The organism is bacterium, assembly GCA_035307765.1.
Lineage (GTDB): Bacteria > Sysuimicrobiota > Sysuimicrobiia > Sysuimicrobiales > Segetimicrobiaceae > Segetimicrobium.
Genome location: DATGHU010000016.1, coordinates 1 through 56,863 on the forward strand (window position 1 = coordinate 1; position 56,863 = coordinate 56,863).

56 protein-coding genes and 1 riboswitch (1 of these 57 cut by a window edge) are annotated in these 56,863 nt (G+C 69.3%); of the genes, 13 read left to right on the forward strand and 43 right to left on the reverse strand.

Features of this window, described 5'->3' with window-relative positions; genetic code table 11:
- Positions 1-313: 313 nt before the first annotated feature.
- Positions 314-1,441 carry an alanine racemase gene (locus VKV57_05415; GenBank protein HLW59348.1) on the reverse strand — a complete coding sequence of 376 codons (1,128 nt, stop codon included), beginning with the start codon at positions 1,439-1,441 and terminating at the stop codon, positions 314-316.
- Positions 1,442-1,675: 234 nt separating this feature from the next.
- On the opposite strand from VKV57_05415, the gene VKV57_05420 reads away from it, so the two are divergent.
- Entirely contained in the window at positions 1,676-2,377 is a 702-nt protein-coding gene (locus VKV57_05420) for an SDR family oxidoreductase (protein ID HLW59349.1), read from the forward strand.
- 53 nt (positions 2,378-2,430) lie between these two features.
- On the opposite strand, the gene VKV57_05425 is transcribed toward VKV57_05420, so the two are convergent.
- The 5 genes from VKV57_05425 to VKV57_05445 form a co-directional block, all read right to left on the reverse strand.
- Positions 2,431-3,621 carry a CoA transferase gene (locus tag VKV57_05425; protein HLW59350.1) on the reverse strand — a complete coding sequence of 397 codons (1,191 nt, stop codon included), beginning with the start codon at positions 3,619-3,621 and terminating at the stop codon, positions 2,431-2,433.
- 4 nt (positions 3,622-3,625) lie between these two features.
- Positions 3,626-4,132: a MaoC family dehydratase gene (locus tag VKV57_05430; protein ID HLW59351.1), complete on the reverse strand. Its 507-nt coding sequence runs from the start codon at positions 4,130-4,132 to the stop codon at positions 3,626-3,628.
- Positions 4,133-4,153: 21 nt separating this feature from the next.
- The gene (locus tag VKV57_05435; GenBank protein ID HLW59352.1) at positions 4,154-5,320 is read right to left on the reverse strand and encodes an acyl-CoA dehydrogenase family protein; all 1,167 of its coding nucleotides are present in this window, start codon (positions 5,318-5,320) and stop codon (positions 4,154-4,156) included.
- Between the two features lie 236 nt (positions 5,321-5,556).
- Positions 5,557-7,857 carry a xanthine dehydrogenase family protein molybdopterin-binding subunit gene (locus VKV57_05440; protein HLW59353.1) on the reverse strand — a complete coding sequence of 767 codons (2,301 nt, stop codon included), beginning with the start codon at positions 7,855-7,857 and terminating at the stop codon, positions 5,557-5,559.
- Positions 7,858-7,993: 136 nt separating this feature from the next.
- A complete protein-coding gene (locus VKV57_05445) occupies positions 7,994-9,157 on the reverse strand; it encodes an ATP-binding protein (GenBank protein HLW59354.1) in 1,164 nt (387 codons plus the stop codon).
- Between the two features lie 435 nt (positions 9,158-9,592).
- Here VKV57_05445 and VKV57_05450 point away from each other — a divergent pair, with 435 nt between their 5' ends.
- Positions 9,593-10,972 (forward strand): GGDEF domain-containing protein, encoded by a 1,380-nt coding sequence (locus tag VKV57_05450; GenBank protein ID HLW59355.1) that lies wholly within the window; start codon positions 9,593-9,595, stop codon positions 10,970-10,972.
- A gap of 59 nt (positions 10,973-11,031) precedes the next feature.
- Here VKV57_05450 and VKV57_05455 read toward each other — a convergent pair whose 3' ends face one another.
- The 3 genes from VKV57_05455 to VKV57_05465 form a co-directional block, all read right to left on the reverse strand.
- Positions 11,032-11,934, reverse strand: a complete 903-nt coding sequence (locus VKV57_05455; GenBank protein HLW59356.1) for an ABC transporter permease — start codon at positions 11,932-11,934, stop codon at positions 11,032-11,034.
- Positions 11,935-11,975: 41 nt separating this feature from the next.
- Positions 11,976-12,923, reverse strand: a complete 948-nt coding sequence (locus tag VKV57_05460; protein HLW59357.1) for an ABC transporter permease — start codon at positions 12,921-12,923, stop codon at positions 11,976-11,978.
- Positions 12,924-13,071: 148 nt separating this feature from the next.
- Positions 13,072-14,694, reverse strand: coding sequence for an ABC transporter substrate-binding protein (locus VKV57_05465; protein ID HLW59358.1), 1,623 nt, complete (start codon positions 14,692-14,694; stop codon positions 13,072-13,074).
- Between the two features lie 194 nt (positions 14,695-14,888).
- Here VKV57_05465 and VKV57_05470 point away from each other — a divergent pair, with 194 nt between their 5' ends.
- The 6 genes from VKV57_05470 to VKV57_05495 all read left to right on the forward strand — a co-directional run bounded on the left by VKV57_05470 (position 14,889) and on the right by VKV57_05495 (position 21,807).
- Positions 14,889-16,403 (forward strand): ABC transporter ATP-binding protein, encoded by a 1,515-nt coding sequence (locus VKV57_05470; GenBank protein HLW59359.1) that lies wholly within the window; start codon positions 14,889-14,891, stop codon positions 16,401-16,403.
- Positions 16,400-17,488, forward strand: coding sequence for an ABC transporter permease (locus VKV57_05475; GenBank protein ID HLW59360.1), 1,089 nt, complete (start codon positions 16,400-16,402; stop codon positions 17,486-17,488). The genes VKV57_05470 and VKV57_05475 overlap by 4 nt, the downstream gene beginning before the upstream one ends.
- On the forward strand, positions 17,488-18,411 hold the full coding sequence (locus VKV57_05480) for an ABC transporter permease (GenBank protein HLW59361.1): 924 nt from the start codon (positions 17,488-17,490) through the stop codon (positions 18,409-18,411). Before VKV57_05475 ends, VKV57_05480 begins: the two co-directional genes overlap by 1 nt.
- A 136-nt stretch (positions 18,412-18,547) precedes the next feature.
- Entirely contained in the window at positions 18,548-19,606 is a 1,059-nt protein-coding gene (locus VKV57_05485) for a BMP family ABC transporter substrate-binding protein (protein HLW59362.1), read from the forward strand.
- Positions 19,607-19,689: 83 nt separating this feature from the next.
- Entirely contained in the window at positions 19,690-21,072 is a 1,383-nt protein-coding gene (locus VKV57_05490; protein HLW59363.1) for an amidohydrolase, read from the forward strand.
- 72 nt (positions 21,073-21,144) lie between these two features.
- On the forward strand, positions 21,145-21,807 hold the full coding sequence (locus tag VKV57_05495) for a DUF3105 domain-containing protein (protein ID HLW59364.1): 663 nt from the start codon (positions 21,145-21,147) through the stop codon (positions 21,805-21,807).
- A 39-nt stretch (positions 21,808-21,846) separates the two neighbouring features.
- On the opposite strand, the gene VKV57_05500 is transcribed toward VKV57_05495, so the two are convergent.
- A complete protein-coding gene (locus VKV57_05500) occupies positions 21,847-22,638 on the reverse strand; it encodes an SDR family oxidoreductase (protein HLW59365.1) in 792 nt (263 codons plus the stop codon).
- 310 nt (positions 22,639-22,948) lie between these two features.
- Between VKV57_05500 and VKV57_05505 the strand changes: the two genes are divergently transcribed.
- From VKV57_05505 to VKV57_05515, 3 genes are all read left to right on the forward strand, one after another.
- Positions 22,949-24,205: a hypothetical protein gene (locus VKV57_05505; protein HLW59366.1), complete on the forward strand. Its 1,257-nt coding sequence runs from the start codon at positions 22,949-22,951 to the stop codon at positions 24,203-24,205.
- 123 nt (positions 24,206-24,328) lie between these two features.
- On the forward strand, positions 24,329-25,486 hold the full coding sequence (gene proB / locus VKV57_05510; protein ID HLW59367.1) for a glutamate 5-kinase: 1,158 nt from the start codon (positions 24,329-24,331) through the stop codon (positions 25,484-25,486).
- A 10-nt stretch (positions 25,487-25,496) separates the two neighbouring features.
- A complete protein-coding gene (locus tag VKV57_05515; GenBank protein HLW59368.1) occupies positions 25,497-26,750 on the forward strand; it encodes a glutamate-5-semialdehyde dehydrogenase in 1,254 nt (417 codons plus the stop codon).
- Between the two features lie 117 nt (positions 26,751-26,867).
- Here VKV57_05515 and VKV57_05520 read toward each other — a convergent pair whose 3' ends face one another.
- The 4 genes from VKV57_05520 to VKV57_05535 are packed head-to-tail and all read right to left on the reverse strand — an operon-like array spanning position 26,868 to position 31,176.
- A complete protein-coding gene (locus VKV57_05520) occupies positions 26,868-28,382 on the reverse strand; it encodes a hypothetical protein (GenBank protein HLW59369.1) in 1,515 nt (504 codons plus the stop codon).
- Positions 28,379-29,062, reverse strand: a complete 684-nt coding sequence (locus VKV57_05525; protein HLW59370.1) for an ABC transporter ATP-binding protein — start codon at positions 29,060-29,062, stop codon at positions 28,379-28,381. The genes VKV57_05520 and VKV57_05525 overlap by 4 nt, the downstream gene beginning before the upstream one ends.
- Positions 29,059-30,288, reverse strand: coding sequence for an FtsX-like permease family protein (locus VKV57_05530; protein HLW59371.1), 1,230 nt, complete (start codon positions 30,286-30,288; stop codon positions 29,059-29,061). The genes VKV57_05525 and VKV57_05530 overlap by 4 nt, the downstream gene beginning before the upstream one ends.
- 9 nt (positions 30,289-30,297) lie before the next feature.
- Positions 30,298-31,176, reverse strand: a complete 879-nt coding sequence (locus VKV57_05535) for an ABC transporter permease (protein ID HLW59372.1) — start codon at positions 31,174-31,176, stop codon at positions 30,298-30,300.
- A 110-nt stretch (positions 31,177-31,286) separates the two neighbouring features.
- Here VKV57_05535 and VKV57_05540 point away from each other — a divergent pair, with 110 nt between their 5' ends.
- Positions 31,287-32,045: a 3-keto-5-aminohexanoate cleavage protein gene (locus tag VKV57_05540; protein ID HLW59373.1), complete on the forward strand. Its 759-nt coding sequence runs from the start codon at positions 31,287-31,289 to the stop codon at positions 32,043-32,045.
- 29 nt (positions 32,046-32,074) lie between these two features.
- Here the strand turns inward: VKV57_05540 and VKV57_05545 are convergent, their stop codons facing one another.
- The 15 genes from VKV57_05545 to recG all read right to left on the reverse strand — a co-directional run bounded on the left by VKV57_05545 (position 32,075) and on the right by recG (position 44,779).
- On the reverse strand, positions 32,075-33,271 hold the full coding sequence (locus tag VKV57_05545) for an MFS transporter (protein ID HLW59374.1): 1,197 nt from the start codon (positions 33,269-33,271) through the stop codon (positions 32,075-32,077).
- Between the two features lie 209 nt (positions 33,272-33,480).
- On the reverse strand, positions 33,481-33,987 hold the full coding sequence (locus VKV57_05550; GenBank protein ID HLW59375.1) for an HIT domain-containing protein: 507 nt from the start codon (positions 33,985-33,987) through the stop codon (positions 33,481-33,483).
- Positions 33,984-34,778: a ribonuclease III gene (rnc, locus tag VKV57_05555; protein ID HLW59376.1), complete on the reverse strand. Its 795-nt coding sequence runs from the start codon at positions 34,776-34,778 to the stop codon at positions 33,984-33,986. The genes VKV57_05550 and rnc overlap by 4 nt, the downstream gene beginning before the upstream one ends.
- A gap of 2 nt (positions 34,779-34,780) precedes the next feature.
- Positions 34,781-36,019: a beta-ketoacyl-ACP synthase II gene (fabF, locus tag VKV57_05560; protein HLW59377.1), complete on the reverse strand. Its 1,239-nt coding sequence runs from the start codon at positions 36,017-36,019 to the stop codon at positions 34,781-34,783.
- Between the two features lie 34 nt (positions 36,020-36,053).
- On the reverse strand, positions 36,054-36,302 hold the full coding sequence (gene acpP, locus VKV57_05565) for an acyl carrier protein (protein HLW59378.1): 249 nt from the start codon (positions 36,300-36,302) through the stop codon (positions 36,054-36,056).
- A 24-nt stretch (positions 36,303-36,326) separates the two neighbouring features.
- Complete coding sequence (gene fabG / locus VKV57_05570) at positions 36,327-37,073, reverse strand: 3-oxoacyl-[acyl-carrier-protein] reductase (protein HLW59379.1); 747 nt, start codon at positions 37,071-37,073, stop codon at positions 36,327-36,329.
- Positions 37,070-38,047: an ACP S-malonyltransferase gene (fabD, locus tag VKV57_05575; GenBank protein HLW59380.1), complete on the reverse strand. Its 978-nt coding sequence runs from the start codon at positions 38,045-38,047 to the stop codon at positions 37,070-37,072. Before fabD ends, fabG begins: the two co-directional genes overlap by 4 nt.
- Positions 38,017-39,012: a beta-ketoacyl-ACP synthase III gene (locus tag VKV57_05580; GenBank protein HLW59381.1), complete on the reverse strand. Its 996-nt coding sequence runs from the start codon at positions 39,010-39,012 to the stop codon at positions 38,017-38,019. Before VKV57_05580 ends, fabD begins: the two co-directional genes overlap by 31 nt.
- Positions 39,013-39,071: 59 nt before the next feature.
- Positions 39,072-40,172, reverse strand: a complete 1,101-nt coding sequence (plsX, locus tag VKV57_05585) for a phosphate acyltransferase PlsX (protein ID HLW59382.1) — start codon at positions 40,170-40,172, stop codon at positions 39,072-39,074.
- A 19-nt stretch (positions 40,173-40,191) separates the two neighbouring features.
- Complete coding sequence (gene rpmF / locus VKV57_05590) at positions 40,192-40,392, reverse strand: 50S ribosomal protein L32 (GenBank protein ID HLW59383.1); 201 nt, start codon at positions 40,390-40,392, stop codon at positions 40,192-40,194.
- 3 nt (positions 40,393-40,395) lie between these two features.
- Positions 40,396-40,944, reverse strand: coding sequence for a DUF177 domain-containing protein (locus VKV57_05595; GenBank protein HLW59384.1), 549 nt, complete (start codon positions 40,942-40,944; stop codon positions 40,396-40,398).
- A gap of 97 nt (positions 40,945-41,041) precedes the next feature.
- Positions 41,042-41,584: a hypothetical protein gene (locus tag VKV57_05600; protein ID HLW59385.1), complete on the reverse strand. Its 543-nt coding sequence runs from the start codon at positions 41,582-41,584 to the stop codon at positions 41,042-41,044.
- 4 nt (positions 41,585-41,588) lie between these two features.
- On the reverse strand, positions 41,589-42,092 hold the full coding sequence (coaD, locus tag VKV57_05605; protein ID HLW59386.1) for a pantetheine-phosphate adenylyltransferase: 504 nt from the start codon (positions 42,090-42,092) through the stop codon (positions 41,589-41,591).
- Entirely contained in the window at positions 42,089-42,649 is a 561-nt protein-coding gene (gene rsmD / locus VKV57_05610; GenBank protein ID HLW59387.1) for a 16S rRNA (guanine(966)-N(2))-methyltransferase RsmD, read from the reverse strand. The genes coaD and rsmD overlap by 4 nt, the downstream gene beginning before the upstream one ends.
- Before the next feature lie 3 nt (positions 42,650-42,652).
- Positions 42,653-44,779: an ATP-dependent DNA helicase RecG gene (recG, locus tag VKV57_05615; GenBank protein HLW59388.1), complete on the reverse strand. Its 2,127-nt coding sequence runs from the start codon at positions 44,777-44,779 to the stop codon at positions 42,653-42,655.
- Positions 44,780-44,988: 209 nt separating this feature from the next.
- Between recG and rpmB the strand changes: the two genes are divergently transcribed.
- On the forward strand, positions 44,989-45,180 hold the full coding sequence (gene rpmB, locus VKV57_05620; GenBank protein ID HLW59389.1) for a 50S ribosomal protein L28: 192 nt from the start codon (positions 44,989-44,991) through the stop codon (positions 45,178-45,180).
- Between the two features lie 4 nt (positions 45,181-45,184).
- Here rpmB and hslO read toward each other — a convergent pair whose 3' ends face one another.
- The 14 genes from hslO to VKV57_05690 form a co-directional block, all read right to left on the reverse strand.
- Positions 45,185-46,090, reverse strand: a complete 906-nt coding sequence (hslO, locus tag VKV57_05625; protein ID HLW59390.1) for an Hsp33 family molecular chaperone HslO — start codon at positions 46,088-46,090, stop codon at positions 45,185-45,187.
- Between the two features lie 143 nt (positions 46,091-46,233).
- Positions 46,234-47,046: a bifunctional hydroxymethylpyrimidine kinase/phosphomethylpyrimidine kinase gene (gene thiD, locus VKV57_05630; protein ID HLW59391.1), complete on the reverse strand. Its 813-nt coding sequence runs from the start codon at positions 47,044-47,046 to the stop codon at positions 46,234-46,236.
- Positions 47,043-48,062 (reverse strand): thiamine-phosphate kinase, encoded by a 1,020-nt coding sequence (gene thiL / locus VKV57_05635; GenBank protein ID HLW59392.1) that lies wholly within the window; start codon positions 48,060-48,062, stop codon positions 47,043-47,045. Before thiL ends, thiD begins: the two co-directional genes overlap by 4 nt.
- Positions 48,043-48,678 (reverse strand): thiamine phosphate synthase, encoded by a 636-nt coding sequence (gene thiE / locus VKV57_05640; GenBank protein ID HLW59393.1) that lies wholly within the window; start codon positions 48,676-48,678, stop codon positions 48,043-48,045. Before thiE ends, thiL begins: the two co-directional genes overlap by 20 nt.
- Positions 48,675-49,481 carry a hydroxyethylthiazole kinase gene (gene thiM, locus VKV57_05645; protein ID HLW59394.1) on the reverse strand — a complete coding sequence of 269 codons (807 nt, stop codon included), beginning with the start codon at positions 49,479-49,481 and terminating at the stop codon, positions 48,675-48,677. Before thiM ends, thiE begins: the two co-directional genes overlap by 4 nt.
- Complete coding sequence (locus VKV57_05650; protein HLW59395.1) at positions 49,478-49,669, reverse strand: heavy metal-associated domain-containing protein; 192 nt, start codon at positions 49,667-49,669, stop codon at positions 49,478-49,480. Before VKV57_05650 ends, thiM begins: the two co-directional genes overlap by 4 nt.
- A 77-nt stretch (positions 49,670-49,746) precedes the next feature.
- Positions 49,747-50,280, reverse strand: a complete 534-nt coding sequence (thiW, locus tag VKV57_05655; GenBank protein HLW59396.1) for an energy coupling factor transporter S component ThiW — start codon at positions 50,278-50,280, stop codon at positions 49,747-49,749.
- Complete coding sequence (tenA, locus tag VKV57_05660; GenBank protein HLW59397.1) at positions 50,268-50,936, reverse strand: thiaminase II; 669 nt, start codon at positions 50,934-50,936, stop codon at positions 50,268-50,270. The genes thiW and tenA overlap by 13 nt, the downstream gene beginning before the upstream one ends.
- A 31-nt stretch (positions 50,937-50,967) precedes the next feature.
- Entirely contained in the window at positions 50,968-51,945 is a 978-nt protein-coding gene (locus VKV57_05665; protein HLW59398.1) for an ABC transporter substrate-binding protein, read from the reverse strand.
- Between the two features lie 10 nt (positions 51,946-51,955).
- The gene (locus tag VKV57_05670; GenBank protein ID HLW59399.1) at positions 51,956-52,807 is read right to left on the reverse strand and encodes an ABC transporter permease; all 852 of its coding nucleotides are present in this window, start codon (positions 52,805-52,807) and stop codon (positions 51,956-51,958) included.
- Entirely contained in the window at positions 52,804-53,589 is a 786-nt protein-coding gene (locus tag VKV57_05675; GenBank protein HLW59400.1) for an ABC transporter ATP-binding protein, read from the reverse strand. Before VKV57_05675 ends, VKV57_05670 begins: the two co-directional genes overlap by 4 nt.
- Positions 53,590-53,633: 44 nt before the next feature.
- A riboswitch (TPP riboswitch) is annotated at positions 53,634-53,744 on the reverse strand.
- 48 nt (positions 53,745-53,792) lie between these two features.
- Positions 53,793-54,821: an AIR synthase-related protein gene (locus tag VKV57_05680; protein HLW59401.1), complete on the reverse strand. Its 1,029-nt coding sequence runs from the start codon at positions 54,819-54,821 to the stop codon at positions 53,793-53,795.
- Positions 54,822-54,870: 49 nt separating this feature from the next.
- Positions 54,871-55,800: a Gfo/Idh/MocA family oxidoreductase gene (locus tag VKV57_05685; protein ID HLW59402.1), complete on the reverse strand. Its 930-nt coding sequence runs from the start codon at positions 55,798-55,800 to the stop codon at positions 54,871-54,873.
- Between the two features lie 10 nt (positions 55,801-55,810).
- Positions 55,811-56,863: the 3' portion of a DegT/DnrJ/EryC1/StrS family aminotransferase gene (locus VKV57_05690; GenBank protein HLW59403.1), read on the reverse strand. Its footprint extends 66 nt past the window's final position; the window shows 1,053 of its 1,119 coding nt (coding positions 67-1,119); the start codon falls outside the window, past its right edge; its stop codon occupies positions 55,811-55,813.

The following is a 56,863-nucleotide window of genomic DNA, read 5'->3' on the forward strand; positions in this document are numbered from 1 at the left end:
TGCGTCGGACAGGTGTGACTTGGCGGTTGCATCAGTTCGATTCGCCGTCTGGGGTGGGAATCCCTAGCATTTCGCACGTATCTCACCCAAGAAATCCTTATTTTACTTGGGTTTGCAGCAACGTATTTCATGGCGAACTAACTAACCTCTCGCGCCGGTAGGTCGGAGCGGCGGGCGTCCCGAGAGAAGGGTGTCCCGCCGCTCTGATTTCTTCGATTCGAACATGGAACAGGGAACGTAGAGACCGAGAGGGCAACTCGGCTCCGCGGCCGACCGAATGGGACGCCGGCCGGGCCGATCCCGACCCCCTCGCCTACTGCACTTTCGCGCGGGCCGCCACCGACCAGGTCTCTACGACCCGACCCTGCCTCGTGCAGACGAGACGCTCGGCCAGATTGACGGTGGGGCAGACGTGGGCCGGGATGACGTGGACGAGGTCCCCGACGCGAAGCCGGCGGGCTTCTTCGGTGAGTTGGACTCGGCCGTGTTCCTCCCACAGCCGGTCGATCTGGCAATCCGGGTAGTCGCGGAGGGCCCCGTAGCTGTCGCCGCGGCTGCTGAAGGGTCCCCGTTCCGCCGTGAGGGCCTTGCTCCCCGCATCCAGCACGGCGACCCCGATCGACGGACGGCTGATCACCCGGGTCAACACGGTGAGGGCGCAGTCCTCGGGCGCGGCGGATCCCCAGCGGATCTGGGTCGCATCGTTGAAGACGTAGGTCCCCGGCCGGATCTCGGTGACCCCCTTCACCCGTCCGGCGCTTCTTCCGGTGGGGGTTGAGCCGACGCTGATCTCCTCGATCTCCACCCCCGCCTGCCGGAGGTGGTCCGCTTCCCTCACCATGATCTCGCCCTCCTCACGACCGGCCGCCTCGAGATCGGGCCGGTACCCGCGATAGGTGAAGATCCCGGCGATGCGGAGCCCGCGCATGCGGGACACCCGGCCGGCCAGCGTCCGCAGGTCGTCCCCCGGCAGGACACCGCACCTTTCCAGCCCGGTGTTCACCTCGAGGAGGACGTCCAGCGTCGTCCCGGCCTCGGCCGCCGCCCGCGCCAGCGGTTCGGCCCCTTCGACCGAGTCCACCCCGATCCGCACCCGGATCTCGCGGGCTAAATTGATGAGGCGAGGGAGTTTGGCGGCCCCGACCACCTCGTAGGCGAGGAAGATGTCGTGAACGCCCGCACGTGCCATGATCTCCGCCTCGCCGATCTTGGCGAGGGTCAGGCCAACCGCGCCCGCCGCGATCTGCCGCTTGGCGATCTCCACGCACTTGTGGGTCTTCCCGTGGGGACGGAGCTTGACCCCAGCCTCCCGTGCAAATGCCGCCCAGCGGGAAATGTTCCGTTCCAAGCGGTCGAGGTCCACGATCAGTGCCGGGGTGTCCAAGGCGTCCAGCGCCTCGGCCCTCTGCAGCGCCTGTTCCGGTTCGAGTTTCCGCGCCATCTGCATCCTCCCCGCTGTGCGGCGGCCTTCTTGACGCGCCCCCGTCCAAGGAAAGATTCTGTCGGGGGCGGGTCAATCCCTACGATCTGGGAAGTGATGGACGGTCCGGGACGCTCCGCCGCCCCACCCCCTGGGCCCCGCGCCGTCGAGAGGTCTCCACCGCACCGCAGCGTACTAGGTGGTTGGATGCAGAGTGGGTCCTGCGCTAATGAGGGTCGGGCGGGAGGGATGGAGATGGCAACGCACAAGGTGGCGGTGATCACCGGTGCCGGCCGGGGGATGGGGGCCGCCGCCGCCGCCGAACTCGCCGGGCGCGGGTATCGGCTGGCCGTCATGTCCCCTTCCGGCGCCCCGGAGGTGGCGAAAGCGCATCAGGCCTTGGGTGTGGCGGGTTCGGTGTCGATCCCCGCGGACCTGGACCGGCTGGTCGACGCCACCTTGGTGCGCTACGGTCGAATCGACGCGGTCGTCAACTCCACCGGCCATCCGCCCCGCGGCAAGCTGCTGGAGCTCTCCGATGCCGATTGGCTCGCCGGGGTGGACCTGCTGCTGCTGAACGTCGTGCGGATGGCGCGCCTCGTCACCCCGGTATTCCTGCGCCAGGGGAGCGGGAGCATCGTCAACGTGTCAACGTTTTCGGCGTTTGAGCCGAGCCTCGCATTTCCGGTGTCCTCCGCGCTGCGGGCCGCGCTGGCCGGATTCACCAAGCTGTACGCGGACGAATACGCGTCCCGCAACATCCGGATGAACAACATCCTGCCGGGGTTCGTCGAAAGCTATCCTGTGGATGCCGACACCGTGCGGCAGATCCCGATGGGCCGCGCCGGGAAGCTGGGGGAAATCGCCACCACCATCGCCTTCTTGTTGTCGGACGAAGCCGGCTACATCACCGGCCAGAACCTCCGGGTCGATGGGGGCCTCACCAGATCGGTGTAAGCCGAGGACGGCCGCCGGCACGCGGTGGGGAGCGTGGGCGACGATGGCGGGGCTCACCCGATCACGCCTCTGCGCCGCAGATCGTCGATTCGACCTTCATCGTAACCCAGGCCGGTGAGGACCTCACGAGAGTGCTGTCCCAGATCGGGCGGGGCGCCGCAATTGGCCGCCCGTTCCCCGTCAATCGCGACCGGGAGATCGATGAGCTTCAGGCCGTCGATGTCGGGATGCACCACCGGCATCAGCAGCCGCAGCGCCTCGATCTGTGGATCGACGGCGACGTCATCCAACGTCCTGATCCGGCTGCACGGGATCCGCTGCGCCAGCAGGATTTCCTCCCACCGCGCGGCCGTGTTCGTGTGCAGGCGGGCTTCCAGAGCCTCGTGCAGCACCTCGCGGTTGGCGATGCGCGCCGCGTTGGTGCGAAACCGTTGATCGTCCTCGAGGCCCGTCAGCTCGAGTGCGCGGCACAGCCGAGCAAAGATCTGGTCGTTGGGGGCCGCCAGCTGCAGAAAGCCGTCCTGTGTGGCGAAGGCCTCGTACGGGGCGATCATCGGCGATCGGGAACCCATCCGGCGGGGGATCTTGCCCGTGGCCAGGTACCCCGGCAGATGATATCCGATCCAGGCCACCCCGACTTCGAGCAGGCTCGTGTCCACCCGGCTTCCGCGCCCGGTGCGCTGCCGCTGATAGAGGGCGCCGAGGATCCCGAGCGCCCCCCATATGCCTGCCCCCATGTCGACGACGGAGGGGCCGACGCGGACCGGGGGACCGGTGGCTTCCCCGGTCATGCTCATGATGCCGGAGTACGCTTGGATGATGGGGTCGTAGGCGGGTCGGTCTCGGTGCGGCCCCCGGGTGCCGAAACCGGTAATCGAACAGTAGATCACGCGGGGGTTGTCGGCCGAGACCTGCTCGTACCCCAACCCCCGTTTCGAGAGGCTCCCAACCCTGAAGCTCTCGACGAGCACGTCGGCCCGCGCGGCCAGGCGGCGGACGATGGCCGTGCCGTCCGCATCATCCAGGTTCACGGCGACGCTCTTTTTGTTCCGGTTGAGGCCGAGATAGGTGGTGCTGTGTCCGTTCCACGCCGGCGGCCGCCACTCCCGGGTATCGTCCCCACCCCCCGGGCGTTCGATCTTGATCACCTCGGCTCCGAGATCGCCGAGGATCATCGTGCAGTACGGTCCGGCGACGTTCCTGGTCAGGTCGAGGATGCTGAGCCCGTCGAGGATGCCGGCCACGAGCCTACCCCGCGGCGTTGGGGTGCGGCCGGCTGCGGAGGGGAGAGGTGCCGCGCTTGTATGCCATCACCGTCCGCTCGTATTCGATCACCACCGTCCCATCCTGTGTGTACCCGCGTGTCCGAAACCGGACGATCCCCACGTTGGGGCGGGACTGGGATTCGCGCTTCTCTAAGACTTCGCTCTCCGCGTAGAGCGTGTCCCCCACGAAGACCGGGTGGGGGAGCCGAACGCGATCCCAACCCAAATTGGCGAAGGCGTTCTCGCTGATGTCGATGACCGACATGCCGGTCACCAACGCCAGGGTGAACGTGCTGTTCACCAGGGGTTTGCCGAACTCGGTCTGCGCGGCGTAGGCGTAGTCGAAATGCACGCGGTTGGTGTTGAGCGTGAGGTGGGTGAACCAGATGTTGTCGGCGTCGGTGATCGTCCGTCCGTAGGGGTGCTCGTAGACGTCGCCGACGTGGAAGTCCTCGTAGTACCGCCCCTCGCGCATCGACCGATCGGGCATCGCCCCTCCCCCTGGGCCTCCTCAGTAGGAACGCGGCAGGCCCAGCACGTGCTGCGCCAGATAGGCGAGCACCAAATTGTTGCTCACCGGCGCGATCGTGTACAGCCTGGTTTCCCGGAACTTCCGCTCCACGTCGTAGTCGGCGGCAAAGCCGTACCCGCCGTGGGCATCCAGGCAGGCGTTGGCCGCCTCCCAAGCGGCGTCCGCGGCGAGCAGCTTGGCCATGTTGGCCTGCGGGCCGCACGGCGCGCCGCGTTCGAACAGCCACGCCGCCTGGAACCGTACCAGGTTAGCGGCCTCCAGGTGCGCGTGGGCCAGGGCCAGAGGGAACTGGACGCCCTGGTTGGCGCCGATCGGCCGTCCGAAGACGACTCGCTCGCGCGCGTACTTGCTCGCCCGCTCGATAAACCACCGCCCGTCGCCGATGGATTCTGCGGCGATCAGGATGCGTTCCGCGTTCCACCCGTCGATGATGTAGCGAAATCCCATCCCCTCCTCGCCGATCAGGTTGGCAGCGGGGACCTCTAGGTCGCTGATGAACAGCTCGGTGGAGTGATGGTTCATCATCGTCCGGATTGGTTTGATCTGGATCGTCCCCCTTCCCACCGCCTCGCGGAGGTCCACCAGAAAGACGGACAATCCCCTGGTTTTGTCCTTGAGCTCGTCGTACGGGGTCGTGCGGGCCAGCAACAGCATAAGATCCGACTGCTGTGCCCGCGAGATGAAGACCTTCTGCCCGTTCACCACGTACCGGTCGCCCCGCCGTACGGCGGTGGTTTGGGTCCGCGTGGTCTCGGAGCCGGCCCCCGGCTCGGTCACGCCGAACGCCTGGAGCCGGAGCTCCCCGGAGGCGATCTTGGGCAGCCAGCGGCGTTTCTGTTCGCCGTCCCCGTGCCGGAGCAGCGTCCCCATGATGTACATCTGTGCATGGCACGCCGCGGCGTTGCCGCCGGAGTGGTTGATCTCCTCGAGGATCAGCGAAGCTTCCAGCATCCCCAGGCCGGTTCCGCCATACTCCTCGGGGATGAGCGCTGCCAACCAGCCTCCCTGCACCAGCGCCTGCACAAACGCGTCCGGATACCCCGCCGTGCGGTCCAGCTCGCGCCAGTAGCCGTCGGGGAACCGCTGGCAGAGATCGCCGATCGCCTGACGGATCAACTTCTGTTCTTCGGTCAGGTCGAAATCCATCCCGCCGTCATCCCCCTCCTTGGTCAGCGCGGTTAACGGTGGATCGGCGACCCGCCCCGCCGCGCCGCAGGGTCCTCCCCCATGCGGTCGCGGCCGGACGGACCGCGGTCGCCCACGTCCGGTCGGTCCCGGTGGTGGGGTCCGGGTCGGCTGGGGAACGACGTATGCGCTCGATCGATGTCGCTGGTTCGGCCAGATCCGGGTGTGTTTCTCGATCGACCCGCCCGCCGCCTCCGCTAGCGCGGTCCTCGAAGTGCGGCGGCGATCCGTTCGGGAGTGAGCGGCATGTCGAGGTGGCGGACCCCGAGATGGCTGAGCGCGTCCACGACCGCGTTCACCACCGCGGGGGTGGAGCCGATCGTGGCGGCTTCGCCGATGCCCTTCGCCCCCAGCGGGTTCCTCGGCGTGGGGGTCACCGACACCCCCCGTTCCATCCGCGGAACCAGATGGGCCTGCGGGATTCCGTACTCCGAGAGCGTTCGGGTGAGCAGGGTTCCGTGTTCGTCGTAGCTCACCGCCTCCAGCAACGCCTGGCTGGCCCCCTGGACGATCCCGCCGTGGACCTGACCGTCCACGAGGAGCGGGTTGATCACCCGGCCGCAGTCGTCAACCGCCACGTACCGGACGATCCGGACCTGCCCGGTCTCGCGGTCGATCTCGACGACGCAGAGGTGGCTGCCGAACGGGAACGTCGTGCCCTGGGATTTGAACCGGCTCGTCGCCTCAAGCCCCGGTGCCTGCCCCTCCGGGAGATGACTGGCGTCGTAGGCAGCCACCGCCACCTCCGCGATCGAGATCGCGCGCCCCGGCGTTCCGCGCACCGTGACCCGAGCGTCGGCCAGGGACAGGTCCGCAGGCGAGGCCTCGAGGAGGTTCGCGGCGACCCCCAGGATCTGGGTGCGGACGTCCTGTGCCGCCAGGTAGACGGCGGATCCCCCCAGCGACATGCTGCGGCTCCCGCTCGTCCCGCCCCCGTACTGGACCAGGAGTGTGTCCCCGAACACGACGGAGATGTCCTCGATGGGGATCGTCAGGGTGTCGGCGACGATCTGCGCGAACCCGGTGGCGTCTCCCTGCCCGTGCGGGGACGTTCCGGTGACCACCGTCGCGGTGGCATCCTTGTTGACCCGCACCGTGCCGAGCTCCCACGGACCGAAGCCGCAGATCTCCACGTAGCTGGAGAGGCCGATGCCGACGATCTTTCCGCCGCGTCGTGCGGTTTCTTGGTGGGCGCGCAGCGCGGGGTAGTCCGCCAGCCGCACGACCTCATCGAGGGGCTTCGCATAGTCGCCCGAGTCGTACTCCGCCCCGCTGGCCGCTTTGAATGGGAACCGGGACGGCCGGATGAAATTCCGCCGGCGCACCTCCACCGGGTCGACGCCCGCTTCGTCGGCCACCAGGTCCATCACCCGCTCCAGATAGTAGGTGGCCTCCGGCCGGCCGGCGCCCCGGTAGGCGCCGGTGGGGCAGGTGTTGGTGTAGAGGGCGATGAGTTCACAGCGCAGCGCCGGGATGTCGTACGGACCCTGGATCATCAGAGGGGTGAGGGTCGGGACGATCGCCGTCGTGTAAACCAAATAGGCGCCGAGATCGGCGATGACGCGCGACCGCATCCCGCGGATGCGTCCGTCCTTTTCCGCGGCCACCTCGACCTCGATGACCTGGCCGCGGCCGTGGGTGGTGGTCAGGAGGTTTTCCTGGCGGGTCTCCACCCATTTCACCGGGCGGTGCAGCCGCTGAGCGAGGTGCGAGACCACGACGTCTTCCGGATAGGTATTGAGCTTGGCGCCGAAGCCGCCCCCAACGTCCGGGGTGATCACCCGGATCCGCCGGGCCTCCAGACCGAGGACCTGGCTCAGCCCATCGCGGATCGAGTGCGCTTCCTGCGTCGAGGTCCAGACCGTGAGGAGGCCCTGCCCTTGGCTGCCGTCGTACATCGCCAGGGTGCCTCGGGGCTCCAGCGACACGGGAGCCACCCGCTGGTTGACCATGCGCTGGCGCACGGTCACGGGCGCGTTACGGAACGCGGCGTCGAGGTCGCCCTGCTCGACCGTGTTCGTGTAGGCGACGTTGGTGTCCCACCCGGCGTGGGCAAACGGTCCCCCGGCGGCCGCCCGTTCAAGATCCACGGCGGCGGGAAGGGGATCGTAGTCGATCTTCACCAGGTCCGCGGCGTCCCGTGCGATGTCGGCGGCCTCGGCGACGATCACGGCCACCGGCTCGCCGGCGTACCGGACTTCACCGACGGCGAGCGGGAGGTGATCGGCGCTGCGCATTCCTCGGACCGGGATCACCGGGAGCGGTTTCTGGATCTCCGGGACGTCCGCAGCGGCGAGCGCGGCGACCACCCCGGGGTACGCCCGGGCCGCGTGGAGATCGAGCGCGCGAATCCGGGCATGCCCGTAAGGGCTCCGCACGAAGACGGCGTGCAGCAGGCCGGCGATCTGGAGATCGTCGAGGAAGGCGCCCTCACCGCGGATGAGCTTGGGGTCCTCGATGCGCTTCACCCGGGCGCCGACGTAGCGGGATACGGCCATAGGTTACACCGTCCTGGCGATGATGTGGTGGGACGGACAGGTCTTCGACCGGCTTGGAGGCCGCCCCTGCCGTGGAGCGGCGCAAAGGCTCACCGCGAACGCGGGGAGCGCGGCGGGACGGGGACGACCCGGTCGGTTACTGGGGGGTGCCGGAGGGCTCTAGGCTGAGCGGAAGCCAGGCCTCGACGATCGTGCCGCCCTCTTGTCCAGGGCGCGCATCGAAGCGGCCGCCGAGTTCACGGATGCGGGCGCGGAGAAGGCGCAGGCCCATCCGCGTCCCATTTGGATCGGGGTCGGGGGCCGAGGGAGGCCGGTGCCCCCCGTCGTCGCTGAGGGTCAGCAGCATGCCGCCATCGTGCGGGTGGCAGCTGATGGAGACCTGGGTCGCGTCCCCGTGCTTCCAAGCGTTGACGATCCCCTCGCCGACGACATGCGCCGCGGCATCAAGTGCCTCCTCAGAAAACTGCGCCGGATCCTCCGCCTCGTCCGACAGCGCAATGTGAACACGCACCCCCGTCATCTTGCTCCAGCGTTCCCCCGCTTGGCGCATCCGGCTGCCCAGCGAATCGGGTCCCGGCCGCACCCGGTCCGCCAGCACCTCGCGCATCGCCCGGATCACCTGGCCGGTGAGGGCGATCGCTTCGTCGAGTGCTTCCGCCGCGCGGGGATCGCCGACGAACTGCCGGCTCGCCCGGAGTCGGATCTTGGCGGCCGTGGCCGCCTGCAGGGGTCCGTCGTGGAGGATCTCGATGAGACGGCGCCGCTCGACGGCGTGAGCTTCGTCGCGCAACCAGCGGAAACACAGTCGAGCGGCGACCCGCGGCATGAGTGCGGTGAGGCCGGGGATGACCCGGTCCATGACCCGACGATCGTTCGTCGTCACGATAATCTGCGCGGCGGACATCTTTCCCAGACGAAGGTTGCCCCGGGCCTCGCCCTTCGTCCCGTCGCGCCCGGCGGAAACCGCAGCGGCCGTCGAGGGATCCGCTTTGAAAAACTCATCCCGCTCGCCGGCCGGGAGGTTGAGCCAGTGGCCGACGACCCGCCGCCAGTTCGGCGCCAATTTGATCACGCAGCGATCGGCCCCGGTTGCGTGAAGGAACGCGGTCCGCAGATCGTGCAGATCATCGTCCGGGCCGGCGGCGGCATCCACCTGCACGGGCGCGGCCGGCCGCGGCTGCTCCCGGAGGCCGGCGATCCCCATCCCGGCGTCCCACGGCTCGCTCGGACGCACCGCTTCTCCGCTCGACGGGGTCATCCGTCGGCGCTTGGGGGTCCGCCCCACGCGACCCCGCGGCACCCCGCCCGCACCGCTACTTTCCGCGAGTCCCATCGGCCGTCGGGAGAGGTATGTCGTTTAGGGTCATCCGAACCGGGATGTCATATCGGGTGCGGGTGTGGAGGCTCAAATGCGTCTGGGTGATCCGTCGTTCTGTCAAGGCGCTTCTTCCCTCGAATGCTGCGGCTCGACCCGCCGCCGACCGGACGCGATGGCTCATCAGGGACCCCGGAAGCTTCCCCGTTCTCCTTTAAATGGTGCCCCGAATCGACCGGCCGCAGACCGGGGGACCGAGCCGCCCGGCGGCCGGTCATGTGTTCGACACGGAGAATCCATCCGTTCGGGGGGTGGCAAGGGATCGGCCAAAACCGGATGATATCCTTGGCGTATGGTACGTGTGCAGCTCCAAGGAATTCCGGCTCCACGACCCCGGACACGCGGCGGGAGCGGACCGGCATGAGCGATACGCCGACGACCGTTCGGGACCTCATGGCGCCGGCGCCCGATCCGATCCGCGTTTCGACGACGGTGGGAGCGGCGATCGACCTGATCCGAGCGGGCAGCCTGGCCGGCCTCCCGGTGGTGGAAGGCGATCGCGTCGTTGGGTTTGTTACCCCTGTCCAGTTGCTCCGCCAGCCGCTCTACCGGATGGTGGCGGAGATCATGATCACCGACCTGACGCCCGCCACCCCAGAACTGCCCCTGTCGTACGCGTACAACCTGCTCACCCGCCAGCAGGTAGAGGTCCTCCCCGTGGTCGAGGAGGGGCGGCTGGTCGGGCTGCTCTCGCTGATGGCCATTCTCGAGGCCAGAAACCAGGAGCGGGATCCGCTCACCGGCCTGCCTTGGGCCGCTGGGCTGCGGAGTTGGACCATGGCCGCGCTCGGCCGCGGCGAAGAGGTGGTGATCCTGTTCGTCGATATGGACAACTTCCGGATCGTCAACAAGGCCCTCGGGCACGTCGTCGGAGACGACATCGTCCGATCGGTGGCCTACCTGCTCGGCACCTGCGTGGACCGATCAACCGACTTTCTGTGTCGGTACGCCGGCGACGAATTCGCCATCGCCACGATCCGGAGGAGCGAGGACGCGCGGGCCCTGGCGCAGCGGCTGCGGGAGACCATCAGCCTCCCGGTGGAGATCGAGGGACGTGAGGAGCGGGTCACCGCGAGCGTGGGGCTGGCGGGGGGTCGCCGTGTAGAGCCGCGGACCGCCGCACACATCGCCTCGACGGTGGAGGACCTAATCACGCTGGCCAGCCGGGGATCCACGCTGGCGAAGGAATCCGGCAAGGGCATCATCCACCACAGTCGAAGCGGGGAGGAACGCGCCCTGCGCGCGGCCGGCCGGCGGGCCCCCGTCGTCGACGCGCGGTTTCGGATGGAGACCGCGGCCGTCACCACGGAGGCGCACCAGAGCACCGCTGTGGTGGGGCTAGGTCTGGGGAGCCGCACGGTCCGCGGAACGGCATCGGCTCGAGTTGTCGGACGCGGAGTGCCCTTTCTCGTGGCGGAGGCCACGCTGGGGGGGGTCGCGCAGGTGATCGGGGCCGAGTTCGGATTTCTGCTGGAGGATCTCTCCCTGTTGCCGTCCGAGGGCGAGACGGTCGCCGTGGCGATCCTGGCCGCGGGCGCCGCCTCGGCGGAGCGGTTGGTGGGGAGCGCCCGGGCCGCCGATCCGCATGTAGCCGTGGCGCGGGCGGTGCTGAACGCGCTCAACCGCCGCATCGGCCGCATGCTGGCCGACGCGCTCCGCGCCGGGCCGCCGCCCGACGGCAGCGTCCCCCAAGCGGTGGACCCCGCGGTCTTGTCAGGCGAGCGCGTTCCCCAGTCCTAACGCCGTCCGCCCGCGCCGGGAACCTCCCAGCGGCCCCGCGGGGACGGAGGCGAGGCCCGCTAGACCGTGCGGATCCGCGGGTCGAGAAGATCGCGCAGGCCGTCCCCCAGGAGGTTGAATCCGAGAACGGTCAGGGCGATCGCCACTCCAGGAAAGATCGCGATCCAAGGGTCGATCAACATGTACTGCCGCGCCGCGCTCAGCATCAGCCCCCACGACGCCGTGGGGGGTTGGGTGCCCAGGCCGAGGAAGCTCAGCGCCGCCTCCGTGAGGATCGCGGTCGACAGCGAGACCGTGGTTTGGACGATCAAGGGAGCGGAGATGTTCGGCAGAACGTGCCGGAGCATGATCTTCCAGTTGGGGACCCCCACCGCGCGCGCGGCCTCGATGTACGCGAGGTTCACCACGGCCAGGGTCGGCCCCCGCGCGATCCGGGCAAAGGTCGGCGCATAGACGATGCCGATCGCGATCATGGCGTTCGTGAGGCTGGGCCGGAGGATGCTCGTGATGGCGATCGCCAGGACGATCGCCGGGAGCGAGAACAGGACGTCCATCACCCGCATCAGGGCGTTGTCGACCCACCCCCCGTAGAACCCCGCCAGGATCCCCGAGGTCGCTCCGCCGGCGAGGGCAATGGACACGGCCAGGATCCCGACGTACAGCGACACCTGCGCTCCGAAGATCAGCCGGCTCAGTTCGTCCCGTCCCAGTTCATCCGTGCCGGCGAGAAACCCGGGCCCCGGCCGCAGCAGCGGTTGGGCGATCTGGGCGACCGGACTGTACGGCGCAATGAATTGCGCGGCGAGCGCCAAGAGGACGACCACGACGATGAGGACGGCGCCGATCGCCACGACGGGGCTGCGCCGCACCAGACGCCCCACTCCTCCCGACCGCGCCCGCATCGTGGGGGGCAGCGCGGGCGGCCGCAACGACTCCCCGAGTCCCAGCTCCGCCCTATCCATGTGCGGACCAGTCTCGTCGGCGCGCGGTCACGCCCCGCCGATCACTCATAGCGAATCCGCGGGTCGAGGTACAAGTAAGTGAGATCGACCAAAAGATTGGTGATGACGAAGGTGGCGGCGAACAGCATCACCGCCCCCTGTACCACGGGGTAGTCGCGCTGGTACACGCCGTTGAGGAGCGTCCACCCCAACCCCGGGAGCCCGAAGATCTGTTCGGTGATCACCGTTCCCCCGAGCAAGAACCCCATCTGCAGCCCGAGGACGGTGATGATGGGGATGAGCGCGTTGCGGAGCGCGTGCCGCAGGAGGACGACGCTGCCGGCCAGTCCCTTCGCCCGCGCCACCTTGACGTATTCCTGGCCGAGGACCTCGAGCATCGACGATCGGGTCATCCGGACGACGACCGCGGCGAGCCCGAGCGCCAGCGAGAGGACCGGCAGAAACATCTGCTGCAGGTTGACCCCAAGGTCTTGCCAGGGCGGGACAAAGATCAGAGCCGGCAGCCAGTGAAAGGCAAACGACGCGACGATGATCAGGACGACGGCGATCCAGAAATTTGGGATCGACAGCCCGAGCAGCCCAACGATCTGGAACAACATCTTCAGCCGCGCGCTGCGGGTGATGCTGGCGACGATTCCGAGCGGGAGGCCGAAGACGGTGACGCAGACCACCGTGAGCGTCGCGAGTTCGATCGTAATCGGCAGCCGGGAAATCAGGAGGCCGGCGACGGGCTGGCTGGTGCGGAACGACCATCCGAGGTTTCCGTGGAGCATGCTCCAGACCCACAGCGCGTACTGGATCGGGAGCGGCTTGTCCAGGCCGAAGGTGTGCAGCATGGCCCGCTGCTGCTCCGCGCTGAGCTGTCCTTCGGTTCCGGCCATGATCTCGACGATCGTGCCCGGGAGCAGCCGGATCAGGATGAAGATGAGCAGCGAGACTCCCAGCAGCGCCGCGGTCGTCCACAGCAGGCGTCGGAGGAGATACCGCATCGCCGCTCCGGCGGGCTACACGGTGCGGCGAACGCGCCACACCGTCTCCGGCCGCGCCCGGCACCGCGCGCTCAGCCGACCGCCCGAACCTGCCGGAGAAGGCGGTGGCGCCCCGCGATCGGTGAGGGCCTCCGGCGCGGCCGGCCCTCTAGCCGAGCCACGCCTTCTTCAGGAAGATGCGCCGCCCGGTGAACGATTGGGCGTACCCCTGCAGCTTGGTGGACAGCGCTTCAATGTTGAACTTCGCGTACCACCACCAGTTGGGCGACTCGTCGAGCAGGGTGCGCTGAATCTCGACGTAGAGGCTCCGGCGCTGATCGTGATTGAAGATCGACCGGGCCTGCTGCATCAGGGGATCCAGCTTCGCGTTCCGGTACCCCCCATCGTTGATCGTCCCCGCCGAATCGAAGTACGGGTAGATGTACCCGTCCGGATCGGGGCGGAAGGTGTTGGCCGAGGCGAAGAGCTCTCCGCCCTCCTTCCCGCCGGTCTTGAGCTCGGTGTTGTGGTCGCTGACGAACGTCCCCCATTCTTGCTGCACCACCTGCACGTCGATCCCCAGCTTCTTGAGGGAGTTCTGCACGACCAGCGTGGTGGCGACAAACTCGGGGTACTGGGGGGAGCATTTGATCTCGATTTTGAACCCACCGTTGGGGTACCCGGCCTCGGCCAGGAGTTTCTTGGCGCCCTCGACATCCGGTTTGTTAAAGGGCAAGAGCTTCGGGTCGAGGTACCAGTCCCCGTACCCGGTGGGCACCGGGCCCGAGGGCACCCCCGCGCCGTAGACGGCCTTTTGGATCACCTCGCTCGTGTCCACCGCCATCCGCATCGCCCGACGGACGCGGGCATCGTTGAGGGGTTTCTGCGACACGTTGATGTAGTGGAGCGACACCCAGGCGTTGGGGCTCTTGAGGACCGTGATCCCCGGGGCGCCTTTGAGCTGCGCTTCCCCCTGCGCGGTGACCGCCGCGTACTGCACCTGGCCGGCGCGCAGCGCCGCAAGGCGCGCGTTCTCCTCGGTCAGAATCTTGAACGTCATGCCGTCGAGGTACGGCAGCGGCTTGTCCCAGTAATCCGTGTGGCGCGCGTACGTGATGTGGTCCTGCGGGACGAACTCGACCAGCTTGAACGGCCCCGTGCCGATCGCCTTGATCTTGAGGTTCTCCCGTTCGGCGAGGCCCTTGGGCATGATCCCCGATGCGCGCATCCCGGCAAACGACCCCAGCAGGCCGGGATAGGGGTCCTTCATCGCGATCTGGATGGTGAGGGGGTCGACGATTTTCACCTCTTGGACCGAATCGAACCAGCTCTTCCACGGGGAGGCGGTCTTTGGATCCAGTACGCGATCGATGCTGTATTTTACGTCCTCCGAGGTCATCGTTTGGCCGTTGTGAAACTTCACGTTGGGGCGGAGGTGGAAGACATAGGTCTTCCCGCCGTTTTGGACCTCCCACTTCTGGGCCAGCGCGGGGATGATCGTGGTCTTCTCGTCGTACCCGGTGAGGCTCTCGTAGATGTGCTCGTAGCCCTGCACCGCCGAGAAGTTGGAGTTGGTGTGCGGATCCAAGCTCACCGGGTCGACCTCTTGGGCGGCGACGAGCATCCCCCCCTGCTTCGGCTGCGCGGCCGCACGCGCGGTGGGGAGCGCCAGGCGGCCGGCCCCCAGGGCGTTCAACCCGGCCAGCCCCCCGCCCAACGCCAGGCTGGTCCCCAGAAGCTGACGGCGGCTCCACTCGCCCCGATGCCCGCTCCGACCCTCTGTGTCGTCCATGGTTGACGCCTCCTCCGGGGGGCCCCTGGGTTGCCCGGTGCACGCCCGGTGTGATGCGGTGTAGGGTTCCATGGGCCGGGAAGGCGTTCCTCCCCGTTTCGCCCCTGGGGGGTCCCGACCCGCGGACGAGGAGAAGGAAACCGCGCCACAGAAGACCGGACCCCCATATGACCCCACCCCCCTCGGCCGTGGAGATGCGGGGGATCACGAAGCGGTTCCCCGGGTTGATCGCCAACGACGGCGTGAACTTTGAGCTCGCCCGCGGGGAGATTCACGCCCTGCTCGGCGAGAACGGGGCGGGCAAGTCCACCTTGATGAAGATCCTCTACGGGTTTTACCAACCGGACGAGGGGGAGGTGCGCATCCGGGGGATGCCGGTGCGGTTTCGATCCCCGCGCGACGCCCTGGCGAGCGGGCTCGGGATGGTCTTCCAGCAGTTCATGCTCGTTCCGTCCCTTTCGGTGACGGAAAACGTTCTGCTCAGCCTCCCCCGATCGGGGGTCCGCCTCGACCGGGGGGAGGCCTCCTCTCGGATCAGGGCCCTCGCCGTCCGATATGGGATGGCGGTCGAGCCGGCCGCGCGCGTCTGGCAGCTGAGCGTGGGGGAGCAGCAACGCGTCGAGATCCTCAAACTGCTGGCGCGCGGGGCCGAGATCTTGATTCTCGACGAGCCCACCGCGGTGCTCACCCCTCAGGTGGCGCGCGATCTCTTCTCGACGCTGCGCCGCTTGGCCGCCGAGGGCCGGGCGGTCGTCATCATCACCCACAAGCTCTCGGAGGTGATGGCGGTGGCCGATCGGGTCACGGTGCTGCGGGGCGGACGGCACGTCGCCACGGTGGAAACCGCCCGGACCACCCCCCGGGCGCTGGCGCGGATGATGGTCGGGCGTGAGTCGTTCGATCAGCTGACGCGCGATGCCGTCCCGGTCGGTCCAGAAGTGCTGGCGGTCGAAGACCTCCGGGGGCTGAACGACCGCGCGCTCCCTGCCCTCCGCGGGATCTCCCTCGCGGTGCACGCCGGCGAGGTGGTGGGCGTCGCCGGGGTCGCGGGGAACGGGCAGCGCGAACTCGGGGAGATCGTCGCGGGGCTGCGCCGCCCGACCGGAGGGCGGGTCCGCATCGATGGGCGGGATCGAACGCACACCACCGTCCTTGAGGTGCTTCGGAGCGGCGTGGGGCACATCCCCGAGGACCGGCTGGCGATGGGCGTGGCGCCGAACCTGAGCATCGAGGACAACCTGCTGCTCAAGGACTACCGGGCCCCGGAGTTTGGCCGAGGGCCGTTTCTCGACCGGCGCGCGGTCCGACGACACGCCAGCCGGCTGATCGCGGAGTTCGGCATCCGCACCCCGGACCCGCGGAACCCCGCCCGGACGCTGTCGGGCGGGAACCTCCAGCGCCTGATCCTGGCGCGTGAGATCGCGAATCGGCCCCGGCTGATTTTGGCGTTTCACCCGACGCGCGGGTTGGACGTGGGGGCGACGGAGACCGTGCACCAGATGATCTTGTCCCAGCGCCGCGCGGGAGCGGCGGTGCTGCTGATCTCCGAGGATCTCGACGAGATCCTGCTGCTGAGCGACCGCATCGCGGTGATCTACGCCGGGGCGCTCGTCGATACCGTTCGCGCCGGCGACGTGACCGTCGAGGAGTTGGGCCTGATGATGGCGGGGGTGCGGGGCCCCGCTGTGGAGGGGGAGGGTCCATCGTGATCTCGTTGATCCCCCGCGAACGCCAGGTCGGGTGGGCGGTCTGGGCGGTGCCCGCGCTCTCGATCCTGGCGGCGTTCATCGCCGGGGGGGTCGTCCTCGGTCTGGCGGGGGTCAGCCCCCTCGTTGCGTACGGGGAGCTGCTGAGCGATCCGTTTGGCAGTGGGTTCGGCCTGACCGAAACGCTGGTGAAGGCTACCCCGCTCATCCTGGCGGGGCTGGCGGTCCTCCTCCCCGCACGGATGAAGCTGTGGAACATCGGGGCCGAAGGCCAGCTTCAACTCGGGGCGATCGGCGCGAGCTACGTGGCGCTGTTCACGCCCCTGGGGCATTCCCCGGTGGCCGTTCCCGCTGTGATCCTGGCGGGGATGGCCGCGGGGGCGGCGTGGTGCCTGGTGCCCGCCGCCCTGCGCGCGTGGCTCAACGTGAACGAGACCATCACGACCCTGCTGCTCAACTACGTCGCGCTGCTGTGGGTCGACTACCTGATCTACGGGCCGTGGAGGGATCCCGCCAACCGTGGGTTTCCGCTGTCCGCGACCTTCCCTCCCGCGGCGAGGCTCCCGGTGCTGATTCCCGGCACTCGAGTCCATCTCGGCCTGCTGCTCGCCCTGGTGGCCGCAGGGGCGGTTTGGCTGGTGCTCACCCGGACCCGCTGGGGTCTGGAGATCCGCGTGATCGGCGACAACCCGGAGGCCGCGCGGTACGCCGGGATCAGTTTGGTCCGCAACACGCTGCTGGTCATGGGCGCCGCGGGGGCGCTCGCCGGACTCGCGGGCGTGGGGGAGGCGTCGGCGATCGCCGGGCGGCTGCAGCAGGGTCTCTCTCCCGGATACGGGTACACCGCGATCATCGTGGCCTGGCTGGCGAGGCTGAACCCGGTCGCGGTGCTCCTCGTGTCGGTCCTGCTCGGGGGTCTCTTCCTCGGCGGGGACGCGCTGCAGATCTCGCTCGGGCTGCCGATCGCGATGGTCAACATGCTGCAGGGATTGATCTTCTTTTTCGTGCTGGGAGGCGACGTGCTCGTCGGCTCTCGCGTCGCCATCGGACGGCGCGGGGCGGGACGCCCCCGGCCCGGGGGATCGTGATGGGCTTGGTGACCGTGGCCGTCCTCGCCGCGGCGGTGCGGGCGGGTACGCCCGTGCTGTTCGCGACGCTGGGCGAGATCATCGCGGAGCGGGCCGGGATCCTCAACCTCGGGGTCGAGGGCATGATGCTCGTGGGGGCGCTCGCGGGGTTCATCGTCACGTCCCGCACGGGAAACCCCTGGGCCGGGGCCGCCGCCGCCGGGGCGGTCGGAGGGGGCCTCAGCCTGATTCACGCATTTCTCAGCATCACCCTCCGCGCCAATCAGGTGGCGAGCGGGTTGGCCCTCACGATCTTCGGGACCGGGCTCTCCGCGTTCTTGGGCAAGGGGTACGTCGGCGTGCCGGCCGCCGGGTTCCAGCCCGCGTCGCTTCCGCTCCTCGACCGGATCCCCGTCCTCGGCCCGGCGCTCTTTCAGCAGGACGCGCTCGTCTACCTCAGCTACGTCGTCGTCCCCGCCGCATGGTACATCCTGTACCGCACCCGGTGGGGGCTCGAGATCCGGGCGGTCGGCGAGCGCCCAGAGGCCGCCGACGCGATGGGCATCGACGTGGCCCGCACGCGGTACGCTTGTGTCGCCGTCGGGGGGATCCTGGCCGGCCTCGGCGGCACGTTTCTGTCCACCGCCTACACCAGCATGTGGATCGAGAACATGACGGCCGGGCGGGGGTGGATCGCGGTGGCGCTCGTGATCTTCGCGACCTGGGACCCTCTGCGCGCGGTCGCGGGGGCCTATCTCTTTGGGGGGGTGAACGCCCTCCAACTGCACATCCAGGCCACCGGGACCACCCTGCCCACCTACCTCCTGCTCATGACGCCGTACGTGTTCACGATCGTGGTCCTGGTCGTCGCCACCCAAGAAACGGCGCGCAAGCGCCTCGGCGCCCCCGCGGCGTTGAGTGTGCCCTACAGCCGGTCGGGGTGAGATGCGATCCCGGAGGGGCTCGGCCATCCAAACGCGAACTTCGTAGGCGTGCGGTGCCGGAGGTGCGGCATCGGGGCACGGAGTGATCTCGCTCGGAGGAGGGAGAGGGATGAGCAGGTGGGGGCGGCTGATCGGGATGCTGCTTGTCGGACTGCTTGGGGTGACGGTGTCGACCGGGCCGGCGCCCGGCGCCGAGAAGCTGAAGGTCGCCTTCGTCTACGTGGGCCCCGTGGGCGACGCGGGATGGACCTACGAACACGATCAGGGGCGGCTGTACTTGGAGCGCCACGACCCCAACGTCACGACGACCAAGGTGGAGAGCGTCCCGGAGGGGGCGGATTCGGAGCGGGTGTTCACCGACCTCGCGCGCAAGGGATACAAACTGATCATCGGCACGTCGTTCGGCTACATGGATCCGCTGCTCAAGGTCGCCTCTGAGTTCCCCCACGTGGATTTCGTCCACATCTCCGGGTTCAAGCGCGCGAACAACTTGATGACCGCGTTTGGGCGGATCGAGCAGCCGCGCTACCTGACCGGGCTCGTGGCGGGGTCGATGACCAAGTCGAACATCATCGGCTACGTCGCGGCGCACCCCATCCCCGAGGTCGTGCGGGGCATCGATGCGTTCACCCTCGGCGTGCGGGCCGCGAACCCCAAGGCGACGGTGCACGTCGTCTGGTCGAACACGTGGTACGACCCCGCCCAGGAGAAGGAGGCCGCGGACAGCCTCCTCAGCGTCGGCGCGGACGTCCTCACCCAACACCAGGACTCGGCCGCGACGGTGCAGGCGGCGGCCGCCGCGGGCAAGTACGCGGTGGGCTATAACTCCGATATGAGCAAGTTCGGGCCCAAGGCCTTCCTCACCGGCCCCGTCTGGGACTGGGGTCCCATGTACATGTATATCGCCAAGCAGGTCGAGGCGGGCACCTTCAAGGGTGGCGACCTCTGGTGGGGAATGGACAAAGGCGTGGTCGACATCGCGCCGCTCGGCCCGATGGTTCCGGCGTCGGTGAAGGCGATGGTGATGGCAAAACGTCGAGCGATCATCGCCGGGAAGTTCAACGAGTTCGCCGGGCCGATCAAGGATCAAGGCGGGACCGTGCGCGTCCCCGCGGGCGGCGCGCTCGGCGACAGCGCCCAGCTCTCCCTGAACTGGTTCGTGCAGGGCGTGGTCGGAACGATCCCGGCCAAGTAACCAGGGTCCGGAAGGCGGTTTCCTCTGCCCTCCCCCGCTCCACCGGGGCCCGGCGGCGGCCGAGCTTCACTGGGGGCGCCTGAGTGATCGTTGCCGGTACGGTGGTGATCACGATGGACCCAGGCCGGCGGATCATCACCGACGGCGCGGTGCTGATCCGAGGCGACCGTATCGTTGAGGTCGGCAAGGCCGCGGATCTCCAGGCGCGGCACCCGACCGAGCCCCTGCACCGGTTTGCCGATCACCTGATCACCCCCGGGCTCGTCGACACGCACGTCCATCTGGCGCAGGCCCTCATCCGCGGATGCGCGGACGACCGGGCGCTGATCGAGTGGCTCTGCGACCGCGTCTGGGTGCTGCAGGGGCATTTCACGGAGGACGACGGACGGGTCAGCGCGCGGCTCTGTATCGCGGAGATGCTGAAGTCGGGGACGACGACGTTTCTCGAATCGATGCTGGCGCACCGATATGGGTTCGACGGCATCGCCGAGGCGGTGCGCGACAGCGGCATCCGAGCGATCCTGGCAAAGATCGTCATGGACACCCCCCGCTACGCGAACGCCGCGTTCCCGATGCACCCGGGGATGATCGAGGATCGAGAGACGGGGCTGGAAGGGACCCTGCAGATGCACGCCCGGTGGCACGGCGCGGCGGACGGCCGGATCCGCGTCTGGTTCGGCCCCCGCACCCCCGGCGCCGTGACCCCTGAGCTGTATGGGGAAATCGCCCGCCTGGCGCGGGCACACGGGCTTGGCATCACCATGCACCTCGCCGAGGTCCGTCAGGACCGCGAATTTCTCCAGAGCGCCTACGGGCGTCTTCCCGTCGAGTTCGCGGAGGACGTGGGGCTGGTGGGCCCGCACGTGGTTCTCGTCCACATGATCTGGATCAGCGAGGGGGAGATTCAGACGCTGGCCCGGACCGGGACCCACGTATCGCACAACCCCCACTCCAACACCAAACTGGGGTCCGGGGTCTGTCCGGTTCCGGCGCTGCTGCGCGCGGGGGTCAATGTCGCCCTAGGGTGCGACGGAGGTCCGAGCAACAACACCTACGACCTCGTCCGCGAGATGAAGATGGCCGCCTGCCTGCACAAGGGTGTGCGGGAGGATCCCCTGGCCGTTCCCGCCGAGCAGGTCCTGGAGATGGCCACCCTGGGCGGCGCCCGGGCGCTGGGGCTCGAGCGGGACATCGGCTCGCTCGAGCCCGGCAAGAAAGCCGACCTCGCGATCTTTGCTCTGCATCGGCTTCACCTCACCCCCAATCCCAACCCCGTCAGCACGCTCGTCTACGCCGCCGGAGGCGGGGACGTCTCCGACGTGATGGTGGACGGACGGTGGGTGGTGGCGGGGGCGCGGCTCCTCACCATGGACGAATCGGAGATCATCCGGGACGCCCGCACCCACGCCGCGTCCCTCCTGCGGCGCGCGGGAGTCGGGGCGGCCCCGCGCTGGCCGATCTCGTAAGCGGATCCTCCCGGCGTCCAACGTGCGGTATGGTAAGATGGCGATGGTAAAACTCCCAGGTGGTGGTCGGTGATGCAGCCTTCGCGGGCGGAGCGACGACGTCTGGCTCGAAAGGGCGGAGGTGCCCCCCCGGGGGCCGCGCCGGCGGTCCTCCAGAACCCCAAGCCCGCGTCGTCCCACCCCGCGCGCGCCCGGCGGCGGGGCGTCGGGCGAACCGGAGTCTGGTGGCTCGTCGGTGCGGTGGCCCTCATCGTGATCATCGCCGCGGTGTGGTGGGGGCGATCGTCCCGATCGGCGGCCCAACCCGGCTCGAACACCGGGGACCGCGTGGCCTATGAAGGCAACACCCACGTGCCGATCGGATCACCGATCCAATACCAGGCGCACCCTCCGGCATCGGGGAACCACTATCCGAACCCGGCGCCCCCCGGGGTCTATCCGGCCGGCATCCTGCCCGGGTTCTGGGTCCACAGCCTCGAGCACGGGTACGTCGTGCTCGCCTACAAGCCCCCCGCCACCCCGCAGCTGCTCGGGGAGTTCGATGCCATGGTGAAGGATTTTCCGAAGAGCAAGTACGGGTACGCGAAACTCGTCATCGTGCCCTATACGGAGATGGACCATCCGTTTGCGGTCTTGGCCTGGACCTGGAGGCTGTGGCTCGACACGTTCGATCGGCAACGGGTGCTGGACTTCTACCGCGCACACGTCGACCGGGGGCCCGAGGACGTTCCCTGACCGCGCCGCCCGCGCCGCGGTGGTCCCGCACCTCGGCGGCTACTGCATCGCCCGCGTCGCGCCGCCGTCGATGGTGATGGTCGTGCCGGTGATGTAGCTGGCTTGATCGGAAGCGAGGAAGACCGCGAGGTTCGCGAACTCGCGCGGATCACCGTAGCGACCCGCCGGGATCGTTGCGGAAACCTGACGCTCGACCTCCTCGATCGATCGGCTGCTGGCCCGCGCGGCTGCCTCGTCGATCTCTCGCGTCCGACCCGTCCGGATCCGCCCGGGGGCCAGGTTGTTGACGAGGATCTTGTGCGGCGCCAGCTCAAACGAGAGTGTCTTGGTGAGGGCGACCACCCCCGAACGGAATACGTTGCTCAAGACCAGATTCTGCAGCGGGACTTTGACGCCGGACGTGATCACGGTGATGATCCGTCCCCCGTCCTGCGCCTTCATCGACGGCACCACCCCGCGGATCATCCAGACGGCGCTCATCAAATTCTGTCGGAAGGCCTGGTCCCACTGAGCGTCGGTGAGCGCGAGTGCCGATCCCGGGGGGGGGCCCCCGGCGTTGGCCACGAGGATGTTGATCTTCCCGAAATGCGTCATCGCCGCGCTGAGGATCGCATCGACTCCCTCGGGGCGCGAGACGTCGGCGGGGACGCCCATGACGTGCCGCCCCGTGCTCCCCGCGATCTCGTTCGCCGTGCGCCGGATGGCGTCTGAGGTGCGGCTCCCGATCACGACGTCGGCCCCCGCCTCCGCGAGGCCCTGAGCGATCGCGCGCCCCAGGCCGGCGCTGGCCCCGGACACGACCGCCACCCGACCCGACAGATCCACCTTCATCGGGTCCCCCCCTTCCTCCGTGGTCGGCTGACGATGGTGCGCCCCGGCCCGTGCCGGACGAGCGTGCCGGATGTCGGAATGGGCTGTCCGGGGACGGGCGCGACTTGGGTAATAAGATCCATGGGGCCCTGGATTCGACCCCGGTCCGCCCCGCCTCCTCTTCGCCGGCCGCTTTGCCGCGGGTTGCGGTGCGGGCAATGGCCGCCGCGGGGCACCGGTCGATCTACCCGCAGAACGTCAGGAGGAACATACCTGTGTGCAGTCGCCGGATCACGTCACATCTCTCGTCGCAGCAATTCTCGAGCCACCGATGCGGAAGCGACTCCTAACCTTCACGCTGGCCGCGGCGATCGCCGTTGGAATGACCCCCCCCCGGCTCGGCGTCGCTCAACTCCTGCCCGCCACGTTCCCATCGATTCACGTCGAAGTGACCGGCGACCCCACACCGGTCGAGACGCTCCGCCTGGCGATTCTGACCGCGGCTCGGGCAGAGGTGCCCGAGGTCAGGGGTGGCCGGGTTGCGCTCCAGGAAACGGCCCCGCCGCTGCAGCCCCTTCCCTTGGCCGCGGAAATGGCCCTGCGGGCGGTCGTGCAGGTGTCGTCGTCCGGGCTGAGGTCCCTCACCGCCACGGTGCCCGTGGAGATCACCAACGCCAGCTTTCCGTGGGCGGATGCCGGGGAGCTCTTGGTCAGCAACAGCCCCGAGACGCTGTCATTCGGCAAGGTCCTGCTCGATGGAGCCCTGTCGACCGGGCAGACCGTGCGGCTGCTCTACCATCACCAGAACGGATCGGCTGCGCAGCACATGACGATCGCGGTCAACCTGAGCAACCCCGCGCGGACCCCGATCGAGCTGTGGCTCATGGGCTCGGCGGGCAATGCCGGTGGCGACGAACTCGTCATCGGCCACGCCGCGGCTCACGCCTTCCTGGACCAGTACTGGCACCATGCGGGGTTCATCCTCCGGATCCCGCCGAACACGACGGTGCCGTTGTTCCTGCACGACCTCGCTCCCGGGGCGGTCGCCAGCGGGCTCGTCCAACTGGGATTGATCGACGGCGACCGGTTGAACCTGCAGGTGTTCGCCCGGCTGGACGGCGAGACGGATCCGCCGACCGCGAGCTACGCCCCCAATGTCGACAAGATCCACCGGCGCGGGGTGTTCGAGCACCCCTACTTGGTGCGCCCGCTGTCCTTCACCGTTGGCGATCCGCTCCTGTCAATGATGGTCGGCGACGACCTCGACGCGCTGCACGAGAGCCAGACCGGGGCCGCGCTCAACGGGAACTACGGGGTCGTCTACACCTTCCCCGTCGAGCTCGACAACCCCCGGCCGCTCCCGGCGCTGCTGGGGCTCGTTATGCACGCCGATGGGGGACAGGCCGGAGCGACGATCCTGGCGGATGACCGCGTTTTCGACATCCCGCAGGTTCGGTCCGGCGACCGCCGCCTGGTGATGACCATCCATCTGGCACCCGGCGAGCACCGCCGGCTCGTGATCTCGACGATGCCCGAGAGCGGCGCGAATTACCCGATCCGCCTGACCCTCGGGTCGCAGTACCAGTAACGGTCCCCGGAGCGGACCTCCTTCCCGCTCCACGCCAGGTGTGCCGGGGCACCGTCCGGCGTCGGGTCCCCCCGAGGCGGCAGAAGGAAGCCCCGCGCGCGAACCAGAACTCGGGATCTCCTGATGCATGCCGGACCGCACCCGCCGCCGCCCGACGGGCCGATCAACCTCCGGACGGCTCGCCGAATCGTCCTCAAGGTGGGGACGACCAGCCTCACCGGCGGAAAAGCCATGGTGGAGCCGCGCCGGATCACCGCGCTGGCCGAGGACGTCGCCGCCGCGGTCCGTCGGGGGCGCCGCGTCATCGTTGTGTCGTCCGGCGCGATCGTCACGGGGGCGGGACTGCTCGGCCGGCGGCGTCCCGTGCAAACCCTGTCCCACAAGCAGGCGCTCGCGGCCATCGGGCAACCCGTGCTGATGCAGCGCTACGCCACGGCGTTCGAAGGGTTGGGGCTGCGGGTGGGCCAGGTGCTGCTCACCCAGCGCGATTTCGAGAACCGCCGGCAGTACGTCAACGCGCGGCGCACCTTTGAGGCCCTGCTCGATCTGGGGATCGTCCCGATCGTCAACGAGAACGACACGGTCTCCACCGAGGAGATCCAGATCGGGGACAACGACACCCTCTCCGCCCTGGTGGCCAGCCTGGTGGGGGCCGATCTGTTGGTGATGCTCTCGGATGTGGAAGGCCTGATGACCGCCGACCCGCGACGGAGCCGGGATGCGCACCTGATCCCGTACGTGGCGCACATCGATGAGCACGTCCTGCGCGCGGCGCGGCGCAGCCCGACCGCCCAAGGGGTGGGCGGGATGGCCACCAAGATCAGCGCGGCGCGGATCGCCACCGCGTCGGGGGTGACGACCGTGATCACGAACGGCGACCGGCCCCGGCCGCTGGGTCGCCTACTGGAGGGAGAGCCGTGCGGGACGATGTTCCTGGCGGAGCGCCGCCCTCCCACCAGCCGCCGACGGTGGCTCGCGCTCGGGTTCCCGTCGAGGGGGGCGCTCGTGATCGACGACGGGGCCCGCGACGCGCTGCGGCGGGGGAGCAGCCTGCTGGCCGCCGGCATCACCGATGTCCAGGGAACGTTTGACCCCGGGGAGGCGATCGCGATCCGCGACGCCCGGGGCGAGGAGATCGCCCGGGGCACCTCCACCTACTCGAGCGCGCAGGTTGTTCGCATCATGGGCATCCGTTCGGCGGAGATCGGCCGCATCTTAGGGGTGAAGGCGCCGCGAGAGATTGTGCACCGGGACAACCTGATGCTCACCGAGGCGCGGTAGGGTGCGGCGGATGAGCACGACACCGACCGACGTGGCGGTCCAGGCCCGTGAAGCGCGGGGGGCCGCCGCGCAGCTGCACGCCGCGTCCGACGCCGCGCGGCGAGGGGCGGTTCTGGCAATGGCGGAGTCGATCCGGACCGACCGCGCGGGAATCCTGGCCGCCAACGCGCGCGACCTGGGCAGCCTGGGGAACCGGCCGGGCGCGTTCCGAGATCGGCTGACGCTGACCGAGGCGCGGATCGGTGGCCTCGCCCATGCGCTGGAGACGATCGCCGACCTGCCCGACCCGGTGGGCCAGGTGGTCGAATCCCGCACCCGGCCCAACGGGATGCAGATCGCGAAGGTGCGGGTGCCGCTGGGGGTCATCGCGCTGATCTACGAGTCGCGGCCCAATGTGACGGTCGACGCCGCGGGGCTCTGCCTGCGCGCCGGGAATGCGGTGATCCTCCGCGGCGGCGCGGAGTCGGTGCACTCCGACCGAGCCCTGGTCGGGGCCATTCACCGGGGGCTGGGCGCCGTCGGGATTCCGCTGGGCGCCGTCTCGCTGCTGGAGCGCCGGGACTACGGGGCGATCCAGGATCTCATCGAGCAGCGGGGGATCGTCGACCTGGTCATCCCGCGCGGCGGAGAGGCGTTGATCGCGTTCGTGACCGAGCACGCGCGGGTCCCGGTGCTCAAGCACGAGAAGGGCGTGACCCACATCTTCGTCGACCGGGCGGCGGACGTCGAGATGGCCGTGCGCGTCATCGTCAACGCGAAGACGAACCGGCCCAGCACCTGCAACGCGCTGGAGAAGGTGCTGGTGGACGACGGCATCGCGGCGCGGCTGCTCCCTTCTCTGGTCCACGGCCTGCGGGCGGCGGGGGTAGAAGTCCGCGGCTGCCCGCAGACGCGCCGCATCGCGCCGGAGGTCATCCCGGCGACCGACGCCGACTGGAGCGCCGAATACCTGGACCTGATCCTGGCGGTGCGGGTGGTGCCGGGGATCGAGGCGGCGCTGGAGCACATCCGTGCCCACAGCACGGGGCTGACCGACGGGATCGTGACCGAGGACGCACAGGCGGCCGATCGGTTCGTCCGTGAAGTCGACAGCGCGGCGGTCCTGGTCAATGCCTCGACCCGGCTGGTAGATGGAGGCGAGTTCGGCCGGGGGGCGGAGATCGGCATCAGCACCAGCCGGCTGCACGCCCGCGGCCCCATGGGCCTCGAAGATCTGACCACCACAAAGTGGATCGTGCGGGGGACCGGGCAGATCCGGGCATGACCGCAGCGGCGGTCCCGAGCGGGTCGCTCCTGCCTCGGATGAGCCCGGCGCGTCTTCATCGGGGGACTGGCCCCCGGTCGTTCGAGATCCTTCGCCGCTCGGCCCGCCCTGCCCCAGCTATGGCCGCTCGACCGTACCTCGCGCCTCTGCAGTCGGCAGCGCCACGAACGTCTCCGCCGCCGCCTCCGCGGTGAACCCAACTGATCGGCCGTCGATCGTCCCCAGGATCGTCCCGAACCCGCGGAGCTGCAGGAACGCCGCCGTCGGCGCGGGGCGCGCCGCGGCGCTCGCGGAAGGGCCGGTGCGGGGCAAAAGCGAGGCGAGCGCGTCCCGGACGCGAACGCGGACGGTGACCTCATCGGTCCCCTCGGACGCCTCGAGGGTCACCTCCGCGGGGACCGACACCTGCCGGCCGTCGAGCCGGGGGCCGGCGTGCCATCCCGAGTAGCGGATCCTGCGCACGGGGAACGCGGCGAGGAATCCCCCGGCGCCCCCGGCGCGCGCCGGCCCCCAGACAAACAACACGGCGGGGCGCTCCGCCGCTCCGCGTGCGGCGTGGGCGACATGCAGGGCCCCATAGAGGATCGCGCCCGCAGGTCCGCCGGCCTCTCCCCACTCCCAGGTCACCCCCCGCCAGGTTCCCCAGTTGTGGTCGTGATAGGCCGGCACGTGCGCGAGACGCAGCCGACCCCCGGCCGTCCGCACCTCCCCGTTCGCCCACCCCCGGACCGCCGGCACGACGTATCCGGAGATCACCGTATCGCCGGCACTCTCTTCCGGGGGAAGGTAGGAGCCGGGGGTGGGGGCGAGCCAGAGATCGATGTGAGCGCGCGGATCGTCAACCGTGACGTGGTACCGGCCGCCGACGTTCTCCACCCGCGCCGGGCCGACCCGTTGGTTGGCCGAGATCTCGCTGAGGTCGCCGGGGTGTATCACGGCGGGGAGCGTGAGGTCCTCGACGGGACGCCCGGGTCTCTTAATACGGATGAGCACTCCGCCCCGCCCCTCGCCCCCGACCAGGATGGTGAGGTACCCATAGACCCCGGTTGCCGGATCGACGAAGTTGAAGTAATCCCACTCCGCCCAGGTTGCCCCCGCCTCGCGGGGCGGTGCGTGGAACCGGTCGAGGCGGTCGACGAGCGCGCCCGGCCCGGGGGCGACCCACTCGCGATCCCTGGCGGAGTCGCGCGCACCCGGCACCGCGCCGGCGGCGGCCGCGGCGGCGTCCAGCGAGGGGATCCCCGCCGAGGCGATGGCCGGGACCACCCGGCCGCGGACCCTGACGTAGAGCTGTCGGGCGTCGATCTGCGGGGCGGCGGCAGCGATCACGCGATCAAATCGAGGCCCGCGGAGGATCTCGCGCACGACAAACCCGGCTTGCTGGATGGTGAAGTAGAGATCGGTCACCCCGTTAACCTTGAGGACGGCCGGATCCACGCCCTCCGGCAACAGGACGAGATCTCCCCCGGCGACGAGGTCCCGGTCGCGGGCCTGGGACAGCAGCGCGTCGCCGACGGACAGCAGCGCGATCATCACGGCCACCCCGATGCCGTATCCCACCAACAGCAGCAGGGTGCGCCGCGGCCGGTCGACGAGGCTGCGCCACGCCAGCAGCCAGATCGGCCCGGTCACGTCAGGCTCCCGTCCCGCATCCGCAGCTGGCGGTCCGCGAGCGACGCCAGCTCCACGTTGTGGGTGACCAGGACCACGGCGAGGCCCTCCCGGCTGAGCTGGTAGAGCAAGGCGCCGATCTCACGGCCCGTGGCCTCATCGAGTTCTCCCGTCGGCTCATCCGCCAGGAGGAGGTCGGGGCGGTTTGCCAGCGCGCGGGCGACGGCGATTCGCTGCATCTCCCCCCCGCTCAGTTGTCCCGGGCGGTGTCGCATCCGGTGGCCGAGCCCGACGCGTTCCAGCAGGCCGCGAGTGTGGCGGCGGCGCTCCTCCGCCGGCATCCCGGCCTCCATCATCGGCAGCCCGACGTTTTCTTCCGCGGTGAGCATGGGCAAGAGGAAGAATCGCTGGAAGATGAACCCGACGTGCCGGAGGCGGATCCGGGCGAGGGCCGCGTCGCTGAGTCCGCCCGTGTCCCGGCCGAGCAGGGTGACCATCCCGCTGGACGGTCGGTCCACGCCGCCGAGGAGGTGGAGCAGCGTGGACTTGCCGCAGCCGGAGGGCCCGGCGATGGACACGAACGTCCCCCGCGGGACCGCGAGCGTGATCCCGCGCAGAGCCTGGATCGGTTTTCCCGGCATGGGGTACACCCGGGTGACCGCGGCCGCGGCCACGACGGCGGGCACGGTGCCTTCCGTCACGACACGATCTCCCGGTGTAGGGTGCTGGCGATTTCCAAACGGGCGACGATCGCGGCCGGGTACACCCCGCCGAGCGCACCGGTCGCCAGCAGCACCCCGACCGTCCGCACCACCGCGGCCGTCGTAAGCGTGAAGAAGTGGAGACCCTCCGGAACGCCGGGGGCCGACAGGAGGATGCGGTCCAGATTTCCAGCGATCAGGATCCCGAGCCCGAACGCTCCCGGAAGGGCCGCGAAGGCGATCGTCACCCCTTCGGCGAGCACCAAGACGGCGACGCGCGCTCGCGTGAACCCGAGCGCCCGCAGCATTGCGAACTCGCCGAGCCGTTCGCCAACGGAGAGGGTGACGATCGCGGCGATCAGGAGAAACGCCACCGACGCGCTGACCGTCCCCAGGATGAGCGAGAACTGGTTGAAATACGTCAACCGCGCGCCGGTGCGCTCTAGGAACTCTTGAATGCTGAAGGCCGTAACCTGTGGGTCGTGGCCGGCGATCCACCGCGCCAGCGCATCGGCGCCCGTCGGATCGGTCATCCGCACGAGGATCAGGGAATCGCCGCCCCCGGGCCGACCGAGCAGGCGGCGGAGCACCGGCGCGGCGACGGCGAGCGATCGCTGCGTCGGCAGATCGAAGTAGAAGTCGGCGATCCCGACGACCCGCCCCGCCTGGACGCTCGCGAACTGCTGGAGAATCGTCCCCGGCGCCCCCGAGAGCACCACGCGGGTTCCAACCCGCACGCCATCCAGCCGGGCCATGTTCTGGTTGATCACGATGGGGACGACGCCGTCGCCGCCGTCCGGGAGCGTCGTGCGCCCGGCGGTTCGGGTGAGGTCGGCGCCCCGGAGGACCGTGTACACCCCCCGCGCGCCGATCGGAACCCCCAGGGCGAAGGAAGGAAACTGCCTGCCTTCGCCCCGCACGTACAGGTTGGCGCCCAGGACCGCGACGGCCGCGGCAACCCCGGGGCGTGCGGCGATCTCCGCGGCCAAGCGGTCGCCGTCGGCAATCTCCGCGTCGCTGGAAAACGGCATCGTGCCGCGGGGGACGACGCGGACGGCGAACCCGAGGCGGTTCATCACCGCGCCCAAGCTGGCCTGGAGCCCGCCCGCGAGCATCGTCATGTCCAGGAGCAGGGCGCCCGTTACGCTCAACCCGAGGACGACCAGCAGGGTCCGCCCGGGAACGCGGGTGAGGGTGCGCAGCGCCAGGAACACGAGGGGCCGCATGGGGAGGGGCTACCGTCCGAGTTGCTCCAGCGGATGGCGCGCCAGCAGCCGCCAGGCGATGAACGCGCCCGCCGCGATCCCCAGACACCCGGACAGGATCGCCGCCGTCACCAGCAGGTGCGGCGTGATCCGCGAGAACACCAGGTCGGTGTCGAAAAGCGCCCGGTAGTAGCCGTTGATGGCCCACGAGAGGACGTAGCCGATCCCAATCCCGATCGCGCTCCCGACCAGGGCGACGCCGGCGGCGATCGCCACGATCGTTCCTGCGACGGTGCGGGGCGAGATGCCGATGAGCCGCATCGCGCCGACCTGTCGCCGCATCTCTTCACCCTTCAGGGCCATGATGGCGATGAGAAATACGCTGCTGGCGAGCACCGTCACGAACCCGATCGCGCGGTGGAACCGCGTGATGACCTCGAAGGTGCTCGAACTCCGAGCGGCGAGATCGGCGGAGGTGTAGGCCCGGAACCCGAGCGCCGCGGCGTTCAGTCGAGCAACCACCGCGGGAGCGGCGGCGGGGGGCCGTAGCCGTACGACGATGCTGTCGACCGCATCCCCGCGGCCGGTCAGCGTCTGCAGATCGGGGAGATGGAGGCGAAGGTCGATCGACCCCCGGCCGACGTCGGTCGGATACCGGACCGGCCGGTAGATCCGCGCGACCCGCGCGGACTGCCAGGGCCCGGTTGGGAGCACGGCGATCTCCAGACGGTCCCCCAGGCCGACCCCCAATCGATGGGCGGCGCGGTCGCTGAGCGAGACCGGCCATGCATTGGAGATGTCGAGGGGCACCGGCTGCGAACGGACGGGGGGAATCCCTCCCCCGAGTCCCAGCAGGATAATGACCGCCAGCAGCGCCAGATACCCGGTGCGTCGCATGGGTTTCATCATAGCAATCGCTCGGCGGGGGCTTCAAATTCCGCAGGGGACGAATCCGCCGTCGTCCAAGCACTTCCATCGCGCACGAGGCTTCGGGAAGCGCTCCGGCTGGAGGGTGGCCGATGGACGTGCTGGTTCAAGCGTGCCTGAACGGATCGAGGACGCGCGCCGACCACCCCGGCGTCCCCCTCAGCGCTGACGATCTTGCCGCGGAGTCGCACCGAGCCGTGGCCGTCGGGGCGCGGGCGCTTCACGTCCATCCTCGACGCGGCGACGGGGCAGAATCGTTGGACCCGATGGCCTGCGGGCTGGCGGTGCAAGAGATCCGCACCCGCTGCCCGGGTGTGCCCGTCGGTCTCTCCACCGGAGGCTGGATCGAGCCCGACCCGGCCCGGCGGCTCGAGCAGGTCTCAGGGTGGACCGAGCTGCCGGATTATGTGTCGGTCAATTTCTCAGAGCCGGGCGCAGCCGAACTCTGCCGACTGCTGGCCGACCGCCGGATTCGCGTGGAGGCCGGGCTGGCGTCGAGTGCCGACGCCGAGCGATTCGTCCGCAGCGAGGTCAGCCGGCGATGCCTGCGGATCCTGCTTGAACCCGGACCTCAGGAGGCCAGGGACGCCCTCGCCCTCGCCTCCGAGATCGAGGCGATCCTCGACCGACAGCGCAATACCTCCCCACGGTTGCTCCACGGCGAAGGTCGAGCGGCATGGCCGGTGCTCGAGGCCGCCCTCCGCCGTGGATATGACGTCAGGATCGGCTTTGAAGACACCCTGCTCCTTCCCGATGGCCGCGCGGCTCAAAGCAACGCGGACCTGGTCGAGGCCGCCGTCGCCCTCGTACGGCACGGCGGGTCTGCGGCGGTGCGGCCGGCCCATCCCTGAGCGGTCGAAGACGGGCTCGAGCCGACCGTTCAGCCGCCCGGCATGAACCTGCGGGCGGGGAGTGTGGCCGCCGCGCCCAGGATCGTCAGCGCGCCCGCGGCGATCGGCAGGAACGAGACCGCGGGCACGGCGGTGAGATCCCACATCGCCCCTCCGATCAGCGGGGCCACAAACGAGTACGCATAGGCGATCGCATACATCCCGGCCGAGAGGCGGTGCACCTCCCCGCGGTCCGCGAGGATCGGAGGGAGCGCGAGGCACAGCGCGAGCGCCATCGCGAAGAAGAAACCAAGCATTCCGGCGCCGATCACGGCCCCGCGGGCCTGGGGGAGGAAGAAGACCCCCTGGCTGACCAGCATCCCGACGCCGATGATCAGAAACGGTTCCCGCCGCCCCACCGCCCGCGAGGCGATGAGCGCGGCGACGAGCGAGGCGGGAAGCTGACTGACGTTCAGGGCCGTCAGACACTCGCCGACGAGAGCGGGCCGACCGATCGCCCGCAAGAATTCGGGGATGAAGGCGTTCGCCGCGAAGTAGGAGGAGGAAGCTCCCCCCATCAGCAATCCCAGCTGCCAGGTCTTGGCCGTTTTCCATTGCGGCCACCACGGATCGCGCGGGCCCCCCGCGGCGTCCGGCAGGAGGGAGCTCAACCCCGCCATCGGGACGACGGTCAGCAGCACCAGCGCCCCCCAGAGGACAAAGCTCAATTCCCAGCTGTGATGCATCAGGGGGAGCGCCACGGGCAGCGTCAAGGAGGCGCTCAACGTTTCCCCCACCAGGATTCCGTTGACGAAGACCGCGGTGGCGAGACCCACCCGGGTCGGAAACCATCGATCGACCAGTGACGGGACCGCCGGCTGGGTGACCGCGATCCCGGCGCCCATGATGAAGGTCATGACAAACAGCATCGCAATCGAAGGGCCGACCCCGCGCAATCCGGAGGCGAGCGCGGCGCAGAGGGTCCCCGCGATCAGCGTGCGGCGCGCTCCCCATCGAGCGATGCAGAGCGCGCCGAGGACGGCCGCAACGGCGAACAAAACGACCGGGAGCCCGGTCAGCGCCGCCACTCCCGTTTCCGTGAGTCCGAGGTCGCGGTGGATGAGCGGGAGCACGGGCGGCACGGCCAGGATGGTCACCCGCAGGTCGATCCCGGCCAGCCAGAGGAGGACAAACCCTACCCATCGCGGCGCCGCTTCCGAGGGGTGCCTTGCCCTCGCGGACGTCACAGCAAGAGGGGTGTCGACGCGCGACGAGTCGGCATGCGGCGGCGGACCTCGCGCGCGGCCGAGGTGCCGCGCCCGCTGCGCTCATCCCCGGGGCCCGCCCGCTGCGGCCGACCGGGCTGTTCCCCTCGATGCTGAATCACCGCTCGGGGTCGCGCCCGCGTCGGAGCGGCGCCGGCGGGCGACGATGATCCCTCGGGTCACCCCGCCGCCTAAGCGCGCTGTGCCCCACGGGCCCGCACCGCCTCGAGGGCTGCGGCCAGGCGGTCACGCGTCACCGCGAGATCCTCCGGAAGGACCTTCACTTCTCCCAGCACCGGCATGAAATTGGTGTCGCCGGTCCAGCGGGGCACCACGTGCACATGCAGATGGCCGACGATCCCGGCGCCGGCGGCCCGCCCCACGTTCATGCCGACATTGAATCCCTCGGACCCGTACGTCTCGCGGATGGCCTGCATCGACGCGGTGGTGAGGTGGATCAACTCCAGCGTCTCCGCATCGTCCAGATCGGCGAGGTCGGCAACGTGGCGGTTCGGCACCACCATCAGATGCCCGGCGTTGTACGGGAACGTGTTGAGGATCACAAACACCCGCTCCGCCCGCCCGACGATGCGGTGGTCGCGATCCCGCCCCTCTCGGGGAAGGGTGCAGAACACGCAGTCCTTCTTGGGGGTCTCTTTGATGTACTGAATCCTCCACGGCGCCCAGAGATACTTCATCCCGCCCGGCCCCGCTTGATCAACTCCACCGCCTGCTGCGCCGCCGCCTGCTCCGCTTCCTTCTTGCTGCGGCCCCGGCCCTCCCCGAGGACCCGGCCGTTGACCTCGACGACCACAACGAAGGCCCGATCGTGTTCCGGGCCGCGCTGCCCCGTGATGCGGTAGCGCGGCAGCCGCCGCTCCTGCTGCTGGATGAGTTCCTGCAACTGGCTCTTGTAGTCTCCCTCACCCGGTTCCTCGAGGCGGCTCAGTTCCTCCGCAAACAGCCGTGACACGCAGTAGTGGGCCACGCCGTACCCCGAATCGATGTACACCGCGCCCAACACAGCCTCCAGCGCGTCCGCCAGGAGGGCCGGCCGTGCCCGCCCCCCGCCCTTCTCCTCCCCGCGCCCAAGCAGGACATAACGACCGAGGTCGATCTCGCGGGCCACGCGGGCGAGGGCTCCCTCGCTGACGATGCTGGCCCGAAGTCGCGCCAGATCGCCTTCGAGTCGGCCGGGGTAGCGCCGGTACAGGTAGTCGCTGATGGCGAGGTTCAGAACCGAATCGCCGAGGAATTCCAGCCGTTCGTAGTTCTCCCCGTGGCGGGTCCGGCCTTCGGCGGCCGCCGAGCCATGGACCAGCGCCAAGTGCAGCAGGGATCGGTCGCGGAACCGGATGCCCAGTTTGGTTTCGAGGTCGGTTAGGACCGCTTCGCGCTCCGCCGAGGGCGTCGCGTCTTCGTTCTCCGCCGGGCGGCCCGCCCTCGGGGACGGCGAGCCCGGGGCGGGGGGAGGCTTGGGGATATCCACCGTTAGGCCGGCCTCCGCAGCACCAGGATCGCGTTGTGCCCGCCGAATCCGAACGCGTTGGACATGGCGACGTCGACCCGCGCCGCCCGCGGCGTGTTCGGGATGTAGTCGAGGTCGCACTGGGGGTCCGGGACCTCGTAGTTAATGGTGGGGGGGAGCATCTCACGCTCGATGGCGAGGGCGCAGGTGATCGCCTCCACGCCGCCCGCGGCGCCGAGCAGGTGTGAGGTCATCGATTTGGTCGAGCTGATCGGAACGCGGTGGGCGTCTTTGCCGAACACCCGCTTGATCGCCACCGTCTCAAACCGATCGTTGTAGATGGTGCTCGTGCCGTGGGCGTTGATGTAGCCGATCTGTGTCGGGTCCAGTTTCGCGTCCTTGAGGGCGAGCTGCATCGCCCGTGCCGCCCCGTCGCCCTCCGGGTCCGGTTGGGTGATGTGGAAGGCGTCGGCGCTGGCGCCGTATCCGACCACCTCGGCATAGATGTGCGCGCCGCGGCGCTCGGCCTGGTCCCACTCTTCCAGGAGCACGATCCCGGCTCCCTCCCCCATCACGAACCCGTCTCGTTCGGCGTCGAACGGCCGCACGGCCCGCTCCGGCTCGTCGTTGCGCGTGCTCATCGCCTTCATCGTGCAGAACCCGGCCAGGCTCAGCGGGGTCAGCGCTGCCTCACTGCCGCCGCAGATCATCGCCGCGGCGTCATCCCGCTGGATCGTTCGGAAGGCGTCGCCGATCGCATGGCCGCTGGTGGCACAGGCCGAAACGACGGAGACGTTGGGACCCTTCGCGCCGGTCGCAATGCTGACGATGCCGGACGCCATGTTGATGATGATCATCGGGACGAAGAACGCGCTGACCCGGCCGGGGCCGCGCTCCAGCAACACCTGGTGCTGCTCCTCCCAGGTTTTGGCCCCGCCGATCCCTGAACCGATGATCACCCCGACCCGCTCGGCATTCTGCGGGGTGATCGCAAAGCCGGCGTCATCCAACGCGAGCCGGGTCGCCGCCATCGCAAACTGGACGAACCGATCGTTGCGACGGACCTCTTTGCGTTCCATGTACTGCGCGGGATCGAATTCTCTGATCTCGCCGGCGATCTGGGTCTCGTACGGAGATGGATCGAACGCCGTGAGTCGACGGACCCCCGAGCGGCCCTCCATCAACCCGGTCCAGAAGGCGTCCTTGCCGATGCCGATCGGGGTGATGACGCCGATCCCCGTCAGCGCCACTCGCTTGGTCATCGTGGTCCCCAGATGTCCGCCGCCCGTGCGGGAGCTATTCCGTCGGCGCTTCGACGTGGCTCTCGATATACTTTGCTGCCTCACCGACGGTCAAGATCTTCTCCGCCTCTTCGTCGGGGATCTCCAAATCAAACTCGTCCTCCAGCGCCATGACCAGCTCCACCACGTCGAGCGAGTCGGCTCCGAGATCCTCGACGAACTTCGACTGCGGCGTGACCTCATTCGCCTCCACGCCGAGCTGTTCTACCACTTTTGCCTTCACGCGATCGAATACCGGTGCCATGCCACGATCACCCCCTGGATCGTCCTACCGCATCACCAGCCCGCCGTCGACATTCAGGACCTGCCCCGTGATATAGCTGGCTTCCTCCGAGACGAAGAACGCCACCGCCGCGGCCACTTCTTCCGGTCGCCCGGTGCGGCCCATCGGAATATGATCGACGAACCGGGAACGCTGGTCCTCCCGGAGCGTCGCCGTCAACCCGGCCTCAATGTACCCCGGGGAGACGACATTGGCCGTGATCCCGCGACCGGCCACCTCCTTGGCCACGGCCTTGGTAAACCCGATCACCGCGGCCTTGGCCGCGATGTAGTTCGCCTGCCCCGGGTTTCCGACCTCTGCCACGATCGAGCTGATATTGACGATCCGCCCGCGGCGCTGGCGCAGCATATCGCGCAGCGCCGCGCGTGTGCAGTAGAACGTCGAGTGCAGGTTGACCGCCAGGATCTCGTGCCAGTCCTCGTCCCGCATGCGCACGAGGAGCCCGTCGCGCGTCAGGCCGGCGTTGTTGACAAGGACATCCAACCGTCCCCGCCATTCCCCCGCCCCTTCGACCAGCCGCCGGCAGGCCTCCGCCGAGGTGATCTCCGCCTGAAGGATCGTAGCACTGCTTCCCGCCTCCTCGACCAGGCGGCGGGTACGCTCGGCGCCCTCACTGTTGTGGCCGTAGTGCACCACGATCCCCGCCCCTTCCCGGGCGAGCCGAACGGCCACCGCCGATCCGATCCCGCCGGACGCTCCGGTGACGAGCGCAACGTATTCCGGCAGGCTCATCGGACCTGGAGCCCGGCAAGGGCGACCGTCGCGTCATTGCGGGAGGCGGGGTCCTCGATGTGATAGGGAGCCGCCGCCACCGTCTTGCGGATCATGCCGCAGAGCGTCGTACCTGGGCCGATCTCCACAAACTGCCGCACCCCCGTCTCCCAAATCGACCGGACCGACTGTTCCCAGAGCACGGGAGACGTCACCTGCGCGAGCAGCGCCCGACGAATGTCGTCGACTTCCCGGATCGGGGTCGCCGACACGTTCGCCACCACGGGGATATTCGCGGCGCGGAAGGGCGTCCGCTCGAGGTCGGCGGCGAGCCGCTCGGCGGCCGGCCGCATCAGGCTCGTGTGAAACGGCGCGCTGACTGCGAGCTGGATGGTGCGCCGGGCCCCGCTGGCCTTGGCCGCGGCCGCGGCCTCCCTGACGGCACGGGCCTCTCCGCCGATGACGATCTGGCCGGGGCTGTTGAAGTTGGCCACCTCCACCACCCCGAGGTGGGCGTGCGCCGCGCACAGGGCCCGCGCCTGGTCCGCGGTAAGACCCATCACCGCGACCATCATCGTGTCCTGCCCGCCGGTCGCCTCCTCCATGTAGATGCCCCTGAGTCGGACCAACCTGACCGCGTCCTCGAGCCGAAGCGCGCCGGCACACACCAGCGCCGTGTACTCACCCAGGCTCAATCCGGCGGCGATCTCCGGGGCGGCGGGAAACGTGGCCAGGCAGGCGAGGCTCGTGACCAGAATCGCGGGCTGCGTATTCGCGGTGGCGCGGAGCGCCTCCTCCGGGCCTTCGGTGCAGAGGCGCAGAACGTCGAAGCCGATCGCCGCGCTCGCCCGCTCGTACACCGCGCGGGCCTGGGGAAATTGCTCGGCGAGATCTCGCCCCATGCCCACGTACTGTGCTCCCTGCCCCGGGAACACCGCGGCGAACCCGGCCGGCGCCGTCGGGCTCAGCGGGCGCCCCCCCAGCGGATCGTGCACGCGCCCCAGGTGAATCCACCACCGAACGTGACGAGGACCCCGAGCCGCCCCTCTTGGACCTGTCCGGCTTGGACCGCTTCGTAGAGCGCAACCGGCACGGACGCGGCCGAGGTATTCCCATACCGCTGAACGTTGACGAAAAACTTCTCGAGCGGCACGCGGAGGCGGCGGGCCGCGGATTCAATGATCCGGATGTTGGCTTGATGCGGGATCACGAAATCGACATCGGTCGGTTCGAGTTCGGCCCGCCGTAGGGCCTCCGCCGCCGCCTGCGGCAGCGCCCGCACCGCGAACTGGTACACCTCGGGGCCATTCATGGCGATGAAGTGCTCCCCCCGCTCGACCGTGTCGAACGACGCCGGTCGACGGCTGCCGCCGGCCGACAGGTAGAGCGCTCCCCCGCCGGACCCGTCCCCTCCCAAGCAGAAGGAGAGGAATCCCTGTCCCGGCCGGGCCGGGCGCAACACCGCCGCGCCGGCGCAGTCGCCGAAGAGCACGCACGTGGCGCGGTCCCGCCAGTTGGTGATCCGGGAGAGGGTCTCTGCGCCCACGACCAGGACGGTCTCCGCCTGGCCCGAGGCGATGGCGCCGTGCCCGACGCTCAGTCCGTAGACAAAGCTCGAGCAGGCCGCCGACACATCGAGACACCCAACGGTACGGGCTCCCAGTCGTTTCTGCAGCAGACAGGCGACGCTGGGGAACATCGTGTCGGGGGTCGTGGTCCCCACGACGATGTAGTCGACGTCCGTCGCTTTCAGGCCGGCCTGGTCGAGCGCCTCGCGCGCCGCGCCGTAGGCGAGATCGGAGGTGGCCTCCGTCTCCGCGGCGATCCTGCGCTCGGACACGCCGGTGCGCGACCGGATCCACTCGTCGGTGGTCTCGACCGTTTTCGCCAGCTCGTCGTTGGTCAAGATCCGTTCGGGAAGGTAGCGACCCAGTCCGACGATCGTGGATCCCGTGTACACGGCGCGCTCCCTTGATCGGTCGTGTGCGCGATCCTCAGCGATGATTGCGCGGCGTGTTGTCACGCGTCGGCACGCGACCGCTGGGGGAGCGGAAGCTGTCCTTCCGGTTCTCTATCCCTCGGGGTGGTGGGGGCGGGTCCGGGCGACAGGTGCGAGAGCCGAGCGATGTCGGCGCGGATGGCTTCCACCATGCGGGAGTGGACGGAGTCCGCGGCGAGCGCGATCGAATTTCGAATCGCCTTGGCCTTGGAGCTGCCGTGGGTGATGATGCAGATCCCGTTCACCCCAAGCAGCGGCGCGCCTCCGTATTCCGTGTAATCCATCCGCCGGGCCAGGGCCCGCAGGCGCGGGGTCGCCAGGAGCACGCCCAGCCGGACGAGGATCCCCCGGCTCAGCTCCTCGCGGAGGAGCGTGAAGATCCCCACCGCCAGGCCTTCGCCGAACTTCAAGAGGAGGTTGCCGACGAAACCGTCGCAGACAGCCACATCGGCCGCTCCGCTGAAGAAGTCCCGGCCTTCAACGTTGCCGATGAAGTTGACGCCGGAGTGGCGCAGCAGATCCGCCGCCTGGATCACCGCCTCGTTCCCTTTGGTGTCCTCGGCGCCGTTGCTCATGAGCGCCAGGCGCGGCTCTGCGATTCCGAGCACCCGGTTCGCATAGACGCTGCCCATGATCGCAAATTGGAGGAGGTGCTTGGGGCGGCAGTCTACATTCGCCCCAACATCGACCATGATGGCGCGGCCCCGTAAGGTGGGCAACACCGCGGCGATCGCCGGGCGGTCGATCCCCTCAATGCGGCCGAGGGTGAGGAGCGCCGCGGCCATCGCCGCGCCGGTGTTCCCGGCGCTGACCACCGCATCGGCCTCGCCACGCCGGAGTGCCTCCGCCGCGACGAGGATCGACGCCTGGCGCTTCCGCCGGAGCGCCATCGCCGGCGCCTCCGCCATGCCAATGACCTCGGGGGCGTCCAGCACCCGAATCGGCAGCCCCGATTCCGGGTTGACCGATGCGAGCTCCTCGCTGACCCGGCTTGTCGGGCCCACCAGGATGACCTCGACGCCCAACTCCCGGGCGGCGAGGACCGCCCCCCCGACGACCTCCCGAGGGGCGTAGTCGCCGCCCATCGCGTCGATCGCGACTCGCAGCCTCGCTCCCTCCATCGGCGTCTCGGTCCGCTCCCTACCCGCCGGTTTTCTCCTCGGCGGGCTTGACCTCAATCACTTGCTTTCCCGCGTAATATCCGCACGCTGGACAGACCCGGTGGGGCGCCATCCGGGCATGGCACTGAGGACACTCCACCAGCGTCACCGGCTGTACCTTAAAGTGCGCGCGCCGGCTCGCCGTGCGCGCCTTGCTGAATCGCCGTTTTGTCAGTCCCATCCGTCACTCCTTCTCCGTCGTCGCCCCGCCCTTATGCACGGTCGCCCACTGCCGCAACACCTGAAGTCGCGGATCAACGGGATCCTCCGCACAGCCGCACGCGCCGGCGTTCAAGTCCGCGCCGCAGGTCGGACACAATCCCCGGCACCCCTCCCGGCACCTCGGCGCGAGGGGGAGGGCCAGAATGAGGTGCTGCCGGACGACCTCGGTCACGTCAATCGTATCATCGGGTCCGACCGGAGTCACAAAGTCGTCCGGACCCAACTCCGCCTCCACCGCTGCGGTGGCGGTCGCCGGACGGCCGAACTCTTCGGCGATGGAGAACTCGAGCGGCTGCTCGAATCGGACCAGGCACGCTCCGCACACGAGACTCAGTGCCGTTCGCACCCTTCCCGAGAGGCACACCGTCCGCCCGGTGCTGGCGACCGTGAGCGCCCCTTCGACGGGCCGCAGGAGCACCGCGTCCTCGGCAGGCGGCTCGCACGGCTCGGAGTACGCCAACGTCCGAACGGCGCCCCGATCAGCCAGCAGTTCGCCGATGTTAACCCGCACATCGCCACCTCACGACGTGTGCCCGGACGGCCTATCCCGCGAGGGGGGGTAACCGCCGGGCACACCGTCTGATTATACGGACGCCGGTTCGGCGTTGTCAAGAGACGGTAACTTTGCCGTTGTCGACCCGCGACGAGGTCTGCGCTTGCCCCCCGCTCCTAGCCCCGGTCCGCTCCGCGAGGACCGCCTTGCCGCGCTGCACCGTCGCGAGGATCCGTGCCACCTCGCGCTCCAGGCGCTCCAGGACGGTCAGCGCATAGAGGTCGGCGCCGCGTCGGGTCTCCTCCGCGTCTCGCACCGCCTGTTCCCGAATTTGCTGGAGTTGTTGCTCGGCGGCCCGGGCAAGCGTCCCGTCCTCGATCGCCCGGCGCGCGTGATCCTCGGCTTCGAGGACGATGCGCCGTGCTTCGTCCTGCGCGCGCCGCAGCACCGTCTCCGCTTCTGCCCCCACCGCCGCCGCTCGCTTGGCATCGGTGGACAGCGCCTCACGGAGGCGTTGCATCAACTGCTGAACTTCTTCGTCCCATGCGGCGCGGCGGCCCGGGGAAAACCGCGGCGGTCCCGCGGCCAGGAGCGCATCGAGGCGCTCCAGGCAATCTGGGATGGATGCGGGGATCGAGGATCGACCTGCCGTTGCCATCTCGTCACCTCTTGCGTTGTGACCTCAACTTCTGACCGAGCCGTTTCTCCACATTCTGGGGAATGAGACCGGAGACCGATCCGCCGAACCGCGCCACCTCCCGGATCAGCGTCGAACTCAGGTATGCGAATTCCGGAGCGGTCATCATAAAGACGGTTTCGATTTCGGGTCTCAGTCGTTTGTTCATCGCCGCCATCTTCAGTTCGTACTCGAAGTCCATCATTGCCCGCAGTCCCTTGACGATCACCGTCGCTCCCAGCCGCTCCGCGAACTCGACGGTCAGCCCTTGGAACTGCATGACCTCGACGTCGGTCTGCTCCGCCGCGGCGCGGAGCATCGCCACGCGGTCGGCGACGCTAAACATCGGGTCTTTCTCTATGTTGGTCGCGACGCCCACGACCACGCGGCGAAACATTCTGCGGGCCCGCTCGATGATGTCCAGGTGCCCGTTGTGCACCGGGTCGAAGCTGCCGGGATACAAGGCAATGGCGAGCCTGTTCTCCCTCAAGGCCCTTCCTCCCTCTTCCCACCCCGCGCGTACGTCCAAAGCGCGGTTTCTCCGTACCGGACCGCCCGGAGGCGGGTGAGCCCCGCGATCTCGCCCGGATCATCCCGCCAGTGGCCTTCGGCGATTGCCAGGCCGTCATCCGCCAGCACCGCCCCGGCGGCGATGCGTCTCAACGTCTTCGCCTGCAGCCCGAGCCCATACGGCGGGTCCAGGAAGATCAGGTCGAACTGCCGCTCCTGCGTGTCGAGCGCCTGCACCTCGGTCAGCACGTTGGCCCTGCGAACTTCGGCGTGGGGGACCGCCGCCAGGGACTCCCGGATCAAGGCGGCGTTGCGCGGATCGCGTTCGACGAAAACGACCAGGCTCGCCCCCCGTCTCAGCGCTTCAATCCCAACCCGTCCGGTCCCTGCGAAGAGATCGAGCACGCGGGCGCCGGCGAGGCGCGGGGCGAGCGAATTGAAGAGCGCGCCCGTGACCTTGCTGGATGTCGGGCGGACGCCGTGCCCGCTCTTGACGTGCGCCCGGGTGCCGCGGGCCCTGCCGCCGCCGCTGCGCACCCGTCAGCCGACCCGCACGTTCTCGACGCGGGCGCCGCCGAACCGTTGCTGGAGTGCTTCCGCCAGGGGGCGGTGCGCCGGTTCCCCGAGCGCGGGGTCGCTCCGGAGCAAGATCTCCGCATCTCGGCGGGCGCGCTCGAGCCAATCGTGGTCCCGAACGAGATCGGCGACCCGGAGCTCGGTGACGCCGTGTTGTCGGAGCATGGTCTGCCGGCGGTCGCCGAGGAGTTCGCCGGCCCCTCTGAGCTCAAGGTCCCGCTGGGCGATGCGGAACCCATCCCCCGTCTCCACCATCGCGGCGAGACGCGACGCGGCGATCGCGTCGTCGGCGGCGACATCGGCGACGAGGACGCAGACCGATTCGTGGGTTCCCCGTCCGACGCGCCCGCGGAGCTGGTGAAGTTGGGAAAGCCCGAAGCGGTCGGCGTCCTCGATCACCATCACCGTGGCGTTCGGGATGTCGATCCCAACCTCGATCACGGTGGTGGCGACGAGGACGGCGATCTCGCCATCCCGCATCGCGCGCATGGTCGCATCGCGCACTTCAATCTTCATCCGCCCGTGCAGCACGCCAACTCGAAGGCCGCGGAACACCTCCTGTTGCAGGCGGGATGCGAGCGCCGTGGCGGCCTCGGCCTGCAGCTTGTCGGATTCTTCGATCAACGGGCAAACGATGTAAGCTTGCCGCCCCGCCTCGACCTGCGAGCGGACGAACTCGTACACCCGCGGCCGACTCGAGGTGGGGCGGGTGTAGGTCTTGATCGGCGACCGCCCCGGCGGGAGCTCATCGAGCGTCGAGACGTCCAGGTCGCCGTAGAGGGTGAGGGCGAGGGTGCGCGGGATCGGCGTCGCCGTCATCACGAGCACGTCCGGATGGTCGCCTTTCTTGCTCAGCGCCGCCCGCTGGGTGACCCCGAACCGATGCTGCTCGTCGACGACGACCAACCCCAACCGATGAAATTCCACTTCCTCCTCGATCAGGGCGTGGGTGCCGATGATGATGTCGGCACGTCCCTCCCGCGTCGCCTGGAACGCCTCCAGGCGGGCCGCGCGCCCCAGGCCGCCCACCAGCAGGACGGTTGTGATCCCGAGGGGCTCAAGTAGGGTGTGGAGGGTCAGGTAGTGCTGCCCGGCCAAGATCTCCGTTGGAGCCATCAACGCCCCCTGCGCCCCCCCTCCCACACAGCGCAGCAGCGCGGTCGCGGCGATCAGGGTCTTCCCCGAGCCGACATCGCCTTGGAGCAGCCGGTTCATCGGGTGGGACCGGTGGAGGTCTGCGCTGATCTCGTCGATCACCTGGCGCTGGGCCCGGGTGAGCGAGAACGGCAAGCCGGCGTGGAACCGGGTGATGAGCTCGGAGGCGTCCCCGTACTCGACGCTCCGCCGCTCGGCCGCCGCGGCGGCCTTCTGGCGGAGCAGCAGTAGTTCGAGGAGCAGCAGTTCCTCGTACACCAGCCGCCGGTGCGCCGCGGCCTGCGTGTCCTGGGTGTCCGGAAAGTGCGCCTGCCGCAGCGCGTCGGCGAGCGCGGGAAGGCGGTGGCGACGCCGAAGATCGTCCGGCAGCCATTCCGTGATCCGCGGGGCGGTGTCCTCGATCGCGTGGAGCACGATCGTCCGCAGGATCCGCTGGCTCAACCCCTCGGTGCCGCGATAGACGGGGACGATCCGCCCCACGTGCAGCGTCTCCTCACCATCCTCCAGGAGCTCGAACTCCGGGGCCGCCATCTGCACCTCCCCGCCCTGCCGCTGTACCCGTCCGTGCAGGACGATCCTGCGCCCCCGCAGCAGCTGGCGCGCGAGGTACGGCTGGTTGTACCAAACGGCATGGAGGACGCCGGAGGTATCGACGATCGCGGCTTTGGTGATCGTGAGGCGCCGTCGCCGCGGCCGGAACTGGCGGATTTGGCCGATCGTGCCTTGAACGGTTTCCACGGCGCCGTGCCGGAGGTCGTAGATGGCGCGGAGGTGACTGCGATCCTCGAGCCGCCGCGGGAGCGTGTAGAGCAGATCCCCCGCGGTGGCGATCCCTAACCGCGCGAGCATTTGAGCGCGGCCCGGCCCCACGCCCCGCAGGTAGCGCACCGGGGTTCCCAGGTCGACGGCGGTGGGGGGGAAAGGGCTCGCCGTCATCTCCTGCGGGGAGCACACGGGAGGGGGCGCCGGCCGTGCTCTGCGCGAACTCACCATGCCGCCCGCCTCCTCTGTCGCGCTGTCCGTTGCCCGGAGCGGGCCAGGCGGCGATCGCCTGCCACGCGGGCAATTCTACGCCCCGGGCGTTGTCCCTCCCCAAGGCGTGTGGTAGACTGCGGAGAGAGTTCGACCGGCGAAGGGAGACCGCGATGGCACGGCGATGCGCGGTGTGCGGGAAGGAGCCGCGCACCGGCTACAGGGTGAGTCACTCGCACCACAAGACGAAGCGGAGGTTTGCCCCCAACCTGCAGAGCGTGCGCGCCGTGATCGACGGCGTGCGACGACGGGCCATGGTCTGCACCGCGTGTCTCAAGGGGAAGAAAGTGGTCCGGGTGGCCTGATCGCTCACATCACGGGCGGCCCTTCTCCCCGCAGTCTGGCAATCAGGCCCCGGAGCTCGGGTTCCTCCAGAACGTAGCGGTCACCGCAGAATCGACAGGTCACCTCGGCGCGTCCCTCCTGCATGAGGATGGTTTCCAGTTCGTCGACCCCCAGCAGGCGGAGCATGCCCTCCACGCGCTCGCGGCTGCACTGGCACTGGAACGCCAGCGGGGTGGCCGCTCCGATGTGCGGGTGCAGATCGCCGAGCGAAGTGGACAGGATCTGCTCAGGCGTGTGCCCGGCTCGCATCATCTGCGTGATCGGCGGAAGCTGTCGCGAGCGGGTTTCCAGGTCCTCCACCACCCCGGGGGGCGCCCCCGGCAGGATCTGCACACACAACCCCCCCGAGGCCAGCACCCGGAGACCTGGACCCACCAGTACCCCGAGCGAGACCATCGACGGGATCTGCTCGGAAACGACAAAGTACGAGGCGAGATCCTCCGCAATTTCCCCGGACACCAGCGGTGCAGACCCGTGGTACGAGACCCGAAGCCCGAGATCCCGCGTGACGTGGAGCAGCCCTTGCCGGCCGACGAGCCCGCCGACGTCGAGCTTGCGGGCGTTTGTCTCCGGCAGATCGGCCAGGGGGTGGACGGCGTAGCCGCGAACGTGGCCTTCCGCGTCGGCTTGGGCGATGACGCCGCCAATCGGTCCGTCTCCCAGCACCCGCAGGAGGACCGATTGCCCGGCCTTGAGCCCGGCCCCCAACAGTGCCGCCGCCGTCAGGCTCCGCCCCAGGGCCGCGGTCGCGGTGGCCGATGTGGCGTGGCGGATGCGCGCATCTTCAACGGTCTGTGTAGAGACCACGGCGATGGCCCGAATCGTCCCGTCCGCGGCAGTGGCCCTGAGGACGGCGTCCCGTATCTGCACGCCTCTCCCCTCCGTCATCGCGCCGGAACGCTTCCCCGGCGATCACGTGAGTAAACGTTGGGCGGAGCGCCGGGCATTCCCCCGCGCACCCGCGGGCGGGCGCGACGCCTCGGCCCGTCCGTCGTGTCGAATCGGGGGCGGACCTAGCCCTCCCGGTCGACGTCGATCTCCGGTGTCACAGCGTGCATCGGGTTGGCGGGGCCGTGTCCTGCCCCGATCGGCAGCGCCGCTTCGATGGCCCGGGTGATGAAGCGCTTGGCATTTCGGATCGCCGCGGCGGCCGGCAGGCCGCGCGCCAATCCGGCCGTGATCGCCGCGGAGAACACGCACCCGGTGCCGTGGGTGTGCGTGGTGGCGATCCGAGGCGTGGCCAGGCGCTCGCTGCGCCGGCCGTCGAAGACCACGTCGACGGCGGCGCCCTCGAGGTGGCCCCCTTTGACGACGACGAAGCGCGGGCCGAGGGCGTGCAGCTCCCGCGCCGCCGCCTCCATCTCCTCGAGGGTCCGCACCGATCGGTTGAGCAGCGCACCCGCCTCGTGCAGATTTGGGGTGACGACCAGGGCGATCGGCAGCAGGACCCGGCGGAGGGCGTCGCACGCCTCCGGCCGCAGCAGCGGCGCCCCACTCTTCGAGATCATGACGGGGTCGACCACCAGCGCGGCGATCCGGCGACTGCGGAGCTCGTCGGCGACCGCCTCGATGATCGGCGTATTCGACAACATCCCGGTCTTTGCCGCATCGACCCCGATATCCCCGATGACGGCATCGATCTGCTGGCGAACAAACTCCGGCGTCATCTCGACGATCGCCCGGACGCCGGTGGTATTTTGTGCGGTCAGTGCCGTGATGGCCGTCATGCCGAAGACGCCGAGCGCGGAGAACGTCTTAAGGTCGGCCTGGATCCCCGCGCCGCCGCCGGAGTCAGACCCCGCAATGGACAGCGCTCTCGGGATCATCGCCGTCCCCCCCCTGCCGGAAAATGATCCCACCCCTCCGCGGTCAAGGGACGCGGGACCCCGGATCCGTGAATCCACCGCCCGGCGGATGCCGGAAGGATCTCCGCGATGCGGGTGAGGTTTACGCCGATGCGCCGGGCGACCCCGGGGGCCTCGGCGTCGAACCCCGGCTCCGCGGCAAACAGGAGCTCATAGTCCTCGCCCCCCCGCAGCGCCCACGCGCGCGGGTCGATCCCCGCCGCGTGCGCGACCGGCCCGAGTCCGTCAGGAACCGGCAGCCGGTCCTCATCGAGGCGCACGCCGACTCCGGAGGCATCGACGAGGTGCAACAGGTCGCTGGCCGTTCCATCACTCGTGTCGATCATCGCCCTCGGCCCGAGCGCGCTCAAGACCCTGCCGGCGTCCACCCGCGGACTCGGCCGGCGGTATGCCTGTTCCAGCACCGCCCTCCCGGGAGCCTGGATCTCGGGATGCTCGAGGAGGAATCGGCCGGCCGCCGCTTTCCCGAGAGACCCGGTCACCCACACTCCGTCCCCCGGTCTCGCGCCCGAGCGGGTGACGGGCCGGGGTGTCTCGCCGAGCAGCGTGATGTCGACCACGAGCGGGCCATCGGCGCCGGACACATTTCCGCCGACGATGGAGACGGCGTGCGCCAGGGCGGCGGCGGCGATCCCCCGGTACAGCTCCTCCACCATGTCGAGGAGGGTATCCCGCGGCAGCACCAGCGAGATGAGCGCGTGGCGCGGGGTCCCCCCCATCGCCGCCACATCGCTCAGGTTCACGGCCAGCGCGCGCCAGCCGACGTCCCCGGGCCGGCACAGTGCCCAGGTGAAATGGACCCCCTCAACCTGACTGTCGCATGTTGCCACGACGGGATGCGAGAACTGCAGGACTGCGGCGTCGTCGCCGATCCCGATGGTCACCCCGGGCCCGGCGGTGGGGACGAGCTGCCGCAGCCGGTCGATCAGGGCGAACTCCCCCACCGACGCGATGGTGTTATCCGGTGAGTGCGGCATCGACCTCCCTCCGAATCCGGCGCACCGCGGCCGCGACGTCCTCCGCCATGGTCACCGCGGTGATGACCGCCACTCCCCGCGCCCCGGCGCGGATCACCGCCGCCGCGTTATCCGCCGTGATTCCCCCGATGCCGATCAGCGGCAGCCGAACCACCCCGCGGAGTTCGCGCAGGCGGTCGAGGCCGATCGGCTCGCCGGCGTCCGCCTTGGTGGCCGTGGCGTAGATCGCCCCGACCCCAAGGTAATCCGCTCCCGCCCGTTCGGCCGCCACGGCCTCCTCCGCCGTGGCGGCCGAGACCCCGATCACCGCCTCGGGTCCCAGCATTGCCCGCACCTCCCGGGTCGGCAGGTCGTCCTGGCCGACGTGGACCCCGTCAGCCCCGACGATCATCGCGACGTCGGCCCGATCGTTGACGACGAACGCGACCCCGGCCGCGCGGCACAGGGGGAGGATTTCCCGGCCCGCTTCCACGATTTGGCGGGCCGGGGCGTCCTTCATTCGCAGCTGCACGGTAGTCGCCCCACCACGGATCGCCGCCTCGGCGATCTCTCGGGGCGATCGTCCCCGGCTCCTGAGCGCATCGGCGATCACGTACACCCGCCAGTCCCGCATCATCCGAGCCGGGTCCGGGCGCGCCGCACGGCCGTGGCCCCGTCCAGGTCGTTCAGGGCATCCAGAAGCGCCGCGCGAAACGTGCCAGGCCCGCCGCTCCGCCCCGCCGCGCACTCGGCGGCGACCTCGAACCAGACCAGCCCGGCGGTCGCCGCCGCGAGAGGGTCGGGTTCGATGGCGGCGACCGCGCCGATGCAGGCCGTCGCCATGCAACCGCTCCCCGAGATTCGCGCCAGCCAGGGATGTCCGTTGGCGATGCGGACGGTCCTGGTGCCGTTGGTCAGCAGATCCTCGACCCCGGTGGCCGCGACCGTGGCTCCGGTCGATGCGGCCAGCCGCCGGCTCAACGCGTCGATGTCCTCGATCGTCCCCGCGGCATCCACCCCTCGCACGTGTCCGGCCAGTCCCGCAAGCGCGGCGATTTCTCCGGCGTTGCCCCGGATGCACGCACACCGGATCTCGGCCAGCAGGCGCCGGATCTCCGCCGACCGGAACGCCGTCCCACCCGCCCCCACCGGGTCCAGGATGACCGGCACGCCGCGGTGATTGGCCCGCCGGCCCGCTCGCACCATCAGGTCGGTGATGTCGCGGGTCAGGGTCCCGGTGTTGAGGACGAGGGCGCTCGCCTGGCCGGCGATCTCCTCCACTTCTTCCGGCGCCCGCGCCATCACCGGGGCGGCGCCGATGGCCGCGGTGACGTTCGCCACGTCGTTGATCGTGACGATGTTGGTGATGTGGTGCACGAGGGGCCGAGTGCTGCGGACACGGGTCATCAGTCCGGCGATGTCGCCGACGGAGCGGGTCACCGCGGGCCGCCTCCGGCCACCCAGCGGTGGAGCCAGTGGCGGAAGCGGAGGCGAAGATCCACCCGCTCCACGGCCCGCTGCATCGCCTCGACGGTCACGGTCCCCCGCCGGTAGGTGATCTGCACGTTCTTGGTCGCCAGGTTCACGTCCGCGCCGACCACTCCGGGGAGCTCCTCCAGAGCCCCCACCACGCGCCGTGCTCAGAGGCGGCAGAGGATGCGGTCCGCGCGGATCACGGTCGCCTCGACGCCGCCGCCTGCCCCGGTCACGACTGGACGGCCCATCCGTTGACGGCCGGGACGCGGCGAAGCGCCCGGATGAGCACAAAGCCGAGGATCGCGCCCGGGATGCTGCTGGAGAGAAACGCGATCTGAAACCACCAGAGGGTGTGGTGGGATCCGACCAACGGCTGGAAGAACCACGCCGCCAGGGTCGCGCCGATGGGCCCCGTCCCGATCGGCTCGCAGAGGGCGGCGGCGTCCGAACGCATCAGGCGGTACGCGTACCCGACGACCAGGGCGCCGAAGGGGCTGCCGGGGAACGCGAAGAGCGATCCCCACCCCAGGCTGTGGCGGAGGAAGGCCGTGACCAGCGCCGCGGCCGCCGCGTACCACGGGCCGACGAGGATCCCGGCGATGGCGTTGATGGTGTGCTGGAACGGCGCCACCCGCGTGGGGCCCACCGGGATGCTGAGCGACCCGAGAAGCGTCGCCAGTCCGGCGAACATCGCGGCAAGGACGAGCCGCCTCAAGTGCTGATCACGGTCCCGATCCCGAACTCCTCCCATCATATCGGCCATCCCTCCATCCGATCCGACATCTCCCAGAACAGATACTCATATCGCTGGCTCTGAAGATATATCTCCCGCAGCGCCGCCACCCGGTCGGCCGGTGGATCCGGTGCCATCCGGTCCAGGAGTTCCGCGGCCCACGCGGCGAATGCCCCGTACTCCTCCGTGGTATAGAGGCGGATCCAGTCGGCGTAGAGGGGGTGGCGGTCCCAGCCGTCGCGCGCTCGCAGGGCGGTCGCGATCTCCCAGTAGCCGTGCGCGCACGGGAGGATCGCCGCCAAGATCGCCGCCAGATCTCCGGTCTCGGCCGCCACCCGTAGATGGTTGGTGTAGGCGACGGTGGTCGGAGCGGGTTCGGTGTCGTCCAGCGCCTCGGGGGCGATTCCGGCCTTCCAGGCACACTGGCGGTGCAGGTCCATCTCCGTATTCAGGGTCTGCACGAGCAGGTCGGCGAGCCGTGCGGCCACGCCGAGATCCGGCGCCCGGGCCGCGGCCAGGGCCAGCACGCGGCAGTAGTGGATCAGAAACACGTAATCCTGCCGCAGGTAGAACTGAAACCGGTCCTCCGGCAGGGTGCCGTCGCTCAGCCCCCGGACGAACGGGTGTGAGAGGACGCGCGCGCGCAGCGGCGCCGCGGCGTCCTGCAGCTGCGCGAAGAGGCTCATCCGGCCGCCGCCGGATCCCGCGCCCCGATCGTCATCGGGCCAGGTTGGTGTAGAGCTGGTCGACGGGCACGGCTGACGAGATGACCTTGTGTGCCGCCAGCCACCGGTCGAAGTCGTCCCACCGGGCGCCCGCCTGAACCTGGGACCGCGCGTAGTACGGCAGCGTCGCGCGAAACGATCGGCGATTGAACTCGTCGTTGATCTTGGGGTTCCCGCGGATGTTGGCGTGGACGTAGTCCGCGAACGCCGCGTCGGGGGATGCCAGCGTGAACGCGATTCCTCGAGATACCGCGCGAACGAACTGCTCCAGCGCCGGCCGGCGCTGGGCCAGTCGCTGGTCGCTCGTGATCAGCACCAACTCGTAGAAGCTGGGGACGCCGTACTTCTCCAGTTCAAACATTCCCACCGCCTGACCCTGGAGCTCGATCTGCACACGCTCGACGTTGCGGTACGCTCCCACCACCGCGTCGACCTTGTGGGTGAGGAGCGCGGGAACGAGATCGAACGAAACGTTGACCATCTTGACATTGGATTCCGCCGCCCCATCGCTGTGCATGATCTGGTCGATGAACGCGTCTTCCAGACCGGTGACCGAAAAGCCGACGCGTTTGCCCACCAGGTCCTTTGGCGAGCGTATGCCCGTCCGCTTGAGGAACATGACGGTGTTCAGCGGGTGACCGATCAGGAGCCCGATGCTCCGGATGGGGAGCGTTTGGGCGCGGGCCAGGATCAGATTGGGCTCGTAGTTGACCGCCACATCGACGCGGCCGGCGGCGGTCAACTTCAGCGGGTCGTCCGGGTTGGCGGGGACCTGCATCGCTACCCGCAGGCCCTCCTGCGCGAAATACCCTTCCGCTTGCGCCGCGTACAGCGGCACATGGTCGGGGTTCGGAAACCAGTCCAGCATAAACGTGATCGGGGTCGGCGCTGGCATCCCCCCTGCGGCGGCCGCGGTCCCGACGACCATCGCCAGCGTGATGAACGCCGCTCCCCACCCTTTCCTTGGCATCATCCCCTCCTCAGGTGCGCTCCGGGTCTTCCACCCGGCGCCATGGAAGCACGAGCCGTTCGACGCCCGAGACGGCCAGGAACAGCCCGATGGCCATCACGCTCAGATACACGATGGCCGCGAACACCAAATCGATTTGGAGTTGGGCGTTTGCGTGGATCATGAGGAATCCCAACCCCTGCGTCGCGCCGACCCATTCCCCGATCACGGCGCCGATCACGCTCGTCGCGACCGCGATTCGAATCCCCGAGAAGACGAATGGGAGGGCGGCCGGGGCGCGGATCTTAAACAGCACCTGCGCGGGGGTGGCGCCGAGGATGCGGAGGAGGTTGACGGCGTCGGGATCGGCCGCGCGCAGGCCGTCGACCGTGTTCACCACAATCGGGAAGAAGACGATCAAGGCCGTCATCGCGACTTTGGAGAGCATCCCGTATCCCAGCCACACGATGAGCAGGGGGGCGATCGCGAACACCGGGATCGTCTGGCTGGCGATGATGAGCGGGTAGACCCCGCGTTCGACCAAGCGGGAGGAAAAGATCAGGAGCGCCAGGGCGGTTCCCACGACCGCGGCGATCGCAAAGCCGAGGAGAATCTCCTCCAGGGTCACCGCGGCCTCTCCGAGCAGCAGTCCACCGTCCGCAACGAGCAGACGGGCGATCCGCGACGGCGCGGGCAGGATGTAGAACGGAACCCCGAACGTCCGGACGCCCCACTCCCAGGCGGCGACGAAGGTCATGAGCAACACGGTGGGGGGTCCAGCGCGGTCGATGGCCCGCCTGACCGACGCCCATCCCATGCCGCCCCCCGCGGTACGATCTTCCCGGACCTCGATCGACCCCTCGGAGAGCGGAGTGGTCCTCATCGTACCACCTCCGGCAGGTCCTCTTCGAGGAGCGCCAGCAGGCCCGCTTTCTCCCTCACCACCTGATCGTCGGTGGCACGCCGCGGCCTGGGCAGGCGGATCCCCACCTCCCCGCGCACCCGCCCCGGCCGTGCGCTGAGGACGTAGATGCGATCGGCGAGGAGAACCGCTTCTTCAACGTCGTGGGTGATGAATAAGATGGTCCGGCCGAATTCCTCGACCAGCCGCCGCAGATGCCCGTGCATCGCCGATCGGGTCATGGCGTCCAGCGCGCCGAGGGGTTCGTCCAGCACCAGCAGGTCCTTTCGGCAGAGCAGGGTGCGGACGAGCGCAACCCGCTGGCGCATCCCCCCCGAGAGGAGGCTGGGATAGGCGTGCTCAAACCGCTCCAAGCCAAAGCGGCGGAGCAGATCGCGGGCGTCGTCCCGTGCGGCCGCCCGCGGGGTCCCCTGGACCTCCAAGCCGAGAACGGCGTTGTCGATCACCCGGCGCCAGGGGAGCAGGAGGTCCTTTTGCTGCATGTAGGCGACACGACCCCGGTCGCCGGCGAGCGGGCGGCCGTCGAGGCGGACCTCCCCGCTGTCCGGAGGGATAAGCCCCGCCACGATGTTGCAGAGGGTGCTCTTCCCACATCCGCTGGGGCCGAGCAAGGCGGTGAACTCTCGGGACCCGACGTAGAGCGTGATATTGCTCAGGACGTCGAGCCATCCGCCGGAGCCGCGTCCCGCCCCGGTCAGGGGAAACCGTTTGGAGAGGTTTCGGATCTCGAGTTTCGGCGTCATCCCGCGCACCGCCCCTCCAAGCAAAACGCGCCACCCCGGAACCGGGGCGGCGCATCGAGTCTCCCTCCGCTGGCATTACCCAGATCAGGTTCCGGGGTCGACGGCAGGGTAGCCGTCCTCTCAGCCTGGTCCCCCAAGCTCCCCCATGACTATGGGTGATCTAGACCTAGTATAACACATGGCGGTCGATCGGGCCACGGCGTTCACGACCCGGACGACCCGGGTGACGAGGCGTCCCCGGCGTCGGCACGCAACACCCGCCACAGTTCGTCCCCCGCAGGAGGCTCGAGGGCCAGGTCGACGTCCCGGCGCCGCACCACCCGATCGCGGGGCAGGAACCGGCCGATCTCGACGGCCCTGACCCCGGCGTCCGAGATCGCCATCACGGTGCGCGCCGGATCCGGGGTGGCGACGAGGAGCCCCCCGCTCCCCACCAATCGGAGCGGGTCCGCGCCCAACTGCGCGCAGATGGCTGCGGTTTCGGGGAGCACCGGAACGCGGGCGGCGTCGATGTGGACGCCGATCCCCCCGGCCTCGGCCATTTCGTAGGCCGCGCCGAGGACGCCGCCTTCGGTGACGTCGTGCATGGCATGGGCTCCCCCCCGCGCCGCCGCCCGCGCCTCCGGGAGGACGCTGATCCGTCCCCGGAAGGCTTTCGCCCGCTCCACCAGCGCGATCCCGAGCGGGGGAACCAGGCGATGTTCCAGTATCCCGGCGAGAATCGCGGTTCCCTCGATTCCCGCCCCTTTCGTGAGGAGTAGCGCGTCCCCCGGTATGCCTCCGCCGCTTCTGAGGACCTGATCCTTCCGCGCCCGTCCCACGGCGGTGACCACCACGATCGTCCGCTCGATCCCCGGGGTCACCTCGCTGTGGCCGCCTGCGATTTCCACCCCCAACTGGCGGGCGGCGGCCGATGCGTCTTGCATCACCCGGGCGAGGTCGGAGGCGGCATCACCGGGAGCGAGGAGGAGCGTGAGCAACAGGGCCACCGGCTCCGCCCCCGTTGCCGCGAGGTCGTTCGTCGCGATGAAGGCCGCGTACCACCCCAGATCGGGCCCGGCCCCGGTGATGGGATCGGTGGTTAGGACGGCGACCTCGTCACCGAAGTCGATCACCGTGCAATCTTCGCCCATCTGGGAATGGACGAGCACATCGGCACGTCGCGTCCCGAGGTGTTGGTAGACGATCGAAGCGAGGAGGTTGGGGGCCACCTTCCCGATCGGAAGACCCACCGTCGCTGCCCTCTACGCCAGCGTGACTTCCGCCGGAGCCCCGACGCGACTAGACGGCCACCCGAGACGAGATCACGGTCATCTTCTTCAAGATCGTTTGGGCGACTTCCAATGCCCGGACCCCGTCCTCCCCGGGCACGAGGGGGGTCGTCTCGCCGCGAACGCAGCTGACGAAGTGCGTCAACTCCGCGCGCAACGGCTCCTCCCCCTTCACCACGGTCCGCCGTTGGGTCCCGTGTCGACGGACCGTGATCTGTTGTCGGAGGTAGTTGAGATGGATCAGCCCGTCGGGGAGCGTGATCTCGAGTTCGGCAGCCTTCACCGGGGAGACCCGGCTGGCGACGAAGCTCGCCAGGCACCCGTTCTCCAGCGCCAGGTGGGCGACGGCCAGGTCCTCGTCCTCGCCGTGGATGGCCGCCCCGATCGCGCTCACGCGGGTGACGGGGGAGCGCATCAGGTTCAGGATGATGTCCAGGTCGTGGATCATCAAATCCAGCACGACGCCCACGTCCATGATCCTGGAGGGGTCCCAGGGGCGCACCCGCCGGACCTGCACGAACAGCGGCTCGCTGACCAGATCTTTGAGGGCGTGGACGGCTGGCTTGAACCGTTCCACGTGCCCGACGAGCAGGGTCACCCCGGCTCGGTGCGACAGGTCGATCAGTTCGACCGCCTGCTCGACCGTGGTGGTGATGGGCTTTTCAACCAGGACGTGGACGCCGTGCCGGAGGAAGTCGCGCGCGATCTCGTAGTGGAAGGCGGTGGGAACGGCAAGGCTCACCGCGTCGACCTTGCCGAACAGCATGCGATAATCTTGGTGGCCGGTCGTTTGGTACCGCTTCGCGAAGGCGGCAGCCTCCGCGGGGATGGTATCGACGACTCCGGCGAGCGTGACATCGGGAAGATGGTGATAGACACGTACGTGGTGCTGGCCCCATTGCCCCAATCCGACAACGCCGACGCGGACCAGCCTAGTCATGGACATCTCCTTAGTGCCGGGGATCGAAGCGGCGGATCGCCTGAACGATCCGGTGGAGCTCCTCCTCCCCGAGCGCGGGGTGCACCGGGATGCTGAGGACCTCTCCGGCAGCCCGCTCGGCCTCCGGACAACGAGCGTCCCCGTAGCCTAACCGCTGGTAGAGCGGGCTCCGGTGGATGGGGGTCGGATAGTAGACCCGGGTGCTGATGCCGCACGCCGTGAGGTGCTGCGCCAACCGGTCTCGATGTCGCGGTGCCCGCAACGTGTATTGGTGGTACACGTGCGTGCTGCCTTCGGGCTCCACGGGGAGCCCCAGCCACTCGAGGTTCCGCAGCTCCGCGGTGAGGCGGGCCGCGTTGTGCCTGCGCCGGAGATTGCGTTCGTCGAGCGTGGCAAGCTGACCGATCCCGATCGCCGCCGCCATCTCCGTCATGCGGGCGTTTGAGGCCACCATCTCGTAGACGTACTGCGCCGATTGCCCGACGTTGGTCAGCATGTGGGCACGCGCGGCTACCCCGGGGTCGCCGGTGACCACCATCCCGCCCTCGCCGGTCGTGAGGTTCTTTGACGGGTAGAAGCTGAACGTTCCCGCGTCCCCCAGCGTGCCGACCTTGCGGCCGCGGATCGTGGCGCCATGCGCCTGGGCGGCATCCTCGATCACGACGAGGTGGTGGCGACGGGCCAGTTCCAATAGCGCGTCCATCGGGCTCGGCAGTCCGTAGAGATGAACCGGGAGCAGCCCCCAGACATCCGGGGTCCGAGCGATGACATCGGCGACCGCGCCGGGGTTGAGGTTGTAGCTCTGGGGATCGATATCGGCGAACACCGGGATCGCGCCTCGCCGAAGAATCGCGTTGGTCGTGGCGACAAAGGAGAATGGCGTCGTGATCACCCGCGCCCCCGACGGAACCCCCGCGGCCTCGAGCGCCACCTCGAGGGCGGTGGATCCCGATGAGGTGGCGGCGCCGTGGGCGACTCCGAGGTATGCGGTGAACGCCACTTCAAACTGGCGGACCCATCGACCTGCGACGAGCTGTCCCGACTGCAACACGTCCAGGACCCG

Coding starts and splice junctions, on each gene's coding strand:
- VKV57_05415 (HLW59348.1), bottom strand. CDS start 1,441: ATGGCGCGGAAACTCGAACCGGAACAGGCGCTGCAGAGGGCCGAGGCG.
- VKV57_05420 (HLW59349.1), top strand. CDS start 1,676: ATGGCAACGCACAAGGTGGCGGTGATCACCGGTGCCGGCCGGGGGATG.
- VKV57_05430 (HLW59351.1), bottom strand. CDS start 4,132: ATGCCCGATCGGTCGATGCGCGAGGGGCGGTACTACGAGGACTTCCAC.
- VKV57_05435 (HLW59352.1), bottom strand. CDS start 5,320: ATGGATTTCGACCTGACCGAAGAACAGAAGTTGATCCGTCAGGCGATC.
- VKV57_05440 (HLW59353.1), bottom strand. CDS start 7,857: ATGGCCGTATCCCGCTACGTCGGCGCCCGGGTGAAGCGCATCGAGGAC.
- VKV57_05450 (HLW59355.1), top strand. CDS start 9,593: ATGAGCGATACGCCGACGACCGTTCGGGACCTCATGGCGCCGGCGCCC.
- VKV57_05455 (HLW59356.1), bottom strand. CDS start 11,934: ATGGATAGGGCGGAGCTGGGACTCGGGGAGTCGTTGCGGCCGCCCGCG.
- VKV57_05460 (HLW59357.1), bottom strand. CDS start 12,923: ATGCGGTATCTCCTCCGACGCCTGCTGTGGACGACCGCGGCGCTGCTG.
- VKV57_05465 (HLW59358.1), bottom strand. CDS start 14,694: ATGGACGACACAGAGGGTCGGAGCGGGCATCGGGGCGAGTGGAGCCGC.
- VKV57_05470 (HLW59359.1), top strand. CDS start 14,889: ATGCGGGGGATCACGAAGCGGTTCCCCGGGTTGATCGCCAACGACGGC.
- VKV57_05480 (HLW59361.1), top strand. CDS start 17,488: ATGGGCTTGGTGACCGTGGCCGTCCTCGCCGCGGCGGTGCGGGCGGGT.
- VKV57_05485 (HLW59362.1), top strand. CDS start 18,548: ATGCTGCTTGTCGGACTGCTTGGGGTGACGGTGTCGACCGGGCCGGCG.
- VKV57_05495 (HLW59364.1), top strand. CDS start 21,145: ATGCAGCCTTCGCGGGCGGAGCGACGACGTCTGGCTCGAAAGGGCGGA.
- VKV57_05500 (HLW59365.1), bottom strand. CDS start 22,638: ATGAAGGTGGATCTGTCGGGTCGGGTGGCGGTCGTGTCCGGGGCCAGC.
- VKV57_05505 (HLW59366.1), top strand. CDS start 22,949: ATGCGGAAGCGACTCCTAACCTTCACGCTGGCCGCGGCGATCGCCGTT.
- proB (HLW59367.1), top strand. CDS start 24,329: ATGCATGCCGGACCGCACCCGCCGCCGCCCGACGGGCCGATCAACCTC.
- VKV57_05515 (HLW59368.1), top strand. CDS start 25,497: ATGAGCACGACACCGACCGACGTGGCGGTCCAGGCCCGTGAAGCGCGG.
- VKV57_05530 (HLW59371.1), bottom strand. CDS start 30,288: ATGCGGCCCCTCGTGTTCCTGGCGCTGCGCACCCTCACCCGCGTTCCC.
- VKV57_05535 (HLW59372.1), bottom strand. CDS start 31,176: ATGATGAAACCCATGCGACGCACCGGGTATCTGGCGCTGCTGGCGGTC.
- VKV57_05540 (HLW59373.1), top strand. CDS start 31,287: ATGGACGTGCTGGTTCAAGCGTGCCTGAACGGATCGAGGACGCGCGCC.
- VKV57_05550 (HLW59375.1), bottom strand. CDS start 33,987: ATGAAGTATCTCTGGGCGCCGTGGAGGATTCAGTACATCAAAGAGACC.
- fabF (HLW59377.1), bottom strand. CDS start 36,019: ATGACCAAGCGAGTGGCGCTGACGGGGATCGGCGTCATCACCCCGATC.
- acpP (HLW59378.1), bottom strand. CDS start 36,302: ATGGCACCGGTATTCGATCGCGTGAAGGCAAAAGTGGTAGAACAGCTC.
- fabG (HLW59379.1), bottom strand. CDS start 37,073: ATGAGCCTGCCGGAATACGTTGCGCTCGTCACCGGAGCGTCCGGCGGG.
- plsX (HLW59382.1), bottom strand. CDS start 40,172: ATGGAGGGAGCGAGGCTGCGAGTCGCGATCGACGCGATGGGCGGCGAC.
- rpmF (HLW59383.1), bottom strand. CDS start 40,392: ATGGGACTGACAAAACGGCGATTCAGCAAGGCGCGCACGGCGAGCCGG.
- VKV57_05600 (HLW59385.1), bottom strand. CDS start 41,584: ATGGCAACGGCAGGTCGATCCTCGATCCCCGCATCCATCCCAGATTGC.
- recG (HLW59388.1), bottom strand. CDS start 44,779: ATGACGGCGAGCCCTTTCCCCCCCACCGCCGTCGACCTGGGAACCCCG.
- rpmB (HLW59389.1), top strand. CDS start 44,989: ATGGCACGGCGATGCGCGGTGTGCGGGAAGGAGCCGCGCACCGGCTAC.
- thiD (HLW59391.1), bottom strand. CDS start 47,046: ATGATCCCGAGAGCGCTGTCCATTGCGGGGTCTGACTCCGGCGGCGGC.
- thiL (HLW59392.1), bottom strand. CDS start 48,062: ATGCCGCACTCACCGGATAACACCATCGCGTCGGTGGGGGAGTTCGCC.
- thiE (HLW59393.1), bottom strand. CDS start 48,678: ATGATGCGGGACTGGCGGGTGTACGTGATCGCCGATGCGCTCAGGAGC.
- thiW (HLW59396.1), bottom strand. CDS start 50,280: ATGGCCGATATGATGGGAGGAGTTCGGGATCGGGACCGTGATCAGCAC.
- tenA (HLW59397.1), bottom strand. CDS start 50,936: ATGAGCCTCTTCGCGCAGCTGCAGGACGCCGCGGCGCCGCTGCGCGCG.
- VKV57_05665 (HLW59398.1), bottom strand. CDS start 51,945: ATGCCAAGGAAAGGGTGGGGAGCGGCGTTCATCACGCTGGCGATGGTC.
- VKV57_05670 (HLW59399.1), bottom strand. CDS start 52,807: ATGAGGACCACTCCGCTCTCCGAGGGGTCGATCGAGGTCCGGGAAGAT.
- VKV57_05675 (HLW59400.1), bottom strand. CDS start 53,589: ATGACGCCGAAACTCGAGATCCGAAACCTCTCCAAACGGTTTCCCCTG.
- VKV57_05685 (HLW59402.1), bottom strand. CDS start 55,800: ATGACTAGGCTGGTCCGCGTCGGCGTTGTCGGATTGGGGCAATGGGGC.